Raw genomic sequence first — 52,289 nt, 5'->3', positions numbered from 1 at the left:
TCGACGTAGCCGCGGATCGTCTTGCCCCGGCGCAGCGCCAGGTCGTCGCCGTACGACGTGACGCCGATCCGGTCCATCGGGTACAGGCACAGCCACCAGAACGGGAACCACTCCGCCACCGTGGTGCTCTTGCCGACCTGCGGCGGCGTGAAGATCATCAGCCGGTCGTAGTCGCCGCGCTCCACGGCCGCCAGGGCGTCACCGATCACCCGCAGGTGCGGGCGCGTCCGGAACGTGCCGTCCAGGCCCCGGGCGAGCGTGACCGGATCACGCAGCAGATCGCTGCTCACCGCCTTCTCGGCAGCGGCAAGCTGCTGGTACACCGCGAGGTCGTCGAGGTCGCCCAGCTCGTCGAAGGCAGTCAGGGTGCTCATTCCTCGCTCGCAACGCTGCGCCCAGACCGTCGGCCCGGGTACGTCTCCTCATCCTCGTCGTCTGAGCCCTCGACCGCGCGGACCCGGCGGGCGACGGTCGCGGCCATCTCGGCCAGACGCGCGTTCCGCTGGGCGGCGGGCAGGCCGGCGAACTCCTCCAGGGCCCCGGCGAGCGGCGAACGAGCCTCATTCGTGACGACGATCGTCTCCAGGGGGTCACCGAACAGGACCCGCCGGTGACGCATCGCCACGTCCATAAGGCGGATGAAGTCGGCGGGCGACAGGTCCTCGGCGCGCAGGGTGCGGAGGCGCTGCGCCAGCTTGCCGATCGCTGCGCCCAAGATCTTCGCGTCAGTCTCGGCCCCCCGGCGGCGCTCTTCCAGCCATGTCGCCTCGTACTGCCGGTCCAGGTGCCGGTCGTGCGCCTCGGCGCGCTCCAGCCACCGGAACTCGGCCGAGATCTTCCGGATCGTCACCGGGTGGCGCTGTAGCAGTTCCGCAGCCCTCGGTAGGGTCCTGGCCCGGCCGAGATCGCGGTATGTGATGAATTGCCCGTGTTTCTTGCTGGTCTCGCCGGGCTGGTTCTCCCAGGGGGGTAGTGCGGGGTCGAGCGTGATCCGGGTGGGCGGGGTGCTCATGACGTGGGTTCGGGCCCAGTGGGGACGTGGTTGGGGCCTGATAGGTACTCACCCGCCAGGCGTTCAAGAAGGCGCCACCCCTGCCCCTGCTCGATCTCCTTGCGTCCCTCTGCTGCTGCGATGGCCTTGTTGATGGTGACGGCGGCGGGGGCGGGCAGGGTGCGGGCGCCGAGAACGGTCTCCAGTCCGACGTGGCCTGAGTGCAGGGGCTCGCCGTGGGGTGAGGTGTAGCCGGCCTGGAGGTCGGTCAGGTGCGCTTCGACGATGCCGAGGATGGCGTGGAGGGCGGTCGCGACGTTGCCGACCTTGTGGGCGGCGTGGGTGGAGGCGAGCGTATCGAGGGTGCCGTCGTAGTCGGCGCGTGCGGCGAGCCAGCTCTCGTTCTGGCCCATCTTGGCGTCGTCGAACGCCTTGCGGGCGGCCTCCAGCTCGTTCGGCAGGAAGATCAGGCTCACGGTGGCGAAGTCGAGGTTCGCTTCGCTGAGTCCTTCGGGGGACACCTCGGCGAGGAGGCCCAGGCCCTCGTCGTCCAGGCCCGAGTACGCCCGCCAGTCGACGTCCTCGATCTGGTCGTACAGCGCCTTGAGCGTGGCCGGATCGTCCTGGCCGGCGATGCTGTTGTGCGAGAGCTGCCGGGCCAGCAGCTCGTCTTTCTGCTGGGGGTCGTCGATCAACATGCAGTCGATCTCGGCCAGGCCGACCTCCACGGCCGCCGCGGTGCGGTGGTTCCCCGACAGGATCAGCTCACGGCCCTCGTCGTACTCCCCGGCGCCGTAGATCAGTGGCACGGAGGTGAGGCAGCCGTCGGCGGCGACGTTCGCGACGAGCCGGTCCCACTCCTCCTTGCGCATGTAGCGGGCGTTCATGTCGAGCGGGGTCAGGGACCGCGGGTCGCGGCGGACGAGGCGGGGCCGGATCGTCTGCTCGGGTGCGGGCGGGGTGTCGCTCATCGGGCGTCTTCCTTCTTCATGTCGGTGCCGTGCTTGCGCTTCCACAGGTCCAGGGCGTCGGCGAGCGTGTACTTCCCGAGGGGGCCGCCGTACTGGAGCTGGTAGCGGTGGACGCCGTCGCCCGGGTCCTTGCTGCTCGCCTCGGTGCGCTTCTGGAGCTTCACGCCGGGGATGCCCCGCCCGTACTTCGCCGAGTTGGGCCGGTCGGTGAACGCGGTGGTCGCCCAGCCGGTGAGCCGCTTCGACAGGGACCGCTGGAGCAGCAGCTGCGCCTCCGCCGTGCTCGCGGCCATGACGATGAGCTTCGAGAGGCGCCGGTACTTCGTCCACGACACGGGGAAGTCGGACATCAGGTAGGCGGTCGCCGGGTCGAACTTCGGCGGGAGGAAAGCGAACGCGCCGATCAGCTTCCCGTCGACCGCGACACCGCACGCGAGGAGCGGCGACCCCGGCTTGATGGACTTCGACATGAACTGTGACCGAATGCCCGCGAACTGGCCGCCCGTCAGAATGTGGAGGCTCATCCGGTCGCCCAGGTCCTCACCGACGCCGATCTTCGGCATGGGGATCGGCTCGACGGGCTGCCGGGGCCGCACGATGCGGCGTGGCCCGGACGCGGCATACACGTAGATCGGCAGGCCGCGGTTGGCCGTCTGAACGACGCCGGCCAGCCGGTGCCGCAGCTCCGGGCGTTCGATGTGCAGGCCGAGGACCCAGTGCGGCCGGTCCTGCACCTGCTGGATGATCTCTTCCTTGCCCTCCTCGGTCAGCTCACCGAACTCGGGCTCCGGCCAGTCGAACGCGGCATCGATGGACGCGAACTGCGAGACGTAGTCCCCGGCGTAGAACGGCGGGAACATCACGACGGGGGCCTGCTCGGGGACCTCGTCGCGGAGGTACGTGCGGACGTCGCCGGCGTAGAAGCTACCGAGGCGGGTCTCCAGGGTGCGGAGCTTCGTCGCGGTCTTCTCGTGCATACGTGGCCACTGGTCTTCGGTGGCGTCGAGCATCCGCCGGTAGTACGCGCCGTCCTTCCCGACGTACTGGAGGAACCGGGTGCCGAGCATCAGGGTGGCGAGCCGGTCGGCGCGATCTTCCATGTACGGGGCGAGCCAGCCCAGCGTGTCCTCGAACTCGGGGCGCAGGGTGTAGGGCAGGTCCTCCCCAGCGAGGAACCAACCCAGGGCACACGAGTACGCGGTGATGTCGTTGCCGTGGACCGGCCGCGCGTTCCCGAACCGCGAGTGCAGCACGCGCTCGATGGTGAAGTTGCCCGAGCAGCCGACGTAGATGTCGGTGTCCGGCCAGACCCCGGCGTGCTCGTAGATGATCGAGCGGAGGGGGGATGGGATCGATCCGTGGAACATGCCTGCTCCTAGCGCTGGTCGAGCGGGCCGAGATGGTAGCCGACCTGCGCATACCGGGGGTTTTCACGGCATGAGCGAGGCCCCTGCCTCGGGGGGAGGAGGCAGGGGCCTGGTCTGTGGAGCGCCGGCCACGAGTTGCACGTGGTCTTTCCCACTGGAAGAGGGCCGTGCAGCTCTTACACCTCCGGCGCGGGAGCGACTGCGCCGCTGCTCAGGACAGTCGCCGTGCACGCACCATATAGCCGGTTCGTGATCAGTTCACGCCTGGCGGATTTCTGGTTCTCGCGTTGATCACCCCGTCCAGCATGGAATAGGTGTGACCTCTGGCGACGCCCTTTCGGCTTCCGCGATGATCTCGGCCATCGACACGTCGTTCTTGAAGCGGTGCCCGATCTTCTCCTCGATGGCGGCGTACTCGGCGGCGAGGTCTGGGCGGAGCTGGGCGGCACGTACGAGAGCTGGCCGGGACGCCAGGACACAGAACGAACAGGAGAGTCTTTTCCGGACTACGGGTGCCAGTGATCGTGTGAGGTAGTCGCCTCTGGCGTATGGGGTTTTGATCAGCAATTCTGTGCCCATGTTGCTGCCGCTTGCCCATGACAAGACCGAGTTGATCGAGGTCGTCCGCATCACCGACCCGATGCGTCATCTCAGTGCGGAGGACTTGGTCGGCGACGATGTCGCGATCTGGGAGTCGACTCAAGCCAATCAGGTCCTGACGCTGATCAAGGACCTGCCGGACAGCGAGCTGCATCGCTGTTTCATCCCGGGCTGGGGCATCCGAGCTCACAGCGCCACGGACCTGCTTTTCCAGGTTGCCTTCTGCTTCAGGTGCCATGGTGCCCGCCTGTGGGGACCCAGCGTCCCCGCTGCTCAGATGGGAATCCACAGTTTCGATCCGGACAGCCCTCCTGCCTGTGAGCTGCTTGAACGGTTCCACGGCTCCCAGTCTGGATAGTTCAAAGGGCTGTTCCGGAGCAGGTGAATGGCGGTTCCAGTGCTGGGTTCGTCAGCGCTCCCCGGGGATGATCGGCATGCCGAGGTCGACTGAGGCGCGGGCGCAGTCCTGACTGTTCGATGGCCGCCCACACGTCGCTGGTCGACCAGGCGTGCACCGGGTGCCAGGTGTCGACGTGCCGCAGCGTGTTGGACGCGCCGTAGCCGGGCTTCTTGTCCTTCGGGCAGGGCAGGCCGCGCTTCTCGTAGCTCGCCAGGGCGGCACGGCGCAGGAGACAGTCCTGGCACGGGCAGGTCACTGCCCCGTCGTGTGAGAAGGCGAGGAGGCGGCGCCGGGCCGGTGATTCGTCGGCGCGCAGGCCCATCACGTTGAGGATGCGGACGCGGCCGACGTGGCCGTCATCCTCGGCTTCACGGACGACGGCGGTCATCAGGCGGCGGACCGGGCCGCGCTTGAAGTCCGATGTGCACCAGCGGTTCGAGGCGTCGGGGAACATGCCGCGCTCGGCGATCCGGTCGACGAGTTCGGCGCCGACGCGGGCAACGACCTCGAACCGCAGGCCGAACGCCGCAGCGTGCTCGGCGGCCAGCTCTCGGGTGCCATTCCATTCGGCGCGGCCGAGGTCGGCGTGCACGCACACGATGCGGTCGCGAGGGACGCCGGCGGCGTCGGCCTGGCGCAGCAGCTCGTAGAGCATCGCCATAGAGTCCTTGCCGCCGCTGATGTTCGCCAGCAGCCATCGGTACGAGGCGAGGTCGGGGCCGTCGTCGATGCCTGGGAGGTCGAGCGCGATCTGTCCGTTGCCGGTCATCCGGGTACTTTCGGGCGGGTTCACATCACGGCGGGGCGGCTGGTAGCGGGGCCTGTGTCGGCCGCATTGCCGCCGCGTGGGGGAGGGTGAACCTGGGGGCGTCGCGGGCTTAGAAGGCTGTGGGGGCCGTGACCGGAATCCGGTCACGGCCCCCACGGGGCGGCGGAGATTACCGGGCGGGAAGCTCGGCGACCGCCTGGCCCTCGTCGCCCTCGGGCTGGTCATCGGTGGCGGCCGGGGCGCCGATCGACTTCGGGCACACCTTCCAGGAGTTCAGGTATTCCCGCACGTATTCAAGGACTTCCGTTTCGCGCTCGAAGCGGACAGCGAGGATGGCCTTGCAGCCGCACCGAATGTGGAGCACGCCGACGTCCATGGAGTGCCGGGTCACCGTGGCGTCGGCCCGGATGCCACACCGGCCGCCGCCCTGCACCTTGTCGACCACGTAGGTCGCACGGCCGTCCTCGGTGTGGTCGATGCCTACGAGGACTCCGATGGCCTGCGGGGCAAGGACGAGGCTCATGCCGGTGACCTCGATCTCATAAGGGGGGACGGATTCACGGACCGCAACGCGCGCGTTGGCGATGTCGGCGGCGTGGAGCCTGCGGACCTGGGCGATCTTGTTGAACGCGTAGCCGAGCGCAGCTCGCCGGCTGGGGCCGGTGCCCCATGTCTCCTGGTGGCCGATGTCCCATACTTCCCACTGGCCGCGTACGCGGTACACGACCATCTCCAAGTCGGCGTACCCGGGGATGCCCTCCGGGAAGTCACCGGGGACGGTGAACAAGTAGGCGAACGGCAGGTGCCCGAAAGACTGGTCGGGGTCGTACGCGGTGAACTGGATCTGATCAATGCTGGCGTTCATGGTGGTGCCGCCTTCGTTGCTTTTCGGGTGGTCGCTGGCGGGGAAGCGCTGGGCGGGCTTTGCGGGCCCACCCGGCACGCACTCGGTCAGAACGGGGCCTGGGCACTGTCCTGGCAGGCCGGGCACACGGCGCCCGTGATGCACGGCTGGTGGGCGGCGGCCTCGTCGCCGCAGTGGGCGCAGCCCTCCGGGTGGTGCCAGTGGCCAGTGAGCACGGCCACCGCCTCGTTCAGGGAGCCGACGCCGATCACCCGGACGCCCGCGATGGCCGCGTCCTCGACGGCGCTGGTGGGGACCAGAACGACTGAGCTGCCGCTGTCAGCGACCGCGCTCACCGACTTGGGGAGCGCGTACGGGACGCGCACCGAGCCGTCGAGGCCGAGTTCGCCGATCAGGGCGACGCCGGCGAGGCAGTCGTCGGGGATCTGGGCGGCGGCGGCCAGGACGGACACGGCAATCGCGAGGTCCAGGCCGCTGCTGCCGACGCTGGTGATGTCGGCCGGGTTGACGTGCTTCGGGGTGGGGGTGAGCTTCACCAGGACGTTCGCCATCGGGCAGTTCAAGCCGCTGTTGATCACGCCCGCGCGTACGCGGTCCTTGGTCTCGATCGCCGACCGGAGGGGCAGGCCGTAGATGTTGAAGACGGGCAGGCCGGGCGTGCTGCTGGTCTCGACGTGGTAGGCGCTGTCCCGGGTCGCGGTCAGGGTGTGCGCGCGTCCGTACGGCTCGGTGTCCACGCCGGTGGTCGGCTGGGGCTCCGCCTGGTAGTTCTCCAACTGGCTGGCGGCGTTGAGGTCGTAGCTGCCGATGCCTGACCGCTCGCGCAGCTTGTTCACGAACTGGTCGACGGCCGCTCGGGCGCTCGTGGCGTACTCGGTACCGGCCGTGCCGAACGCGTCGAACGTGTCGATCTCGATCTCTTCGAGCGCCATCGCGCGCTTCGTGGCGTCGAGCGGGGCCGGAGCAACGTCCCACAGGATGAAGCTGGTTCCGGTGTCCTTGCCGATGATGATGAACTCGCGGGTGTCGGTCGCAGTAGTGGTCTTGGTGCTCACGCGTTCCTCCGGTGATCTGGACGGGGGTTACGGTGGGCCTCGCGCGCCTGGTCGGGTTGTGAGGCCCTTCGGTTCTGGGCTGCGCCTGCGGCCGGTGGGATTCCCTCGCTTACGCGCCCCACCGGCCGCCCTCAGCTAGCAGACCTTCGTGTAGGTGCCTGTCTGGCGCCCGCCAGGGCTGATCTCGTACGGGCTGGTGCGGCGGATGGTGACCTCCTGCGGGCTGTGCTGCTCGATCTCCTCCATGACCACGAGGAGCTGGTGGCTGATGTGCGACCTGGCCTGATAGCCGCTCAGGATCTCTTCGGTGATCGCGGGTTCCCGGCCCGGCCGATCGACCTCGGTGAGCCGGTAGTACGTGGCGGAGTCGTCGATCTCCAGGCCTGCCATCGCGGTGGTCACGTCGCTGACGAGGTCGGTGTATTTGGCCCTGCGGATCGTGGCGCGCATGAGGTCTCCCTGTGGGGTGGTTGGTGGTGGAGTGGATCTACTTCCATCCTTACCGTAATTGATTTCGCTAAACCAATTACGGTAAATAGATCACGGAAGAAGCGGCCGGATCAGGCGGCCATGGCCAGGGAGAGCGGGCCGCACCCTTCGGCGAACCGGGACAGTTCCTCGCCCGTGATCGCCTCGACCAGCGCGCAGTACAAGTTCTCAGCGACGCCGGGGGTAACGGCGTTCCCGAGCTGACGCACCTGGTGCCGCTTCGAGCCCATGATCTTGTAGCCCGTTCGGAAGGCCATCGCCCGCGCGATCTCGTGAGGCTGCAACATCCTGAACAGGACGTCGGCGATGTTGAAGTCGCCCTTGACCAGCGCGTACCGGTCCCGGGTCGACAGGGCGCCGATCGGCTCGCTGAGTTCCCGGGCCCGGCCGTTGCCGTAGTACGGGACGAGGAGGTGATCCGGGGCAGTCACCAAACCGTGGTGGTTGCCGCCGGCCGACACGGTGTGGAGCGGCTTGCTGATATGTCGAGCCTTCTCCTTGTCCCCGCCGCCCCGCATGGGGATCACGAAGGGCGGCAAGTAGGCGAGGGCAGTCTCCAGACGGGCAGTCTGGGTGCGCAGCGGGTCGCCCACGCTCATCGGCTTCTTGCCGTCGCGGCCCTCGCAGGGGACGAGGATGGGCGGTACCACGATGCCGTCGGTCTCGACTGTCGTGCGCGTCGACATCGGCCGGTCGAGGGTGACCGCCCGGTCGCGCCAGGTTCCGCCGGTCGGGACCAGGAGCGGGCCCGGTGCGGCCTGCAGGGCGTCGTCGAGCCCGCCGAACAGTGAGCCCTGGCCGTCGTCGACCGCCTGCGCTCCCCATCCCCAGTACTGGGCGAACCCGGCACGGGTGCGGGCGATCGTGGCCGGGGCCAAGCCCTCGGGGCAGTCGTCCGTCTTTTGGCGGTCACCGATCGGCGTGCCGGGCAGCGACCAGTCGATCGCGGCAGCCGCGGGGAGCACCATCGGCTCCACGATCGCGCGGCAACTCTTGTGCGGGCACCGGTAGTCGTAGCTCTGGCGGTACCGGCCCATGTCCTTGCCGGGCTTCCGGAAGACCTGGACGGCCTCCACCTTCTCGTCGCAGTCGAAGCAGAACGCCTCGGGGCGCAGGATCCATTTGTCCCACTGAGGGGTACGGCCCAGGCTCCTGTGCCAATAGGCGACGTACAGCCGGTCACGGCTCTGCGGGATGTGGTCGAGGCTGCGCGGGTCGACGTGCATCGAGTTGATCGCACAGACCTTGGTCTCGTAGCCCATCTTGTCGAACTCGGCCATCCACCGGCCCCAGTCGTCCCAGTCGCGGCAGTCGATCACGTTCTCCACGACCCCGGCCTTGACCAGGCCGCCCCTGGCGATCACGCCGCGCAGGTACATCGGGACTTCTTCCATGAGGGCGCGCGAGCGCTCCTCGGCTGCCCGCCGCTCCTTGTCGCTCTTGAACTCGGGCTCGTCGAAGTCGATCTGGCCCTGGAGCGTCTTGTCGAAGTCCCGTTTCACACCCCGGGCTGCCGACCACTTCGGGCACTCGGGCGACGCCCAGAAGATGTCGCACACCGGCCACTTGTCGACGGGGGCGCGGCGGATGTCGCCCTTCCAGACTTCGCAGCGCGGGTTGTTCCAGGCGTGCGTCGCGAGGGCGACGTCCCAGTGGTTCGCGGCCCTGGTGACCGCGACATTGGGAACCGCGTCTGCGCCCTGCGTGTCACCGCCAGCGCCGCAGAACCAACTCATGACGGTGAGTTCGCTGCCGTCGTGTTTGTAAGCGGACGCCGAGCCGGCCGCCCACGCGATGGTGGTGGAGTCGATGTAGGGCATGACGGATTCCCCCCGGTGAGGTCGTTCGGTTCTGGCCGGGCGGGCAGGGATTCCCGCCCCCGCCCGCCCGGCCGGTGATTACCGCCTTAGTGGGTGGCCACTAAGGCGGGCGCCGGGGCGTACCCGGCACCCGTCGCGGCGCCCCCTACCTGGGCGAGGCGGCCGAGTCGTGGTGCTCGTCGATCACGTACCAGTCCCACGCTTTGCCGGTGATCGCGTACCGGCCGTCCTCGTTGGGCGTGAAGCACTCGACGGTGTCCTGGCCCTCGCGGGGCGCGTAGTAGAGCAGGCCGATGTTCCGGACGACCCTGCACGGGCGGTTGCGGTGCGTGGGCGGGACGACATCGATCGTGTCGCCCGAACCGCGCCCGAGGCGGGCCTCGTCCTGGGTGGCAGTGGCGAACTGGCACACGGTCGCCAGGTCCAACCAGGGCTTCACGTGGTCACCGGTGGGGTCGATGTGAGCCGGGTAGGCGTCGCGGCTGTTGTGGGTGACGAGGACTTCGACCATGGCGCTCTCCTCGGAGTCGTTCACTCGGTGCTGGCCGAGTGAACTTGCTTAGTGGGTGGACACTATGACCAACGCCGAACTCTCCGCGAGGTACCGGGGTAACCCCAAGAGTTTCGGAGAAAAACAGCAGGTCAGACGGCCCTCTGTCCGGGAAAGGGAGGCAGCTGCTCCCGCTTCACCTGGTGCGGGATGGCCGGGTTCAGCCGCTCATCCAGCGCGTACCAGCACCACTCGAACCCACCGATGGCGTACCGGCCGACCTCGTTGGGCTGGCAGACCTCCACCGCCTCCTGGCGCTTCTCGCCGCCGAGGTACATCCAGCAGACGTTCAGCACGACCGCGTGCTCCGCGCTGTCGACCTGGCCGGTGAGGACGTGGATCGTGTCCAACGAGCCGTGGCCGAACCGGGCGGCGCCGGCCTGGGTGTCATCCGCGATCCGCTGAACGGTCTCCAGGTCGAACCAGGGCTTCACGTGCCCTTCGCGCTGGTCACCGGGGTCGATCAGGGCCGGGTACCGGTCGATGCCGTTGCAGGAGACGAGGACTTCAATCATGGCGCTCTCCGTGAGGTTGTTTCGGTCGGTGCACATGCGGCGGCCCCGGGGCGGGCGGGTATCCCCGCCCTCGCCCGCCCCGGAGCCAGGTGAAGTGTGGTCACTCAAGCGGCAGGGCCGCCGCCCTGGCCAGGTCGATGCGGTACACCGGCTGGCCGTCCTTGGCGGGCATCTCCTCGACCAGGGGCTTCCAGACGCGCTCGTTGCCGCCGTCCAAGTACGGCACCCATTCGTTCATCCCGAAGACCTCATCCCCGGCGCACCTGCCGAGCGTGGCGGTGAACGAGGTCTCCGTGCCGTCCGCCGTCCAGTACCGGCCAGTGGCGTGCAGCGAGCCGTCGGCCGCCTCGACCAGCTCGGCGTATTCGGCGTCGAAGGGGGCATCGTGGTGGTTCTCGGTCAGGATGTCCCGCACCGCCGCCGCGGTGACGAGGGCCATCACTCGGCCCACCCGCTCCTGCGCCGTGAACAGGTCTTGCAGGGCTTCGTGAGCCGCGGCGCCGATCTTCTGGCCGCCAGGGAGCGGATAGGCCGGGGCCTGGGGGGCGTGAGTGGTCATGCGATGTCCTCGTTCGCTTCGGGTGGGTTGGAGGAGAGGCCCGGGGTGGGCCGGGAACGTGATCCGGTAGAGCTGATCCGTTTTCTCGTCTGGGACGAGCTGCCATCCGGCCGCGCCCGGGGCGCCGGGGCCTTCCTCGTCAAGGGCCGCGCGCAGGATCTCGTCGGCCTCGCCGAGGGTTTCGCAGTCGAAGGGGCCGACATCGTCAGCGGTGTCGATCTCGGTGTCGCCGGCGAAGACCGAGATGATCCGGATGAACTCGCCGCAGATGTCGACCAGCGCCGACGTCGCCTCGGGGGCCAGGCGCCGCAGCGTCGCACCTGCCGCCCAGGTGGCCCTGCCCAGCGGGGTCGTCGGGTTCACGTCACAGGCCATGGTGGCCTCCTTGCTCTGTGAGATGAGTTCGGTTGACAGCCCTGGCGGGCGGGGATTCCCGCCCCCGCCCGCCAGGGCTGGAAGGTCAGAAGTCGAACAGCGTGGGGACCGGAGCCGCGGGGGCTACGGGATGGGCGCCGAGTTCAGGGACTTCCCGCTCGGTCTGCTCGGTCCACCACTTCGCGAAATGCGACCGGTGGCACCAGTCGTCCGGTGGGGTCAGCCGGTCGAGCCGGTCGAAGCAGAGCAGCACGAGCGGGCTGTCCAGGTCGTTGGCGCCCGCGATGGCCAGCAGCTCGCGGTGGATGGCGTCGATGCCGTTGCCGTTGAGCAGCCGCCGGTAGCTGAACTCGTATGCGTCCTGCGCCTTGATCTTCAGCAGCTCCCGGGTCGGCGTGATGAGCCGCGCATGCCCGGCCAGCTGATAGGAGAGGGCGAAGCGCGGGTGGCCGACCGTGGTCCGGACCGGGGTGCCCATATGTGGGGTGAACTCCTGGTATGCGCATGTTGCGAGTCGCAGATCGCTCATTCTTGGGTTCCCTTCGGGGATAGAGAGCCAGGCCGGGCCCTGTGTGGGCCCGGCCTGGGGGTTGGTTAGCCTCGACAGATACAGGTCTCCCGGGTCCCGGACTCGGTGCCGTAGAGCCTGTGGGCCTGAAGGAGGATCGAAGTGAGGGCCTGACACACGTCCGAGTTGTCGTCGTGCCTGTCCTGGGTGGTGAGCTGGGCCCTCATCCAGGGGATGAGGTAGCCCATATCCCTGCCGGAGATTTCACAGACCTGGTCGGACACGAACTCGGGGGGGACGGGATTGTAGACGTACTCCTCGTTGGTGGTGTTGTTGGTGTTGGTGTTGGTGTTGGCCTGGTTGGTCATAATGGAGACCTTTCTGGGTGGTGTTAGTGGGTGGACACTATGACTAACGCGTGACCCCTCTTGGGGTACCGGGTACAACCAGGGAAATCGGAGAAAGTTGCAGGTCAGAGCCCCGTGCGGCGAACCCGAACGGGCCGAGCCCCCAAGCACCCAACCGCACCCCAGACCGGAGCACCCACGCGCGAGGCGAACTCCTGGTGCACGTAGGTCGCGAGTCGCAGATCGCTCACCCTCGGGCCCCCGCGGGGAGTAGAGAGCCAGGCCGGGCCCTGTGTGGGCCCGGCCTGAGGGTTGGTTAGCCGTAACAGATACAGGAATCCCTGGTCTCGGACTGGGTGCCGTAGAGCCTGTTGGAGATCCTGAGGAGCCTGCCGAGGACCTGACAGAGGTCTGAGTTGTGGTCCTCCTTGGACTGACCCTGGAGGGTGGTGTGGAGCCACGGGATGAGGAGTTCTGCCTCCCCCTTAGTAAAGGGGAGGGTGTCCCCTGACTGGGCCTGAGTGGGGAGATCCTGGTTAGTGGTGGCCTGATTGGTCATAATGAGGGCCTTTCTGGGTGGGTGTTGGTTTTAGTGGGTGGACACTATGACTAACGCGTGATCCCACTTGGGGTACCGGGTACAACCAGGGAAATCGGAGAAAGTTGCAGGTCAGAGCCCTATTCGGCGAACTCGAACAGGTCGAGCTGGCGTGGCTGCCGCTTCAGCCAGTCATGGGTGCGCAACCTGCTCCCGGCGTAGCCCGGCAGGAAGACCAAGCAGGTGCGGACGTTCGTACCCGAGATCGCGAACGAGTCCTCGGGCAGGGCCTCGATATCGCCACCGACCTCCTCGACGACCTCGCGGAACTCGGCCGCCTTCCGGTCGCTCCACCACATCAGCCCGTTGCTCATGACGGCGATCAGGTGCCCGTCGTCCTTCATGAACCCGACCGCGTGAAGGATGTGGTCGAGCCCGTTGTTGAACGGCGGGTTCATCACGATCCGGTCGTAACCCTCCTCCCTGTCGAGCGGGTCGAGGCTCAGGAAGTCGGTCTGCATGACCTTCTGGCAGTCGCCCTGTGCGCGCAGGATCGCCGCCCGCCGCTCGTCGAGTTCGACGGCGTCGACCAGGCCGCCGCGACTGGCGATGTCGGCGGTCAGCGCGCCCGCACCGGCCGAGGGTTCGAGGACGGTGTCCCCGACGCGGATACCGGCCGCGTCGACGATCTGCGTGACGAGGGCGGGCGGGGTGGCGTACCAGCCCTGGTCGTACCGCGACGGGTATTCGCCGGCCGTGAGGCACTGCCGCATGAACTCCTCGATCCGGTACGGGAAGACGTGCGCGCGGATCGCCTTGCGGCCGTCCCACTTACCGGCCATGTCTTTCAGCACGGTGTTCACCTGCTCATAGACCACGCGGTCGATCTCGAACGGGATGCGCACCTGGTCGCCGCGGATGACTGTGCGCGGGTCGGTGAGGACCGTCAGGGCGTCGGTCGGGAATCGCATGGGAGCTCCTTCGGTTCGCTGTCGGGCGATTGGGGGCCCGTGCCGGTGGGCCGGTGGTGGTGAGGTCGTGAGTCCCGCTGTGGCCGCCGCGATTGGCGGGGCGGGGGGCGGGGAGGGGGCGCTGTGAACTCCCGCGAGGGGCGCGTCGGCCCTCCCCACCCGGACCTTAGTGTCTAGACACTAAGGTCCGGGCCTGGTGAAGGGAGGTCAGGCGGCGGCCTCGGTCTCCGTGGTGTCCTCGGCCGCCTCCGGGCCGACCGCGTCGGGGTTGATCTCGATCCCACCGGCCCGCACCGAGGCGATGGCCTGGGCCTTGGTCAGGTTCCCGATCACCTTGCCGGTCAGCTTGCGCAGGTGCTCCATGCGCTTGCTGTGGACCTCGACGCCTCCGGCCGCTCCGGCCAGCAGCAGGGCCAGCTCCTCCGGGTCCGCGGTGGCCAACTCGGCCAGGATCTCGCCGGCGGCCGACAGGCGCTCGATCTTCTTCGTCAGCTTCGACCGCTCGGAGATGATCCGCTCGCGCTCCTCCTCGGGCACGTCGTGCTCGCCGAGGATCGACTCCTGGACGTCACCCTTCTTGCCGGTGGCCTCATCGCTCAGGACGAAGAACGAGCCCTGGGACTCGCGCCGCTCCTCCTCGGCGCGGCACGCTTTCACGAACGCTTCCGCGTCCCGGTCGTTGGCGAATCCGCCCTGGGTGTACCGGCTCAGGAACCGCATCTGGTTCTGGGCGCTCAGCTGTGCCGCGTACCAGGCCAGGTTGACGCCGAGCAGGCCCTTGGCGAGTGCGTCCTGCGCGGAGTCGCACAGCTTGAGGAGGTCGATCCGCCACCCGACGTAGGCCGGGGCCTTGCCGCACATCTCGCCGATGTCGTCGATCGTGTACCCGGCCTTCTCCAGGTCCTTGAAGGACTTCGCCTCTTCCATGGGCGTCATGTCCGCGCGGCCGACGTTCTCGGCAACCTGCTTGGCGAGGAGTTCGGGGGAGCCGCTGACCGCGCCGTGCAGGACGAGGGCCGTCATCTCGGTGAGGTCGGCCATCTTGGCCGCGCGCCACCGGCGTTCGCCCATGATGATCGTGTACCTCCTGGTGCCAACGTCGTACCGGACGCTGATCGGCTGAAGTTGGCCCAGCTTCCGCATGGAGCCCGCCAGTTCCTCCAGCTTGGCCTGGTCGAACAGCTCGCGAGGCTGGTTCGGGTCGCGGTCGATCCGGTCGATCGGGATCGTCTTCTGGGTGGCCGCCTTCTCGGCGGTCGCGGTGGCCTTCTCGGCGACGACCTCGCGGCGCTTGCTGGCCTTGGTGGGCTCGACCACCTTCTTCACGGCCGGGGCCTTCCTGGCAGTCGCCTTGCGGGTGGACTTCTTCGCGGGGGCCGTCTCGGTGACCTTGGCGACCTCGACGGTGGCGGTGGCGGCGATGTCGGTCATGGTTCCCGGCCTCTCACTGTGCGGTGTGGGGTTTAGCGGGTGGACACTATGACCGACTTCGGAAGACCCCTGGGGTACCGGGTTGCTCGAAAGAAATCGCAGGTCAGACGGGGTTTTCTCGACTACCTTCGGGTCCTCGCCCGGCTCGTCGACCGGCGCCTGATCCTCGTCGCCCGCGGGGGCCTCCGGCTCCGTCTTCGCTACCGGCGCGATGGCGCGGACGATGCCGCCGTCCCGGCCGACCCAGTCGCCGCAGGAGGTGAGGCCGCGCTCGGCGAGCAACTCGGCAACCTGCGATTGCAGCGTTCCGGACCATTCGGGCACGATGCACGTTGGGTCCACCGGCCCCGGGACGGTCACCGCCGGGTGGTCCTTGTGCGGTCGGCCCCGGCCGTCCAGCCACGTGAGCGTCGCATCGGTCGCGCCCTTCTCGCACGTGAGCCTGATCCGCTTCGGGATCTTCGGGTCGCTGCGGCGCGTGGCCTTCTTCGCCTTCGCCATCTTCGCCTTGGCCTGGGCCTCGCGAATGACGTCGGCCGGGGCCGCCTCCGAGGCCACGCGGGCCGACTTGATGCCGGGGACCTTCCCGTCCGCGAGGAAGGCGTCCATCGCGTCCTCGGGGCATCGGGCCCGCGCCTGGGTGTAGTCGGCGCTATGTGTCGAGGTCCGCCCGTTGAAATCGGCGTCCACCAGGGTCATCACCGCCTTGGGGGCCAGCCGCAGGTTCCATGCGATGCTCAGCGTCTTCGGGTTGACCCGGGCCACCTGATACCAGGAGCCGCTGTAGAGCACGAAGTCCCCGGGTGCGAAGTCCGCGGGGCCCCAGATCTTCATGCCCTCAGCCTTGGCCTTCTCGACGATCTGCTCCCAGTGGGCGATCTCCTCGGTCAAGTCGAGGATCAACCGTGCGTGCCGGTCGACCGAGCTGTAGCCCTTCTCAACGGCCTCCGTGTGGTGCCGCTCCTGCTGCCGTAGGTCCGCGCGCAGCCGCTCCAGGCGCCGGAGGGTGCGCTGCGGGTTGTTGCGGTACGCCTCGTAGTTCTCGGACGCCCGAGTTCGGTCCGCCCAGTGCGACGCCCGGTCTCGTTCCTCGAAACTCTTCCGCATGTTCGTGTCGATCCGCGCGGCGTCGCGGCGGGCGCGGCCCTCGCTGTGGTGGCCGACGAGGATGGGCTGTCCGAACTCGAACCGCTGCGAGATCTGGTCGGCGGTTGCTCGCCGGGCGTCCGCTGAGGCGACGGCCCGGCCCGCGCGGTCACTGAACCGCTCGACCCTGCCCTCGGCGCGGTCGGCGCGGTCGGCTTCGGCCTCTGCGAAGGACCGCCGCACTTCCTCCTTGACCTCGATCGTCACCTCGTGGCCGGCCGCGCGCAGCGCCTCGGCCGCGCCGTTGATCCGCCACATCTGCGCTTCCTTGTCCTGCGAGCGCCGGATGTAGAGGCCGTCGACGTTGCGCGAGGACCAGAAGCCATGGGGTCTCACGAGCTCGAAGACCCCATCTCCTTTCGAGGAGCCGTGGAGGAGTGTGCCGTCCGCTCGCGTGTGGATGATCTCGATGTCTGTCAAGGCCGTGTCTCCGTTCGGGAATGCGGACGGCCCGGCGGTTGCCGGGCCGTTGGTGGTCGGACTGGTCAGTTGGCGCCGCCCATGTCCCAGCCCTCGCCCATCCGGTCGCGGGCCTGCTCGCGGCGGCGGGTGGCGAGGCGGGCGTCGCGATCCTGCTCGCTCTCCTGCCAGATCTCGATGTCCGCGAAGGGACCCTCGTGGCGGAAATCGCGAGCGATGGCCGCCGCCGCTTCCTGGGGGGTCAGGCTCTCCTCACCGTTGTTCAGGTAGGTCGTGTTGACCTGGCGGCCGTTGCGCACGTAAGGCTCGTCGGTCGCGTACGAGTAGCGGATCATCCAGCGCTGGGCGGTGAGGTTGGAGGTCATGGCTGGCTCCCAGGACTTAGGGGCTAGTGGGTGGACACTATGCCTAACGCGTGATCCCACTTGAGGTACCGGGGTGACGAAAAGAAATCAGGGACGTTTTCGCAGGTCGGGACCCTCCGGAGTCAACCTTGGGTGTCGAGCATGACGCGCGCCATAGTGGGCGGGCACTAAGGTGTTGGCATGGATCGCCACGAACTCCCCGCCCCCTTCGCCGCACTCGCCGAGCTGGCCGGCGAGCCGACCGTCGAGCGGGCGCAGGCCCTCGGCCGTGCACTCAAGGCCGTGCCGGACCTGTCGGCCTGGATTCGCGAGCAGAGGCAGGTCACCGTCCGGGCCCTGCTCGACATGCCGCAGCACAGCGCGAAGACCCTGTCCGGCCCCCTGGAGGTCACCCCCCAGCGAGTCCACGACATCGCCGCCGGCCACCGTGCCACCGCGAACAGGCGCGCCGCTGCCGCCAAGACGACCATCGACTGACCCCCTTGGGGAACGAGGAGCGCCCGCCTGCTGCCCGAAGAGGGCGGCAGGCGGGCGCTCGTTGTGCTGAGCTACCGCCGCCAGCGCCGGTCGTCGGCTCCGCGCTCCGATGCGGGCACGTCCAGGCCGGCCGTCGAGGCGACCGCCACCGAGTACGCCACCGAGGCGGCGTGCTCCAGGCATGCGTAGCGCATGTCCTCCTCGGCGGAGTCCACGAAGTACAGCACCGCGTCCGTCGGGCACGTCCCGCACGATGCCGCCGCCTCGTCGGGGACGGCACTCCGGTCGGCCAGGCCGACGCGGCCCTCGCCGGTCCCGTACCCGCCGCTCATCCTGCGGGCCATGTCCAGCCGGGTCGGTCCACTCATCCCGGTCTCCATTCAGATCACTCATCAGCGTAGGAGCTCCGCTCGCGCGATTCAGGACGCTTCCGCGAACAGGTCGAGCTGCTCGACGTCGTCCGGCGCGACCGTGAGCGGGGGCAGCGCCCTCGGGCGCAGCGGGGATGTCTTCGGCAGCTCCGGCTTCGGCGTAGGGCATCCGGCTTCGGCGCGCAGCTTGGCGACTAGGTCGGGGTCGATGCGGTGCTTCTCGATCTCCTCGTCGGTGGGCACCCAGCCCACAGGCCGGCTGCGGCCAAGGCGGTGCGTGATGTCCTGCACCCGGGCCCACACGTTCCAAAGCCGCTCGTCGCGGTCTTCCCAGGCGTGCAGCTCATCCATGGCCGCGTGCATCACCTCCCGTTCGGCCAGGCGTTGCCGGTACTGCTCGTCAGCGGCTGCGCTCTGGCTGGTGGCCAGCTCGCCGCAGAGGAGCGGGCGGAGCGCTTCGCGGTCCATCCGGGGGCCCTTCATGACCGGGGTCGGCCGGTAGACCCTCCAGAGGTGCAGAGCGTCGCGGCCGTCGGCGGTGACGCTGACCCTCTTGTGTCCGGGGCCGAAGGGCTCGGAGATGACGAGGAGTCCGGCGTTCACCAGCGGGGTCAGTCGGCCTTCCGTTACGGGCTGACCGGCGTAGCCGGGCCGGGGGAAGTGGCGCAGTACGCCGTCCTGGCGGTACTGGAGCTGGATGGCCGCCGCGGCGGCCATCAGGTCGGCTTGTGCGGTCGACCAGCCGAGCGCGCGTGCCCGCTGCCGTCCCCATGCCCGCTCGCGGGCTCCCTCGAGGAACTTACTCGCCACCGAGTCGGCCGGGGGCAGCTCGGGCGCGGGGGCAGGCTCGGGCACGGTGGGTTCCGGGGTGGGCTCGGGTGCGGTCGGCTGCGGTGGAGCGGGCGGCGTCTCCCGGACCCGGGAGCCGTAGTTGGCGACGCCTGTCATGGGGCGGTCGCCGCTCGGGTAGCGCACCGAGACGCGGAACGGGAAGGGGCCTTCGCCCGCCAGGCGCTCGATCTCGTCGGCGTTCGCGACGACCGTCTCGTCCGCGTGGTGCGAGAGGGTCAGGACGAACGTCCCGATGCGCTCGCCGTTGCGGTAGTCGCCGGTCACGCGGAAGTCGCCGCCTTGGGCGAGGCCGAGGCCGCGCAGGATGCGCGCGATGGCCACGGTCGGGGTCTTGGGCGGGGTGGTGGTGCTCACTGTGCCTCCCGGCAGGGTTCTTAGTGAGTGGACACTATGGCTAACGCTTAGAGTCCACTGAGGTACCGGTGTCCGGACAGGGAAAGCGCAGGTCAGCCCCTGTCCGGACACTGTCCAGACAGTGTGTCCGTCGTCAGTCGCGGCCGTCGTTCGCCGCGATCTCCAGCACCAGCGGCCAGGCGGAGAACGCGACGTCGCCGAGCGCGGTCTCGTACGTCCCCTCCTGGCCGGGCCGGGTCTGGCCGTCCTCTCGGACCAGGTCCCGGGTCTCCTTGTGGAACTGCTCGACCATCTCGGCCGCCTGGTCCGCGAGGTCGTCGAGCGCGGCCTGGCGGGCGTACTCCGGGCGCAGGTCGGTGTAGAAGTCCTTGCCTGAGGCGCCCTGGAAGCAGCGGCTCGCGATCACGTACGCGTCGACCGTCTCGTTCTCGACCATGTACCAGGCCAGCACCTTGGCCCACGCCCGCTCACTGCTGTACTCCTCGATCACGAACCAGTGCGGGAGGTAGCCGTGGTGCCGGTCCGGGCCGTTGACCACCACGGTGAACGGCCGCGCGGTGTGCCGCTCATCCCTGGGCACCTCGTACATGGGTCGGTCGGCGAACTCCTCGTCGACCGGCTGGGGCCGAGCCGGCGGGCACTTGCCGCACAGGGCCAGCCCGAGTTCCTGCGCCTTGGCCTCCGCCATGGACTCCTGCCCGCGGTACGTTCCCACCTTGTCGTTCAGTGCGGGGCACGTGGCGTCGGGGTGGTAGGCGCGGCGGAAGGCGCCGATGCGGACATGGACGATGCGGCCGGTCTCGGCGGGCTGGACGTCGATCATTCGCTTCTCCTGTGTGAGCAGGGGGGGCGGGCCTCGTCGGGCCCGCCCCTGGGGAGGGTGGTCAGGCGAGGTCGGCCAGGAGGACGGTCGCGTTGTCGGCGTGCGGGCTGCTGTGAACCACGCCGCTTCCGGCCGCCGCGGTGGTGCGGAGTGAGGTCTCGACTGCGAGGTTCACGAAGGCGGTGGCGACGCCTGCGAGCGGGTCGTCGTCCAGCTCGGCGTACAGGTCGTGTCGGGCATCGTCGTGGGGTTCGTAGGCGCCGTCCGAGGCGAGGAGGAGGCGGCACGGCCCGTCGAGCGGGACGGTCACCGACTCGATCGCCGGGTGGCCGTATTCCCGCGTCAGCTGCTCGTCATCGTCCACGCCGCCGAGGTATGAGGTGATGCGGTTGCGGTTCCCGCCGTGCGGGTACGTCGCGGTCGGCGGGTAGACCCGGCGAAGGTTGTGATCCTCGGTCAGCCGCCGGGCGACTCCGCGCACGAGGAGGTAGGCGCGGGAGTCGCCAGCCCATGCGACCTGGAGCGGCTGGCCGGGGACGACAACCGCGACGACCGCCGCAGCGGAGGGCAGGTAGCGCAGCTCGTACGGGTCCTCACGGTCGGGGTCGGCCGCGTAGCCCTCGTAGATGTGGCGCAGTCCGGCCTCAGCGTCTCCCCGGCGGGAGGCCGCGCGGGCCAGGCGGCGGGCGGCCGTGACCGTCCACTCGCGGATGGCCTGGGAGGAGCCGATGCCGTCGAGCAGGACGTACGCCCGGGCGCCGCTGGGGGCGGTGTGGATGGCCGTCGCGTCGCACTGGGTGTCGCGGGTGCCGATGTTCTGGGCGGTGGCGTAGGGGCGCATGGGTGCTCCGTTCGTGGCGGGTGGAGGGGTGCGGGTCATGCGGCGAGGGCCCGGTGGGCGGGCTCGGCGGTTCGGATGAGCTGCCAGATCTCGCCGGGCGTGATGTCGTAGGGCACTTCCAGTTCGGCGAGGATGAGGCCGCCGTCGAACACGGTCAGGTGGCCCGGCAGGTGGGCCGCGGTGCGGCTGCCGGTGTGCGGCCGGAAGGTCGTGGGGGGCGTGTCGGCGCGGCCGTGGAGGGCGACCTCGGCAGCCAGGCGCTCGTACTCTCCGTGGAGGTCGACCAGGGCCACGAGCGCGGCGGTCAATACGTCCTCTTCGCGGCTGTCCAGGTGGCCGCTCAGTTCGAAGTTCCGGGCGTGGAGCTCGTTCTCCTGCCGTACATGCTTGGGGTCGGCGGGGAGCAGGTCCGGAAGGTACGGGGTCCAGCCGGTGACCGGGGCCGTGACGTAGTCGAAGACAGTGATTGCAATGCCGGTGTCCGTGCGGGCAGCGGTCATTCGTGCTCGGGTCAGGCAGGCGGCGGCGAGGTTGGGAACGCCGCTGGTCGGGCCTGCCGCGCGGAACGCTCCTGCAGCGCGCCTCAGGTTCTGGACGATGCTGCGGAGTTCGCCGCCCTCGGGGTGCTGGTCGGCGCGGCCTCGGATGAGGTCGGCGAGGAGGCGGGCGCGGGTGGCGGCCTTCGCGTGCTGGTTCATGCCGGGGCCTCTCTTCGGAGTGGGGGTCAGGCGGCGATCGTGAGGATGTGGGCGGCGATCCGGTGCTTGCAGACGTGCACGGCCCTGAGGCCGGCCGGGCAGTTGCAGGCGGCGGGTGCGGAGCGGTAGGCGGTCGAGCCGTCCGAGGAGACTGCGAGGAACACGCGGTTCTTGCTGCTCTTGCGGAGGGGGATCAGGCCGCCCTGTTCCAGCAGCTCGACGGCCTTCTCGACCAGGTGCGGCTTGTACTGGCCGAGGTGTTCGGAGCGGGTGGCCTTGCGAACCTTCGTCCGGCACTTCGGGCCGTAGCCGTCGGCCGTGGGACGGCGCAGGATGCGCCTGCACTTGAGACACCGGGTGGGCTGGTGGCCGTGATCCTTGATGGCGCTCACGTGTGCCCCTTTCGCCTTACTTGGTGGTGTGGTGTGACATCCACATCCTTTCCTGAATCGATTTCGGATAACCCATTTTGGAAAAGTGACTAGGCAAAAGGTTGGCAAAATGGCCTGTTGGGGTGCGCCGCCCGCGCCGGACAGCAGGACGCCCCGCCCTCCACCAGGGAGAGCGGGGCGTCCAGGGGCGTCCGACCGCTACCGGGCGGCGACTGCTGTACCGATCGGCCGCTCGCAGGCGTCGTGCCGCTCGCAGTTGCAGCGCTTGCACCCCGCGCACATCTGGTCAGCTTCCAGGCCGCACGCACCGCAGCCGCCCGCAGCGTCCAGGGCGGCGGCGTCGAGCGCGCCCACCAGGTCGATCATTGCCGCCCGGTTGAAGCGCCGCCTCGGCCTGCACGTCCCGTCGCACCGGATGGTCTCGCCGAACCCGACGTACAAGTTCTCGTGGCCGTGGCACGAAAACTCGGTCCAGTCCTCGACCTCCGCGACGGTCACGGTGCAGTCGCCTGCGCCGACGGAGCCGATGCCGCCGAAGTCCGCGGCCGAGCGGGCGCCGCTGATCTCGGCGATCAGGTCAGCGTTGTCGTTCACCACCTCACCTTGGGCGCGGACCACCCCGTAGACCAGCGTCCGCAGTTCGGCCCCGTCGGTGCAGTGGTAGCCGCGATCGTCGATGCCCTCGGCCTTGATCGTGACGTCGTACATGCTGCTGCTCCTCGGTTGTCGTGTCGGATTCGGTGCTGCTCAGGAAGAGAGGGGGGTGGGCGCGATGCGCTCGACGGTCACCAGGTCCCACGCGGCGTACTCAACGCCGATCCCGGTGGTCCAGGGGGCGCGGTAGGTCACGCGACGGTCGGCCTGGGTGACGCCTTGGACGGACGCCCACCACTGCGGCTCGCCGGAGGTCGAGATACCGGTGTCCAGGACGTTCAGGCGGACGCCGTACTGGTGCAGGATGTCGCCGGGCGCGACGGTCAGCCGGTGGACCTCGACGGTGAGGCGGGTGCCGGTCGCGCTCAGTTCGGCGAGCGTGTCCGGGTCGGCCTGGGCGAGGTAGCGCAGGGCGTTGCCCAGTTCGTCGGCGGCTTCGCCGGTGTCGCTGCCCGCGCGGAGCACTCCGGCGGCGCGGCAGGCGGTCGCGCGGGCCTCACCGACGCGGGAGGTATCGACCCGCTCACAGCGGTCGGCGCGGTGGGCCACGCCGTCGCCGACATAGAGCCAGAGATCCCCGTCGGCGCTGCGCATGGTGCCCGTTACGGCCCGTGCGGAGCCGTCGGGGAGCAGGACGCGGTCACCGGTCCCGTACTTCTCGCGCGAGATGGCGCGCTCTTGGCCGGCCGTCTCGCAGCGAGCGCAGAGACCGGAGATCCTGCCGGTCTGCTCGTCGTTGAGCGCGCGGTGCACCGCCTCCTCACACAGAGTCTCGCTACCGACGGGGTCCGCCAGGTGCGGGTCGAAGTCATTGACGATGTGGACGGCGATCACGTCGGCCCGGTCCATGAGCTTCACGATCTCGGCGTTCCGCTCGCTGGGCTCGGCCAGGGTGCCGATCACGAAGGCCGCAGCGGCCAGTTGAGAGGAGGAGGCGAGCTTCTGGGCGTAGCTCTCGGTCATCCGGGGGCCTTTCTGGGTGTGAAGTGGTTCACTTCCAATCATACCCAAATAGATTTAGGGAAACCTGTTTACCCAAATTAGATCAGGAAAACTTGCACCTGAGCCCCTGACCGGGTTTGCCGAAACCGGCTTGTGGAACACTCGGGGCATGAGCCGAACCGGACCCCGCAACACGTACGCCGACTACCGGCCCAGCGAGAAGATGCTGGCCGCGATCAAGGCATGGGAGGACGTCGTCGAGCAGGAGGAGAAGCTGCGCCACGCCGCCCGCGCCGCCATCGCCGAGGAGCTGCGGACCGCCCGGGTCTCCCACGGGGCCCTCGCCAAGCACGTCCCGTGGACGGAAGCAACCGTCACCGGAATCGCCAAGGAATACCAGGTGCCCCCGCTGCGGCAGCGCGCGCCGACCACCGACAACGGTTGACCGGCAACGCAGAAGGGCCCCGACCTGGTGACCAGGTCGGGGCCCTTCTGCTGCCTCGGGGTCAGTCGACGAACGAGCCGTCGAGACGCCGCTGGTGCCCGGCCAGTTGGTGACGGCACTGCGGGCAGTGCTTCCGTGTCCCGTGCTTGATCAGCCACGAGATCCCAGCGGTGCACAGGTGCAGCATCCCGACCAGCCAGTTCTGGACGAGTCGGGCGAGACCGGGCTTGGTGCAGGTGTCACAGTCGCGACAGCCGTGGGACATGGGGCTCCTCGGTGTGATCGCCTTCGGTCTCCGGACCGTACCGATCAAGCCGGGTGGCCGGGCCACTTCCGAAGTCTGATCACCCGTCCGGGTGGCCTGCGGCCTAACCCTCAGCCCCGGCGGGCAGGGGCGCGGTCGCCGGTCTTCGACTGGATGCGCGCGATGTCCACCCTTGCCCGTGCGAGGACCGTCACGATCGCAACGCCACAGGCGCCGAGGAGGACCCACACGAACGCTGTTGTGCCTGCCACCGAAGCCTCCGCAACCCGTCATCCAGGGACGAGTCGAGCCTATCCCGCAGGGCAGACAGCGAGGGCCGCACAAAGAGCGCGCAACCCTCGGGATGCCCCCGGGGGCTACAGCGTGCGGAACAGGATCAGCAGGGTGAAGGTGAGGGCCATCAGCCCGCCGACGATCCACTGCTGCAAGGGGACGTCGAAGGCATTGAACTTTTCCGGCGCCAAGACCCGCTCGCCGTCCGGGATGTGACCACCATGGGCGAGGTGGCGGTGCTTCTGCCGCTGCTCGTCCAACGAGCTGCGGGTGAGAACCGAGGGCGACGTCGTACGGCACTGCTCGCAGCGGTACTGGAACATCGGGCCCCCTCTGTCATTTCAGACCACCTCCATGATGCTCGATCTTCCAGGCGGCCGGGCCCCTTTCGCGGTCCGGGATGAAGCGGTGGCCCCTCTTCACATCCTCTTCGGACCACTCTTCGCCACTCTCCGCTCGTGGAGAGTTCGCAGGTCGAGAGCGGTCTCCGGGGGCGGAGAGCTGCCCAGAGACCAGTTTTTTGCCGCCCTTAGGGGAGGGCAGTGGCGGGAGGCTTTCTCGGTGCACTCCGGCGCATCCAGGGACCCCCCGCGAGCGGAACTTACGGGAGGGGTCCCACCCAGCGTCGGTGAGGGTCTTACGGAGCTGCTGGTTGGTGGCCTGGGAGAGGCCCGGGAGACGGTCTCGCATGAGGGGGCGGAGGGCGCTTAGGTGGACCCCGTTGTCGGTGCCGATCGCCTCTCGAATCAGGGCGGTCAACGGGTCCTCCTGGGGGACCGCAGTGACCTCTTTTCCGGTCGTTCCGGGAGAGCCTTGCGGGGCACCGACGGGGTCGGCCGCGGAGGGCCTCCGGCGACCGCCTAGGAGGCCCAGCAGCCCCTTGCGGGGCTCGGCGGATGCCTCCTCCTTCTTGGCGTCCGTGGAGACATCGTTCGACTGCTTCGTCGCTTTCTCTGGGGCCTCGCCTTTCGTCTCCTTCTCGCCCTTCGTCTCGTCCTCGGCCTTCGTCTCCTTCTCACCCTTCTTCGCGGTCTTGCTCCTGGGAACTTGAATACGTCCACTCGCGGCGTGGGTCAGCGTGACGATCAGGGCGGCAGTGAGCAGCCACAGCGCAGCCGGGTGCTGGACCCACAGCCGGAAGACGCAGTACATGGCGAACCCGGCGCCAGCGAACCGAGCACCGATGGAGCCGCGCTTGCCGATGTTTCCGGACAACCATCCGGTGAGGATCGTCAGGAGGACGAGGAGACCCCGGATGTAGAAGCGGAGCATCTGGCCAATTTCGTGGGTGGCCTTGCCGAGGACGTGGACGACCCTGCCGAGGAACCGGAGGAGGGGCGGGCCGCTGGCCTTGCCGAGGGCGCGGAAGACCTTGACGAGGAACCGGAGGAGGGGCGGGCCGCTGGCCTTGCCGACTTCTACGACGAGCGGGCCGAGCGCGACGAGCGGGCGTACGTCGTAGTACGGCCGGAGGTTCGGCATCGCGAGGGTGCGGGGCGTGGGTTCCGCCTCCTCCTCGTCCTGGCCGTCGGCATCGGCCTCCAACTCGCCGCCGGTGGGCGGGTTCTTGAGCTGCTGAGGAATCGAGAGCGGGGCGCGGACAGGGGCGGCCCACTCCCCCGGCTCGGCCGTGTCGTGGTCTGGCTGGGGGGCGGGGACCGTATGCAGGTGGGCGGCGCTCATGTCGCGAGGCTCTGCATGATCACGGCGATCTTGTCGGCTACCACACCGAAGCTACCGCCCGCGTCGGCGGCGACATACCAGAAGAAGATGCCGAGCATGGACACGCCGCGGGTCGTGAGCTTCATGTAGAAGATCACGATGACCAGGGTCAGGCCGATAGCCGCCAGGCTGTAGCCCGGGAAGACGTCAGCGAAAAGCCCGATGCTGTCGTGCACGAAGCTCGATACGAGGTCGAAGGGCGCGCCAGCCGCCTTGTACGCAGACCCGGCGATCATCGACAGGACCAGGCAGGCGCCCCAGCCCAGTTGCTTCATCCTGCCGCCGGTGCTGGTGCCAAGCAAGAGAAGGGCCGTCAGGGCACCGGCGAGACCTACGGAGCCGAGAGCGGGAAGGAATTGCATGCTGAGTGATCCGTTCCGGGTGGGGTGGTCAGGCGGTGCTGTACAGCAAGCTGCCGACGATCATGGAGACGAGGGGGACACGGGCCAGGAGCGCGAAGGGCGGGAACCATCCCCGAAACTTGTGGTCGACCATCCAGATGGCGAGGGCGACGCCATACCAGAAGCAGACGCCGAGGGCGGTCCACGAGTCGTAGGTCGCGACCAGGTAGGCGGTCTCGTTGGTGAAGAACTGGACGATCCCCGCCCAGAGGCCGATGGCGAGCGCGCTGCCGTTGTAAAGGCCGTGGCGGGTGGACGGGCGCATCCCGCCCCACCACTCGGCGAGGGACTGCTTCGGCGACTTGCCGCTGCCGAAGGCGGGGCGGCTGTACGTCTTCTTGCTCGCGTCGCGGGACTTCCAGAGGCGCCGGATCCGGGCCGGGACTCCCCCGCCCTCCTCCTCGTCCTCGTCATCCTCGTCGTCTTCAGGGACAGGGAGCTGCGTCTCGCAGTCCTCGCACCAGTACGCGACGAGCTCGCCTGTGGGGCGGGAGTGGACCGCGTGCGGCATGGGGTGGTCGCACGGCTCGCCGTCGGCCTTGGGCTTGGCCTCGTCCTCGACCGGCTCGGTCGTGATGACCGGCTTCGGCTCCCACCAGGCGCGCGGGCGGTCGCCGATGCGGAGTCCGCGAGGCTTGGGCGCGGCCGGTGGGTCCGGCATGGTCTCGTCTGTGCCGGTCTTGGCGTCGCTGGCCTTCGCCTCGGCGACGCCGTCCTTGAACGCGCGGATCAGGGTGCGCGGGCGGAGGTCCATCGGGTCAGTTCCTTCCGTACGGCTTGAGGAGCCGGGCGGCGTGCCAGCCGATGAGCGGGCCGAAGCCACACAGCTGCCGACTGAGGACCTTGAGCACGGGGACCAGCCGGTCGGCGGGGACGATTCGGATGCCGTCGAGCAACAGCTCGCCGCCGTCGATGGGCGGGCCGTCCATGGCGACGATCGGGATGACGGGGCGGCCGAGGACAGCGGCCACGGTCCGGGCCTCGTGCCGAAGGCCGCGCAGTCGGTCCGTCACGTCCATGTCACCGTGCAGGAGTCGGCCGCCGACGACACGGACCCGAAAGCGGCTGCTCCACCGTTTGGTGTCGATCACGAAGATGACGCCGAAGAAGGTGATCACCAGGTGGTCGACGTTCGCCCGGCCGGTCGGCAACCGGCGGTCGTGCAGTACCCACCACAGGCGTAGCCACAGCGGGGAGAGTCTGGCCGCGGTGCGCCGCTCCCCCACGGCGCCGGACTCCCACTGGGCGGCCTCTCGGCTTCGTGAGGTGCGGAGGTGGCGGGCTCGGGCTGCGGCGGAGTCTCCCGCTCTCGGCCGTCGCAGGACGTACCAGGCTGCGGCGACCAGGACGACGAGAACGAAGGTCACGATGGTTTCCCCTTGGAGTCGATGCGGCGCACGGTGCGCGGCAGGGCCTTCGTCTGAGCACCGGGGTCCTTCATGGACAGCGACTCCAGAACCTCGGTCAGAGCGTTCTCGCCCCGCTCGGACAGCGACTCCAGAACCTCGACCAGGTCCTCCTCGTCCCCTGCGGACAGCGACGCCAGAACTTCGTCCAGGGCCCTCTCGCCGCTCTCGGCTACCGAAGCGAGGGTGAACCTTTCGTCGTTCATGACGCCTTCCGACGATTTGGGTCGATCCGGAGGGCGGTGCGTCGTACGGTGTCGGGCAGTTTCGAGCGGTCCGGGTGGCCGGCCATCTTCACCGCGGTGACCAAGTCGGCGTCGCTGATCTTCGGGTTGTCCGCGATCTCCTTGCGGCAGATCGCGGCGATCGACTGCCGGGTGATCTGCGTGACGGGCGGGACCGGGGCCTTCTGCTCCTCTCTGCCTTGACTGACCGCTGGGGCAACCGGGGGCGCGGGGGCGGTGGTCTGGGGCCCAGCCGGAGAAGCCGGGGGAACTACCGGAGGGGCAACGGATGGATCCAGCGGGGAAGCTGGGGCAGGGGCAGGGGCTCGGGCTGGGGCAGGCTCCGGAGCGTGCTCGGCTGCGGTTTCGGGGAGACTGCGCGTCGTCTCAGCACGGGTCAGGATCGCGTCAGCAGCCTGAAACTCGGCTCCTCCGACGGCCCGTTGGTAGGCGGCCCGGTTGTTGAGTCGGCGGACCCGGCCGGCGAGCAGCGCGCGGCCAGCGAGCTTCTGCTCCTGGTCGTCCACCCAGTGCGCGACGTCCGCGTCGAGCGGGACTGCGTACTCGCGGAGCAGCAGCCACCACGAGCCCTTCGCGAGCAGGTCGATGCCTGCGCCGAAGCCGCCTGCCCACTGCTGGTGCAGGGTGTGGCCGTAGGCGGCGATGGCACCCATGCTGATCACCACGGCAACCCACCCGGCGACTTTGGCGGGGCGGGCCCGGCCGGGCGCGGTCCTGTTCAGCCACTCGATACCGAGGCAGTACAGCCACGCGAGGGCGAACACGCTGCCCATGCTGTACGCGACGACGGACGGGACCAACGGGTCGAGGAGGCCGCCGAGGCTGGCGGTGCCTGCCACCACGGCGATGCCCGTGAAGCCGATTGCCACGCCGGTGACGCCGCGCAAGATCAGGTCGTCCCATTCGCGCGGCGGGACCGGCTCCCAACCGGCGTACGGCACCTGGCGCGTAGAGGGGATGCCGTCGATGACGGTTGTCTGCGTCCGGTGCCGGGTGACCTTCTGGTACTTCACCCCGGGCACGCGGGGTTGCTGCTCGGTGGCCTCGTCCATCGGTCTTGCCTCTCGTGGGGCGATACAGGGGTGGCCGGACCCGCCTCTCCCAAGGCGGGTCCGGCCCGGTCGGCGTAAGCAGGTAGCGAGGACCGATTGGTCAGCTCTGCCCGCTGCGCCCCTTCTCCTTGGGGACCTGCTTCTGACGGTCCGCCTTCGCGCGTGCGAGAAGCTGAGCTGCGGTTGCGTTCGCGTCCTCGTCGACGGGGGTCGGGTCCGCCATCAGTGGGCCTCCACCGTCTCGACGTCGGTCGATGTCGCCGTGCGCTGACCGGGGATGCCTGTGATGCGGGGGATCACCGGGTCGTTGTCGTCGTCCGGCCAGTCGTGGCCGGAGGCGACGACCAGGCGGTGGAGGCGCAGCGCATACTCGCCGCGCGTGATCTCGTCGGGCAGCTCGGGCGCGACAGCCAGAGCTGCCGTTGCCATCGCCTGAGCCGCGCCGCCCAGCTTGCGATCGGTGAGGCGGTATGCCTCCGCGCCGAAGCTGATGAGCAGCGAGTCCTGCTCCAGGACCTCGGCCGGGTTGATCTTGGTGAAGTGGTCCGCGACGGCGCGCAGCAGTCGCGCGGTCGACTCGTCGACCACAGGGGTCGTCTGATCAGTAATCTGTGTCATGCGTCAGCTCCTGTATGGCAGGTCTGGCGCGGCCCCCGGTCGGCGTTTTCGAGGCCCCGACCGGGGGCCGACTTGTAGGCGCAACTGGTGTTGCTTGCCTGACTGTATGGGACTCCCATACAGTCAGGCAAGCGGCCACGGCAGATTGGAACCGGATGGCCGACGAACAGTCAGGCGGCGGAGAGGTGGCACGGCGCGTGTTCGAAGCCTTGGAAGCCCTCAAGGGCATCGACGACGAAGCGGATCGAGCCCGGGAGATCAGTGTGTTCCTTCGGGCATATGGGCCGGAGATCAAGGAACTCAGCGACCTACGACGGGACTTCGTCCTCGGCCAGCGGAAGCAGGAGGTGTCCGTTCGGAAGATCGCGGCGCAGATCGGCGTGTCTCCGTCGACGGTCCAGGACATCGAGCGCGGCTACTCGGGGTCCGGCAAGACCCGGCCGCGGAAGGCGAAGGACGGCGACGAGGGCACCGCCTCCGAGGCTGACGCCTGACTCTCGTGGTCGCGCGGCCTCGCGGCCCACGCCAGACGCCCCCATTCCGCACGCTGGGAGGGGGCCCATTGTCGTGCCCGGACACCGAGCTCGGCGTGCTGTGACCGCCAGGACGTCGGACGATGGAGGCATGGCGTCCGCCCCGATAGTTGTGCACCTCCCGTCGCCGATGGGAGGTCGTCGCGTCACCGCGTACGGGCACGTCCTCGGCACAGCCCACAGTGATCGCGACCTGGTCGAGTTTCTGCGGCGGGCCGGGCTGCCCGGTGCGGAGATGCTGATAGATGACCCGACGTGGGTTGAGTGGCGGGGCGGTCGGGCTCACGAGTGGGATGCCATGTGACCGGGTTATCCACAGGCCCTGACGGGATCGTTCGGCTCGTCGTAGCGTGCTGTCCGGTCGATCATCGGGGGTGTGGGATGCGGGACGTGCGGCTGGAGTGGCTGGCTGCGGAGGTCATGTGCGAGTTGCCGTCCGAGGAGGCACGGAGGGCGGTGCAGAAGCTGCTCTTCGACGTCGCCGGGCGTCCGGCGTGGTGGCCGGATCCCAGCGGCGAGGAGACCGCCGACGCGTTCGGTGCCTCGTGCTGGGTCTCATACGTGGCGTATGCCGAGGGCCTGGAAGTGCGCGATGTTGGGTGGGCAGGATGAACTACGGGAAGGACCTCGCGCTTTCTACGGGCAGTACACCGGCCGCCGTATCCGGACAGTGTCCGGGCTGGTCAGCCTCCGTGTCCGGACACGACGACGGCGGAGAGCGCGATGCATCCCGTGTGCCACGCCTGGTCAATGGTGTTCTCCAGCGTTGTCAGTAGTCGGTGGGGCGGCCGGTGCCGCCCAGGTCGGCCAGCGGGCCGACGGTGAACTGCCGGATGGGCATGGTCACTTCTCACTCTCATCTTCGTGGTCCAGCCCGGCCTGGCGGCCGGACTGCTGGTTCGAGGGGTGTCGGAAGATCACGACGGCCCGGGTCACCGCACGCGGCCCGTACCTGGCGGTCGCCCCTTCGTGGCCGTGCTCCTGGAGGAAGTTCAGGACCTCCCCCGGCTCCACGTCGGCGGGCGGCTGGGCGGCCGGCCGCCGCTCCGAGGACCCGCACAGCAGGCACCCGTTGCTGACGGTCGGATCGACCGGCCCGCCGGGGTGCCGCACGCACCGGTTCGCCCGCCGCTCACCTCGGGCACCAGCCACGGCCGCGCCCGCGCGGCCGAGCTCGGCGGAGATCTCCGCGAGCGTCGCGTCGTCGACCTCGTGCCGGGCGGCGAACTCGCCCAGGGCGCGCAGAGACGCGCCGAGTGCGGGCAGGAAGTCGGGGTTCATCCGTTGCTCACAGCTTTCAGTCGGGTCGTGCTGGCTTCCTGCGTGGCCTTGGTGGGGGCGCTGGGGGCTCCGGGCACGGAGAGGAGGAACGCCCCCTGCACGGGTGCCTGCGGGGCTGCTGAGGCGCGGCTGCCAGACGGCTTCGGGTGCTGGTAGCACCAGGCAGCCATTCGCTCGTGGACGCGGTGATCGAGAAGCACGCCGTACATTCCGACCCCGGCGAGGGCCTGGCGGACGCGGTGCTCCTCGGCGGCCTCCGCCCTGGTCCAGGCGGCTTCAGCGTCGTCGTCGGCGGCACTGGCGGCCTCCTTCGCCTTGGTCTCCGCCTCCCATCGGGCGGCGGCTTCCGCAGCGGCTCGCTCGGCGGCCCGGTGCTCCTCTGCCCGCTTCTCGCAGACCTGGCACCGATCGCCGCCGATGATCCAGCCGTCTTCACAGCTCGGGTCCGGGCAGTCCTGCGCGAGGATCGCGGCCGTGAGCCACCCGTTTCGGTTCTTGATCCGCTTGCAGCCGTCAGGGCTCTCTGGGCCGTGCCGGGCCGCTTCACACCCGGACGTCGTGCAGCGGTCACAGCCGCGGTAGTCGGCGGCCGAGCGCTCGTCGGCGTTCTCTCCGTACCAGCGCCGGTTGATCCGGACGATCACCTGCTCCGGCGTCCGTGCGGGGGTGCCAGGGGCGCCGGACAGCAGGTCCTCGATGGCGCGGTGCAGCCCCGGGAAGAGCGCCTTACCGGGACGGGCCACCTCGGGAGGGATCGCCGCCCGGACCGCATTGAAGCCGGGCGACTGCTGGCGGCGCTTCGTCTTGGTCGGTGCCGACGCGGCGGAGCCGCCTCCGGCCTGGTCGCTTTCACCGGCCGCGCTGTCGGTCGCGCCCGCAGATGCGAAACCACCCGCACTTTGGCCTTCGGCGTCAGCCAACCCCGTCTTCTTCTCTTCTCCCGTCTTCTTAGGTGACCGTTTTCTATAAGACGTACCAGCGTGTGGCACGTCGGGCCCACCTGCGGTTTCACCCGTTTCCGCAGGTGAGGACGACGTGCCACACGCTGGTACGTCGGGCTGACCTGCGGCGTTCCCTGTTTCCGCAGGTGGGTCCGACGTACCACCGTGCGGTACGTCGGCTCCTCCTGCGGAAACGTCCCGAACCGTCAGGACTGTGCCGTGACGCCCGGTACCCAGCGAGGCGTGCTCGGAGACGAGGTAACCGTGGTCCTTCAACTCGGCGTACGCGGCCCGGAACACTCGCCGGCCAGGGCTCGCCTTGCCGTGCCGCTTCACCGACTCGCGCCACATGTCATCGGCGGTGGTCTCCCAGCCGTCGGGGCGGCTGAGGAGTTCCACGAGGATGCCGCGAGCCATGTGGCTCAAGCGGCTATCCCGCGCGGTCGCGTTAGGCACCTGGAGGAAATCCCGGGTGAGCCTAGAACGCCGAATCCTCACGTCGTCTCTTCTCGGTCGTGCTCGGGTGGTGGGGCGGCCGGGCAGCGCGAACCGCGCCACACCGATGCATTTCGTAGCTACGAAACTAGATCATTCGTAGCCACAAAAGCAACGCGATCGGCGTGTCCTTCGTGGCCACGAAAGAGGTCTGGGACGTGCTTGCTTTCGTGGCCACAACGCCTTAGCCTCGACGCCATGGCGACCGCAGACGACCCGTACGACACCCCGCGCCGATTCCGGGCACCCGATGACGAGTGGGCGGGCTTCGGGGCTGCGACCACGACCCAGCACCCCGGCGGCCGTAGCCCGCGCGGCCAGGTCCTCCGCGAGTTCATGAGCTGGTACATGCGGCGCCCCGGCGCCAAGCTCCCCACGCGCCCGCCAGCTGGTCCGTGGTCCGCGCCGATCGCCGACTGACGCACGCACCGCAGCAGGCCGCCCCGCAACGGGGCGGCCTCTTCTGCGTGCCGTGACGTCCCTGGTCATGAGCGCCCCCGGGTCCGCCGGCGGTGCGCGGAGAGGTCGGAGACGCCGACCGGAAGCGTCCCCGGCCGTGTGGGAGCAGGAGCAGACTGCCGGGTCCCGCATGTCGCAATGTGCGGGACGTGGAGTCGCTCCCAGCCCATGAGGGGCATCTCATCCGTGGGGCGGCGAGAGCGGCGCGTGCCCGTGCCGTCCCGGTACACCGCGGTGTTCCCACGGCCCGGGTCGGGGGTGGGGTCGACTGCAAGCCGCTTCCCGCCCTCGGTGATCGTCCAGAGCACTTCGAGGCGGCAGCCGTCACAGATCGAGATGCTGCGCACCTGCGTCCTTCCGTGGGCGGTTGTGCTTGTGCCGCTCCACCTGGGTGATGGAGCGGCGAGATGTCGTGTCGGCGGCCCTGTGGCCGGTCAGTTGCGGTTGGTGCCCCGTGGGCCACTGCGGGGGCGTATCACCGCCCTGTCCTCACGAAGGAGGCGTTGACGGGGCCGACTGGTCGACCAGCTCGCGGGCCACACGGCTACCGCGGCGGCTGCGAAGCTTTACCCCGGCCTCCAGCAGCAGGGCCCGGGTCAGCCCGTACGACAGGTCGTGCTCGGTGGCCAGGGCGCGGATCGCCGCGCCACCGTCGTACGCCCTCCTCAGATCTGCCCGGAGCAGTGCTCGCTCATCGCCCTTGCGGTGGGGACGCCGGACCAGGTTGTGCCGTGGGCCACGGGGCTTGCTGTCAGCGCTCATTCGTTTGTCTCTTTCTGTCGAGCGGCCTGGGCGTCGAGCCCGGCCGCGTAGGTCACGAGGGACCGAAGGGACTCAGCACGCTCATTGCGTGTGGCTCCGGCTGCCGCCACCACGAGCGCCGTGACCAAGTCCGTGTCCCGGTTGGCGTACGCGGTGACGACCCGGGCCGCGAACAGCAGCCCAGGGGGGCATTCCGTGTCGCCGAGCTGGTCGAGGACCCACACCTCACCCCCGGCCGTGTCCGGCGCCCGGTAGAGGACGAGGAGGGCTCGCACGGCGGTGTCGGCGACAACCCGGCAGGAGGAAAGGAGGTCGAGCGCATCGCCGCCGTCGGCAATCAGATCGGCCGTCACCGCGACCATGCCCTCGTCCCCCGCGAAGGCGGCGTCCAGCGCCTGCCGCGTCCAGTGCGTCAGCAGCCCAGGGCTCAGCACGCCCGCCCCCTGATCACAGGCGCTCCTGTGTGCTGTACGTCTCGACGACCTGCATCACCTGGGCGAGGACGCGCTCCGCACAGACCTTGTGCGCCGGCCTGCCCTGGCCATCCCGGAGATGTGTCGGGACACCGCAGTGCCGACACAGCCGGGGGTCTGTCGAGTAGTGCGCGGAGTCCGACCAGTCGAGCAGCCCGCCCGTGGGCAGGGCGTCGGACGCGGGCTTACGCCGCAGGGAAGGCACTGGCCTGCTCCCTCTCCTTGCGGCGCTGACGCTCAGCCGCACGCCGCGCGTCACCGATCAGGGCGGCCCGCTCGTCCTCGTCGAGGCCACCCCACACCCCGTAGTCCTCCCGGTGCGCCAAGGCATGCGCCAGGCAATCCGACCGAACCGGACACGGAATACAGAACGCCTTGGCGGTGGCAGCCGCCGGGCCCTTCCCCGACGGGAAGAACCTCGCGAGTTCCTGCCCGGCGCACGCGGCATCGTCGCTCCAGTGCCAGGGGCGAGTCAGAGTGTCGGGGGCGTAGCGGCTCGGTCGCGGCATGATCAGCTCCTGTCTTCGTCATCGCGTCCGGACACGCCCGGACAGGTCTCGCCGGACACGTGCGGACACGTGTCTGTGCTGGTCGCAGCCCCCGCCTTGCCAGCGCGCCCGGACACGACCGCGCGGGTGTCCGAGCTGCGTCCGGACACATCCGGACACCCGCCCCGGCAGTTCCCGTCGTTCGCCCCTTCACGCCAGCGGGTCACCGTCCGGGCCGCGATCCCCAGCCGCTCTCCGATCACCACCGCCGACATACCGGCCGACGTCATCTCGTCGGCCGTGTACCGCAGTTCCTCGTCGGTCAACTCGGGGCAACCGCCCCGGCCCGACATGGCACGCTCAACCGCAATCAGGTCGATACCGCGGTGCCACGTCGAGCCGGGGAAGATCACGCCGCCGCCCCTTCACGGCCCCCTGCTGCGGGGCCCACCGTCGGCGAGACCGCCCGGTAGAGGTGGATCACCGCACCTTGGGCACCGAGGACATCCGGGACCTGGCCGTGGTCGGTGACATACCGCTTCTCCAGTCGGCGGTAGCCGACGAGCAGCGCGTCGTCCTTGTAGCCGCCGGCCGTCGTGATCGCGTCCTCGGTGGAGCGTGCCAACTTCGACAGGTCAGGCATCACGTCCGGCCGGATCGGCGCTGATGGTTTCAGCACGCCCGCGTTCCGGCCCGTCCCGAAGTGCGACTTCGGGCGGGTGAAAGAGAACACCATCGATGCTTCCAGCGGCCCCGTGAGAGGAGCCCAGCCGCGGTGACGGACGATCTCCTGCCGGAATGCCCACACCACCGCCTCACGCCACGGCTTGACGTGGATCGAGGACTCCAGCATCCGACCGTGCCCGATGTGCTTCTTGCTGCCCTGCGGCGCCGGAAGCCCGTACACCGACACCGACAGCAGCGGCTCAGAATCGGACAACCACTCGGCCGGACCGGCCTGTTCGAGGGGTGAGGCAGTCACTGACCCCCACCGCCCATCCAGCCGTCCGGCGGCGTGGCGGCGCCTTTGAAGTCGACGAGGACCAGATGGTCGATGTCCTGGGCGTGGCAGTTCGCGTCTGCCGTCAGCCACTGGCCCGGCAGTACATCGGGCGTAAGTCCGGTGTCGCTGAGGATCTGGTGCAGAGGGACCGTCACCGGCTCGTCGGGCCGCCACGCGGCGACCTCTACCCGTGCGAGGCGGGTCTGCTGGTCTACATCGATCACGCGGACCGCTGCGGTCCCCCGGACGTCGTCTCGCGCCGAGAGGTACGTGTGACCGAGCGGGGTGATGGCGGGGAGCGCGTGCACGATCTGGGCGAGGCCCCTCAGCTTCAGCTGCGGCCACCAGGCGTTGAGGTCTTCTACGCTCCGTCCCGCCGCCAGCTCCCTCAGCAGGCCCTCCGCCTCGGGGAGCATCGGCAGCTCACGTGCGAGCCGGGTGACCCGCACCTGCGCCGCCCGCCAGGCCGCCGTGCGCCGGGTCGTCTCCGCCGAGCACGGGCACCCATCCACGGTTGCCTGGTGCTTGTCGGGCGTGAACCCGACACAGCGCGAGGTGCTGTTCCGGCCCCGCTCGCACAGCGCCGCAGTGCAGCATCCGCAGCGGGCACATTCCGTCTGCACCGGCCGGTACTCCGGGCCGAACGGCTCATCCATGAGCCAACTCCTTGATCACGGTCGTGGTGGTCGTCTTGCAGGACCGGCAGATACGGGAGCCGACATCAAGCTGATGCGGCATCCAGTGGCCCTCTGCCGGACACCAGGCCCAGAACGGCCCGGTACGAAAGGCGGCCGAAGCCACCTGGCGGCGCGAGAGACCACGCGCCGCCAGGACCGGTGGCCTGGCCGTGCTTGGCACGGCCAGGCCACCGGAGAGCCAGGACTGAGTCACCGGCGGGAGGACTTCTTGCGGGTCGTGCGGGTCGTGCGCTTCGGCTGCGACCGCTTCCGGGGCAGAGGCCGGACCCGGGCGTCCTGCGGGTCCTGCGACTCCTCGGCCCGCGCGTGCGCCTCGTCCGCCTCGGCCTGAAGGCGCACCTTCTCGACCGGGGCGTGCACAACCTGCACCTGCCCGGCATCACCGGCGTCGTCGGCCTTGAGCAACGCCACCAGCTCGGCGCTCATAGGGACGACCTTGTTCAGCCGCCGGAGCCCACTCTTGCGCCACATCGCCAGAAAGTCGGTGTGCCAGAACGAGTCATTCGCCCCGGAGTCATTCGCCCGCCGGTACGCCTGGCTGTACTCGTCGCGGATCGCCTCGGCGTCCTCCCGCGTCAGGATCACGACCTGCGAGCGGGCGCCCGACTCCATCCAGCAGAACGCGTACGCGAGGATCGCCTCCCCGCGCCTGGCCTTCGGCACCGACAGGTTCGGCCGGTGGGTGAAATCAAGCGGCGCCGGAGCTGTCGGCTCGTAGTTCCACTCATCGCCCTCGTGGATCATCCCGACGTGGACCGAACCGACCCGGCCGGAGCGATACATCAGCTCGACGTAGCCCTGCGCCATCGGCACGAACTGGGCGGTCTTGCCCTCACGCCGGATGACCGCATGCCGACCGTCCGGGATCAGGCCGAACCGGGCACACGTCAGGAGCGCCTGGAGCAGCGACGCCGGGGTACAGCGGACCAGGCCCGGCAGGGCGGCCCGCACAGCGGAGAAGAACGCGCCGGAGTCGATGTGCGACGGCAGGGCCTTCGTGAACTCGTTGCCGTACCGCTCCAGCCAGTTCAGCGCGACGTCGGCGATGTCGCCGCCCTCGCTCTGCGCCGACGTGTGCAGCTCGTCGGGCATCGACTGCTGCGGGGCTGCGGCGGCCCGGGTCACGGTCGCTTCGACGGTCGGCGCCTCGATGCCGGTGGGGCTGGTTGCCGCGCGGACACGGTCCTTGAGAGTGGACAGAGCCATGATCAGATTCCCTTCGCGGGGACGACGAGCCGACGGGCGCGGTACTCCGCGTACTTCTCGGGCTGCTCGGTCTTGAGCCGGTCGAGGTCGAGGGCAGGGACCTTGTGCATGTACTTCGCGAACAGCTCGGGCTCGGCCTCGGCGAACTGCTTCGACGCGAAGTTGCCGTTGGCCTTCCACGTCCACGCCGGCTTGCCGCCCGCCTTGACGATCTCGTTCTCGCCGGTGAGGAGCCGCATCTCGTTCTCAACCAGGCGCAGGTCCTCGGCGAGCGCCTTCTCCCGCTCCTTGAGCTCCGCACGCCTGGCGCGCAGCGCCTTGGCCTTGTCGACGTCGATCTCGGCGATGGTCTCCGCCTTAACGGACCAGAGCTTCGCCAGCAGGTCGGTGGTCGCCTCCAGGCCGTCAGCCGAGGGCTCGAACCCCTCGACGATGTGCCGGGTGAACCACTTCCCGCAGTAGTCGACGAGGTACTCGACCATCTCCTCGTCGCGCTCCAAGCGGACCCAGCGGAGCTTGTTGCCGCCGACCAGCGCGGCCACGAAGCCGTGGTCCCAGCCGCCGACGGCCATACCCCAGTGGCACTGAATCGCGGGGGCATCGGGAACCGCCCCGTCCTCCCACTGGTCCGCCTGGTACTCACTGCGGTTCTTGCACTCCAGCACCCCGGACGCCGGGCCCGGCCGCTCGAAGGTGAACCTGTCGACGTTCACCCGCATCCACGGCCGGTCGACGTGGACGAGCGTCCCCGGCGCCTCTGCGGTCGGAACCCCCGACCGCTTCGTGAACATGTGGGCGATGAAGTCCTCGATCTCCGTACCGATCTCGGTGTACTCGGTGCCCTTGAAGGTCGAGCGGCCGTGCTTCTCCTCGAAGACGTGGCGCGGGCCGGTGTACTTCCCGGCCAGTCCGAGGATTCCGGCGACGTCGGAGCCTCCGATACCGCCTCGGCGAACCTCCAGCCACTCCTCGCGGGGCGCGTCGGCGGGCAGCAGCAGACGCGCGGTGGGGGCGTCGGCCAAGACGCCGCCGGTCTCATCAGTCAGGTCGAACAGCGTGGTCACGGTGGTCACTTGGGGCCCTTCCGGAATGAGTTGAGGCGGCGGACGCCGGCAAGAGCTTCGATCTCAGCGGCGAGCCGGACCGGGTCACCGGCGCGCCATGCCTTGGTGGCGATGTCGTCGCCCTGACCGAGGGCGGTCAGCGTCCTGGCCATGCAGGCCCGAAACCGCTCGGGCTCGGCGCTGGACGCAATCCGCATCCACGCCAGATCACCGATCGGCCGCTCGTTGCTCAGGAGGTACATCAGCGGCTACCGCCGTTCTCACGGCTGGTATCGAACGGAGCGGATTGACGGGGGAGCTTCGCCAGGACGCGTCGCGTCCGGCGGCTGGAGGGGTGGCGCAGCGGGGCGCACAGGGCGCAAGTGCGCGGGTTGTGGGGCGGTTTCGACGTGACGTAGTCAGCCGGGTCGTTGGGCTCCTCCGGGGGTGCCGTAGCCACGCGGTGCGTGACGACGGCCACCGGGAGCAGGACGCTCGCCGCGATCATGGCGGCGAGGATGATGCCGCTCATGCCGACCCACCTCCGGTGGGGCGGTAGGCGCGCTGAGCCGTCGCGCGACGAGTGGCCTCGTCGTGGGGCTCGCTAAGCTGGGATTTCACGGTGACCCTTTCGCAGTTGGGTGATCCGAGGGGCTGTCAGGACCGGGCATGGTCGTGGCGGCCCCGTTGTCGTTCTGTGGTCAGCCGGTGCGCTGACGGCTCCGGGACGGGCTGATCGACATCAGCGTCCGGGCGCCCTCGGCGGCGGGCGTCGGCTCCGGTCGGACTCGGTGCATTGCCTTGATGGCCAGCACCTCCTCCGCGTCGAACGCGACGGCGGCGCCGATCTTCTGGTGCGGCAGGTCTCGGAGGTTGTCCTCCAGGAACCGCGGTTTGCAGCGCAGGAGTTCAGCAGCCTCTTCGAGCGTGTAGTTCTGGAGGCTCACGCTCACGCGGCCTCTCTCCGGTCGACCAGGTCGTCCAGAGTCGTCCCGTACGCGGCGGCGATCGCCCCCAGCGTCGGCAGGCTCGGCATCGTGCGTCCCGCGATGAGCCGGGAAATCGTCGACTCCACCACTCCGGTCCGCCGGGCGATGGCGTAGTGCGTCATGTCGCTCGCCGCCGCTGCCTTCGCAGCGAGGACATCCGCACGGAAGCGGTATGCCGTGGTCGTGGTCATTCAGACCCCCAATCCAGACGTGCATGCGTGCATCAATTGCTTGCATGCATGACACTAGCCACCGGCTTGCACGCATGCAAGTGATGACGCTGAAATTCCGGGTGTGTCGAATTCGTGAACGCACGCCCGCGCACCCCCGCCGCCGCCTGCGAAAATGTCACAATCCCCTCTGGCGCCTCGCTGACCTGCGGGCATGCACGCATGCAAGCCTGCGTCGTCTTGCACACGCGCGCGCTAGCCTCCAGGCATGACGCCCAGAGAACCGACCGCCACCGTCACCGCGCAGTTCGCCGCGTTCCTCACCAGGGCTGCGGTGAACGCCGGCTTCGACACCACTCGGGGCACAGGGGGACGCAGGGCTCTCGCGGAAGCGAGCGGAATGAGCCCTTCCGCCATCAGCCGGACACTCGACGGCAAAACGCTCCCTCGCCCGTCTCAGCTCGAAGGGCTCGCACGGGCGGTTCGCGTTGACGTACGCGAGTTGATGATCGAATCAGGTGTTATTTCGCCCGAAGCATGGACGGACCGGCCTGAAATCGCTGTACGCTCAGAAACCCTGAGCCCAGAGGACGCGGCAGATGTATGGGGCATCCATGACCCCATGGTGCGCGCATACCTCATCAGTAACATCCGGCAGGCGCAGAACCTCCAGGCTGAGGCGGACCAGACCACCGCTCAGGATCGGGAGGTCAGCGCAAGGGGGTAGCACATGAAGTCGTCGTACGGTCTGACGAGGGCAGCGACGATCACGGCAGGCGCAGGCGCTACAGCGCTCGGCGCCCAGCATGACGACGCCATCACCACCACCACTGGTATGGCCCTGGTCCTCTGCGGCATTCTCTGGGCCGCCCTGTCCATCGTGCGGGGATGGATGGTCGAGTTCGGGCAGGGGCAACGTCAGGCCCTCGCACAACAGCAGTGGGTCGCCCATTTCCACACGGGCAACCTGGTGGCCCGCCTCGACGAGACCATCGACTGTCTGGCCGCGGAAAGAATGGTGTCCGAATCCCTACGCCGCGAACTGCACGAGATGACCGAGGAATACAACCTCCTCGTGCAGGAAACCCTCCAGTCGCGCAACGACCTGTTCACCCGGCACACCTCAGGCGGAATGACCCTGCCCAGTGCCGCACACCCGATGCGGCTGACCCTGCTCCCCAACCAGAGCCAGCCGCACGTAGCCGACCAGGCCAAACCCTAAATCCGGACCGGCTGACAACGATGCCCGGTCAGTCCTGCGGCAGCCCCGTCTCGACAGACTGCGCGTACGGCGAATGCCCACAGATCCGCAGCGCATCAGCACGAGCCTCCGCGTACGCCGCCCTCACAGCCACCTCGTCCGTGCCCCAAGCGCGGGCCTCCGTGCAAGCGGCCTCGCCAGGCCGCCACTCCGCGTGCGGCACTGCACGCTCCGTGGTGTAGGTCTCCTCCCACTCCCACACCCACCGCCCGTAGGCCTCGTGCGCATCGCCCAACACGACTTCGGTCCCGTCGGCCTGATAGACCGTAGGGCCCATCGTGACCACCCACACCCGGTCGGGGAGGTGGGCCAGGACCGCGTTCATCCCACCCGTCACCGTCCGCTGCCACCAGCCCTGGCTCCACGTCTCCAGCCGCGCCGGGCGCCCCGTGTCGAGCGGCCACTGCTCGACCACCTCCTGGGCGTGCTCCCGCCGACGGAAGCCCTTGAGATCCCCGTCGAGGTGAGCGACATACAGCAGCGGCCCGACCTCCACCGTCTCCATCACCGCAGGCTCGGGCGCACGCCCGCCCGTGAGTGATCTTTCGATCGTCTCCATCGCATCGTCGTCCGCCTCGGGAAGCAAGTGCCCGTACCTGTCCGACGTCGTCGTGATGGACTCGTGGCCAAGGCGCCGCTGGACGTACGTCAGGCCGCGCCCAGCGGACAGCAGCGCCGCCGCGTGGCTGTGCCGGAGGTCGTGCAGCGTCGGGAACTTCTCCGCGCTCAGCGTCCCTGCCTTGTGCGCCCGCCCTACGGCCGCCGTCCACCGGTCGTAGAACGTCGAGTACGGCAGGCGCTCGGCCTTGCCGTTGTGGATGATCAGGTCACCCGGCTTGAGGTCCTCCAGGCCGAGGTCGATCAGGTCGGCCCACGTCGTCTCGGTGACCCGGATCGTCCGGCGCGACCGCCTCGACTTCGGCTTGCCCAGGTAGTACCCCTCTCCGGGCTTACGCTTCCAGGCCCTCGTTACACGCAGCTTCCTCTTGCCGTCCTGGGTCAGGGCGTGCCGCTTGGCCAGCGCCGTGAGTTCACCCCAGCGGCACCCGGTCGCGTACTTCACCCGTACGAGCTTCTGGTCCTGCGGCCGGTCGAGCTGGTCGACGATCGCTTCAACCTCCTCGGGGAGGAGGAAGGTCATGTCCTCATCACCCTCGTCGTCCACCCCGTCGTCGTCGGTACGCGGCAGACGGGTCAGCTCACACGGATTCCTCGCCCGCAGAGGAGGCTCCTCCATGACAGCCTCACGGAGGATGCTGCTCAGCAGGCCGTGGAGGTTCTTGAGGGTCTTCGGGCTCATCTCCTTGTGCCTGGAGCCGCGCCAGACCTTCGTCTTGGCCATCTGGTTGACCCAGGCGCTCACGGTCGCCTTGGAGAAGTGCTCCGTGCTGCGGATGTCGCAATGCCCGAAGGTCGGCAGGAGGTACGTATCCAGCTCCTTCGTGATCGCGACCTTGTACTGCTCCTCGACTCCGGTCCGGTTCTTCACCGACTCGCGCGCGTACGCCTCGAAGACGTACCGGGCCTCGACGCCGGCCGTCGGGGCAACATAGCCCGCGCCCTTCACCCAACCGGACGGCCACTGCTGCGCGTTGTCGTCGACGGCCTCTTTGAAGACCTCGGCCGACGGCTCGTCGTCGAAGCGCTCCGTCTGGAACGGAGCGCTTCGGGCCCCGCCCAGACGCCACTTCACCTGGTAGCTCGTGACCTCGCCGGCCTTGTTCTTGCGCTCTGCGATGTACGCCATATCGGGATGCTAGGCGCATCGTGCGCCCACGGTGCGCCCAAAGGCACAGAGAGTGACCGCGAAAACTTGCCGTTTTCGCTGGTCACATGCACTGCTTGATGAGGTGCCCGGAACCGGACTTGAACCGGTACGCCCCCGAGGGGCAGCGAGGTTTAAGCTCGCCGTGTCTGCATTCCACCATCCGGGCAGGGCGCGCGGCACCGCATTCGCGAGTCAGAGACTATCCGGACCCGCCCGCCGAGCATCGGACGAGAAGCCCGATGTTGTCTTATTTTATTGATGCCTGAAGGTGCGTCAGCAAGTGGATGGGCCATCGGCACATGCCGCACGTGGTGGACGCCTCGTACTGGGGGGTACGGGATTGACGGAAAGTCGCCGCCCGGCCGGTCCGCCCGGTCCCTCCGGCGGACCGTCTCAGGGCCGGTGTCATCCCCGAGGAGGAGGCGAGCGGCCCTCGGTCAGTCTCAAGGCGGCCCCGGGAACGGGCATGAGGACGGACGTTCCGGCCCAGGACCGGCGACAGGATGAAGAGGTCCCCACAGCCTGTCCCGAGGAGCCTCACGTGACCACGACCACCACCGCTCGCCGCTCCACCGCGGTGGCCGCTCGCGCCACCGAACTGTCGAAGGTGTACGGCCACGGCGAGACCCAGGTGGTCGCCCTGGACAGCGTCTCCGTGGACTTCCGGCAGGGCGAGTTCACCGCGATCATGGGCCCGTCCGGTTCCGGCAAGTCGACGCTGATGCACTGCGTGGCAGGCCTGGACACGTTCAGCTCCGGTTCCGTACGGATCGGTGAGACCGAACTGAGCACCCTCAAGGACAAGCAGCTCACCCAGCTGCGCCGGGACAAGATCGGCTTCATCTTCCAGGCGTTCAACCTGCTGCCCACGCTGACCGCGGCCGAGAACATCACGCTGCCGATGGACATCGCGGGCCGCAAGCCCGACAAGGCGTGGCTGGCGAACGTCATCGAGATGGTGGGGCTCAAGGACCGGCTCAGCCACCGGCCCACCCAGCTCTCCGGCGGCCAGCAGCAGCGCGTGGCGGTGGCCCGCGCGCTGGCCTCGCAGCCCGAGATCATCTTCGGCGACGAGCCGACCGGGAACCTGGACTCCCGCTCGGGGGCGGAGGTGCTGGGCTTCCTGCGCAACTCCGTACGGGAACTGGGCCAGACCGTCGTCATGGTGACCCACGACCCGGTGGCCGCCGCCTACGCGGACCGGGTGATCTTCCTCGCGGACGGCCGGATCGTCGACGAGATGCTGTCGCCCACCGCCGACGGCGTGCTCGACCGGATGAAGGAGTTCGACGCCCGGGGCCGGACCAGCTGACACCGGACCGCACCCGCCGACCCCGCTCGGCCCTGCCCCACCCCGCCGGCTCCTCACCTCAGGACTGACACACCATGTTCCGTACCGCCTTGCGCAACGTGCTCGCGCACAAGGCCAGGCTGCTGATGACCGTACTCGCCGTGATGCTCGGCGTGGCCTTCGTCTCCGGCACCCTGGTCTTCACCGACACCCTCGGCCACGCCTTCCGCAACCAGTCGGCGAAGAGCTACGACAAGACCGCCGTCGCCGTCACCTCCTACCGCCAGGACCACGGCAGCAAGCAGAACCCCGGCGTCAGCGCGGCGGCCCTGGAGAAGATAGGGCGGCTGGACGGGGTCACCTCGGCCACCGGCCGGGTCTCCGGATTCGCCGGGGTCGCCGACCGGAACGGCAAGCTGATCGGCAACGGCTGGTCCAACTCCGGCGGGAACTTCGCACCCGGACCGCAGGGCAAGGACGCCCAGTACACCTTCACCGACGGCTCGGGCCCGGTGAAGAACGGTCAGATCGCCCTCGACCAGGACACCGCGGACAAGGGCAAGTACCACGTCGGCGACACCGTGCGGGTGGCGACCAACGGGCCGGTGCAGAAGTACACCCTCTCCGGTGTCTTCACCACCGAGGACGGCGCGGTCAGCGCGGGCGGCAGCCTGGTCCTCTTCGACACGGCCGTGGCGCAGAAGCTCTATCTGGAGCCCGGCTACTTCCAGGACGTCAACATCTCCGCCGCGTCCGGTACGTCCGCCACGCAGCTCCTCTCCCAGGTGAGGCCGCTGCTGCCGGAGAACGCCACCGCGCAGACCGGCAAGCAGCTCGCCGACGACCAGGCCAAGCAGATCGAGAAGGGCATGTCGGGGCTCAACCAGATGCTCCTCGCCTTCGCCGGAGTCGCCCTCTTCGTCGGGATCTTCCTGATCTCCAACACCTTCACCATGCTGGTCGCCCAGCGCACCAAGGAGCTGGCGCTGCTGCGCGCGGTCGGCGCCTCCCGCAAGCAGGTCACCCGGTCGGTGCTCGCCGAGGCCCTGGTGGTCGGTCTGGTGGCGTCCGCGGTCGGCTTCGGGCTGGGCATCGGGCTGGCCGTCGGACTGCGCTCCGCGATGGGCGCGTTCGGTGCGAAGGTGCCGGGCGGTCCGCTGATCGTGGCGCCCACCACCGCGCTGGCCGCGCTGCTGGTCGGCGTACTGATCACGATGCTCGCCGCCTGGCTGCCCGCCCGCCGGGCCGCGAGGATCCCGCCGGTGGCCGCGATGGGCAGTGCGCACCTGCCCGCGTCGACCAAGTCCCTGGTGGTGCGGAACGTCATCGGCGGCGTCATCACCCTGCTCGGCGCGGCCGTGATCGTGGCGGGCGCGGCGGCCGGTTCCGACGGCCGGATGATGATCGCGGCCGGTGCCTTCCTGGCCCTGATCGGCGTGATCGTGCTGATCCCGCTGCTGTCCCGGCCGGTCATCGCCCTCGTACGGCCGCTGCTGAACCGGCTGTTCGGGGTGTCCGGGAAGCTGGCGGGCCAGAACGCGGTCCGTAACCCGCGCCGCACCGGCGCCACCGCGTCCGCCCTCGCGATCGGGCTCACCCTGGTCACCGGGCTCTCGGTGCTCGGCGCCACGATGAGCCAGGCCGTGGACCGGGTGACCACGGACAACATCAAGGCCGACTACATGGTCCAGATGGCGAACGGCATGCCGCTGGCCCCCTCCACGGTCACCGCGCTGGACCACGCGAAGGGCGTCACCGCGGTCTCGCCGCACATCGGCACCCAGCTGATCCTGGGCGGCGAAGGCCTCTCGGTCTCCGGTGTCGCTCCCGGCGCCGTCCAGCAGGTGCTGAACGTCAGGACGGTCTCCGGCTCGCTGGCCACGCTCGGCAAGGGCGAGGTCGCGATCGCGCAGAAGACGGCCGACAGGCACCACTGGAAGCCCGGCAGCAAGCTGCCGGTGACGTACCTGGACGAGAAGAAGGGCGAACTGACCGTCGGCGCGGTCTTCGAGGACAACCAGTTCGTCTCCGACGTGCTGGCCTCCACCACGGTGGTGACCCCGCACGAGAAGAAGCCCGAGATCCGCGAGATCTTCGTCAAGACGGACGGCGGCAGCAGCAAGGCGGCCGAGCAGTCCCTGGTGAACGCGATGGGCGACAACCCCGCCATCTCGGTCATGGACCAGAAGGACATCCGCAACGCGTTCGGCGGCATGATCAACACGGCGCTGAACATCATGTACGGGCTGCTCGCGATGGCCCTGATCATCGCGGTGCTCGGGGTCGTCAACACCCTGGCGATGTCGGTCTTCGAGCGCCAGCAGGAGATCGGGATGCTCCGGGCGATCGGCCTGGACCGGGCCAAGGTGAAGCGGATGATCCGGCTGGAGGCCGTGGTGATCTCGGTCTTCGGCGCGGTCGTCGGGATCGTGCTGGGTTCGTTCCTGGCCTGGGCGATCGGCCAGACCATCAGGTCGAGCATCCCGCACTACGTCCTGGTCATGCCGTGGGGCCGGATCGGCATCTTCCTGCTGCTCGCGGCGTTCGTCGGGGTGCTGGCCTCGCTCTGGCCGGCCCGCAGCGCCGCCCGGCTGAACATGCTGACGGCGATCAAGACCGAGTAGCCCTCCGTCAGGGGGTACACGGACGGGGAGGCCCCGGGACAGTTTCGATGTCCCGGGGCCTCCCCGCCGTACGCCCGCCCGCGGCCGTCCCCGGGGGTCGGGTCCCCCGCGGATCAGCGACGGGCCGACAGCGGTACGTCAGTGCGTCCGGCGCCAGTCACGCGCCCGGCGCGGCAGCCCGGAGGCCCCGCTCTCCGGGGTCTTCACGGCCAGCACCTGGTTGACGCCGATCCGGTTGTGCTCGAAGGCGAGCGCCGAGGCCGCCATGTACAGCCGCCAGACCCTGGCCCGGCCCGGACTCGTCAGCCGGACCGCCTCCTGCCAGTTCGCCTCCAGCCTGGCCACCCACTCGCGCAGGGTCAGCGCGTAGTGCTCGCGGAGGGTCTCGACGTCACGGGCCTCGAAGCCCGCCTCCTCCAGGATCGACACGGTGCGGCCGAGCGGCGCGAGCTCCCCGTCCGGGAAGACGTACGCGTCGATGAACTCGTCGATCTCGTAGGCCGATTCGTCCGCCTCGGGGCGGCGGGCGATCTGGTGGTTGAGCAGCCGTCCGCCCGGCTTCAGCAGGGCGAAGACGTCGTCCGCGTACTCCCGGTAGCGCACCGAGCCGACGTGCTCGGCCATCCCGATGGACGAAATCGCGTCGTAGGGGCCGTCCCTGACGTCCCGGTAGTCCTGGACGCGGATCTCGATCCGGTCGGTCAGGCCCTCCTCGGCGATGCGCTTGCGCGCGTACGCCGCCTGCTCGCGGGAGAGGGTGACACCGGTGACCTGTACGCCGTACTCGCGGGCCGCGTGGATGGCCATCGAGCCCCAGCCGCAGCCGACGTCGAGCAGCCGCATGCCTTCCTTGAGCGCCAGTTTGCGGCAGACCAGGTCGAGCTTGTCGCGCTGGGCGGTCTCCAGGGTGGAGTCCTCGTCCCAGTAGGCGCAGGAGTAGACCATCGAGGGCCCGAGCACCAGCTCGTAGAAGTCGTTGCCCACGTCGTAGTGGTGGCTGATGGCCTGCTTGTCGCGGCGCTTGGTGTGGATCGTGCCGCGGCGGTTGCGGATCTCCTCGGGCGGCGGGGGCGGCGGGGGAAGCAGCCCGCCGATGTCCAGCAGCCCCCGGGCGGCGGCCCGCAGTTTCGGGTCGAGCAGCGGGTGGCGGGCCTTCTTGGTGTCCGCCTCGTCGTCGCCGCGCTCCCAGATCAGTCCGGCCAGCAGCCCGAGCGCGGCGTACAGATCACCGTCCACGTCGATCTCACCGGCCACCCAGGCACGGGCGAGTCCCAGCTCTCCCGGCTTCCACAACAGCCGCCTGAGGGCCCGGCGGTGACGGATCACCAGGACGGGTGTCCCCGGGGGCCCGGACTCGCTGCCGTCCCAGGCCCGGATACGGACCGGGAGCGGGGCTCCCAGCAGCTCCTCGGCAAGAGTGGTCAGCCGCAGCGCGGCGTCGGCCATGGCGCACACCTCCGTACAGATGGAAAAGGCTCAGCAGTTGGTAAACAACGCACACGTGCCGTCACAGTCCCAATACCACGTAACGGGACCGTAAAATCCATGGTCGATACATGTATATCTGTCCGGGAATGCCGAAGGGGCCGCTCGCACCACGGATGGCGAACGGCCCCTTCGGGCATGAACTGACGTGCTGGTGCTGCCCGGTCAGGCCTTGGCCTTCTCGGTCTCGGCCGGAACCGCGGCCGGACGGGGGGCCGGCTTGGCCGCCTCGTAGAACTCCTCGCGGGGAGTCTCCATGGCGCCGAGCGAGACCACCTCGCGCTTGAGGAACATCGCGAGCGTCCAGTCGGCGACGACGCGGATCTTGCGGTTCCAGGTCGGCACCGCGAGGCCGTGGTAGCCACGGTGCATGTACCAGGCGAGACGGCCCTTGACCTTGATCTTCATCTTGCCGACGACGATCATCGCGACACCCTTGTGCAGGCCGAGGCCCGCCACCGCACCCTTGTTGGCGTGCTCGTAGGTGCCCTGCGGGAAGCCGCGCATCCCGGAGATGACGTTGTCACCGAGGACCTTGGCCTGACGCAGCGCGTGCTGGGCGTTCGGCGGGCACCAGGCGTTCGGGTTGCCGGCCTTGCGGCCGACCATGTCCGGCACCTGGGCGTTGTCGCCCGCGGCCCAGATGTAGTCCGTGCCCTGCACCTGGAGCTTCTCGGAGGTGTCCACGTGGCCACGGGGACCGAGCGGCAGGCCGTAGCGGGCCAGTACCGGGTTCGGCTTGACGCCCGCGGTCCACACGAGGGTGTTGGCGTCGACCTCGAGGCCGTTGTTCAGGACCACATGGCCGTCGACGCAGGAGTCCATGCCGGTCTTGAGGTAGACCTCGACACCGCGGGACTCCAGGTGCTCCTTGCCGTACGCGCCGAGCTTCGGCCCGACCTCGGGAAGGATCTTGTCGGCCACGTCGACCAGCACGAAGCGCATGTCCTCGCGCTTGACGTTGGTGTAGTACTTGGCGGCGTCCCTGGCCATGTCCTCGACCTCGCCGATGGTCTCCGCACCCGCGAAGCCACCGCCGACGAAGACGAACGTGAGCGCCTTGCGGCGGACGTCCTCGTCGGTCGTCGAGTCAGCCTTGTCGAGCTGCTCCAGGACGTGGTTGCGCAGGCCGATGGCCTCCTCGACACCCTTCATACCGATGCCCTGCTCGGCGAGGCCGGGGATCGGGAAGGTACGGGAGACCGCGCCGAGCGCGATGATCAGGTAGTCGAAGGGCAGCTCGTAGGCCTCGCCGACGAGCGGCGCGACCGTGGCGACCTTGCGGTCCTGGTCGATCGTGGTGACTCGGCCGGTGAGAACCTCAGCCTTGGGCAGCACGCGTCGCAGCGGGACGACGACATGCCGAGGCGAGATGCTGCCGGCAGCAGCTTCGGGGAGGAAGGGCTGGTACGTCATGTACGAGCGCGGGTCCACGACCGTGACGGTCGCTTCGCCGTAGCGCATCTTCTTGAGAATGCGTCGAGCTGCGTACAGGCCTACGTACCCGCCTCCAACTACGAGGATCCTGGGACGCTCCGTGGTGCTCATGGCAACGAGTATCCACCTCCAGGAGGGGGGTACCTCGTGCGCCCCTTCACAAGGTCCTCGGGCGCCTCTGCTACACTGCGCGGCCCACGTGACGGAGATCATCCTCCCGCGAGGGAACCACTGCCCCGGAATGAACGTTGTTCACCCCTGCTGAGCTGGTAATCACTGGGCTGAGCCGAGTGGACCACTGCCGGATTTCACCCGCCCGCAACACCCACGACACTGCCCGTAATGCGCAGAACCGGGACCTGTGGGCCCCCGATAAGGACCAACGGCCCCGGATCTTCGGCCGACAGGCGCCAATTCCTTGTGAAGAACTTCACGAACTTTCCCGCGGAGGACCGACCGGACTGCCTCCAGGGGTCGTTCAGGTGAGCGACCAGGCGATCCCGTCGAGGATGTCGTGCTCGCTGACGACCACTTCCGAGGCCCCCGTGCGCTGCATGACGGCGTGCAGGATCATCGCCCCCGCCACGATCACGTCGACCCGCCCGGGATGCATCACGGGGATCGCCGCGCGCTCCTCGTGGGTCGCCGAGAGCAGCGAACCGGCGACCTCGGCGACCTGCCCGGCGGTGATCCGCGAGTGGTGGATCGCCGAGGAGCCGTACGTGTCGAGGCCCAGCGCGATGGCGGCGATCGTGGTCACCGATCCGGCGAGGCCGACGAGCGTACGGTCGCCCGTCAGCGGGACGGTCTCCGCGGCCAGGTCGAGCGCGTCGGCGATGTCGGCGCGGACCGCGGTGATCTCCCCGAGGGTCGGCGGGTCGTGCCGGACGTGACGTTCGGTCAGCCGTACGCAGCCGATGTCCACCGACCGGGCGGCACTGACGTGTTCACCACCGACGACGAACTCGGTCGAGCCGCCCCCGATGTCCACCACCAGGTATTCCCCGCCCTGCCCTGTCAGCTCCTTGGTGGCCCCGGTGAAGGAGAACTCGGCCTCCTGGTCACCGGTGATCACCTCGGGCTCGACACCGAGGATGTCCAGCACCCCGCTCACGAAGGCGTCGCGGTTCTCGGCGTCCCGGGAGGCGGAGGTGGCGACGAAGCGGAGATGCTTCGCCCCGTGGGCCTTGATGGCCTCGGCGTACTCCTTGCAGGCGGCGAAGGTCCGCTCCAGCGCCTCGGGCGCGAGGCGCCCGGTCCGGTCGACGTCCTGACCGAGCCGGACGATGGTCATCCGCCGGTCGAGATCGACGAGTTCACCGGTGGCGGGGTCGGCGTCGGCGATGAGCAGACGGATCGAGTTGGTACCGCAGTCGATGGCGGCAACGCGAGTCATGAGTACTCCTGCATCTGGCCCCTCCGGCAATTGAGGAGCGGGGGTCCGGATTCAAGCCCCTCCGGCGATTGAGGAGCGGGGGCCCGGGGCGGAGCCCCCGAACGAAACGCTCAGCCCTCGCCCGGCCCGCCGCACGGCGACACGCACGGCCCCTTGCGCCACCACTCCGGCAGCATCTCGATCGCCTCGTCCCCGAGCGGGTTCACGCCCGGCCCGGCGGCCAGCGAGTGCCCGACGAGCACGTGCAGACACTTCACCCGGTCCGGCATGCCGCCCGCGCTGGGGAAGCCCTCCAGGACCTCGATCGCGTCACGCCGTGCAATGTAGTCCTCGTGCGCCGCCCGGTACGCGGCGGCCAGTTCGGGGTCCGTACCGAGCCGCTCGGTCATCTCCTTCATGACCCCGTTCGCCTCCAGCGTGCCGATCGCGGAAGCCGCACGCGGGCACGTCAGGTAGTACGTCGTCGGGAACGGAGTGCCGTCCTCCAGACGCGGGGCGGTCTCGACGACGTCCGGGTTGCCGCACGGGCAGCGGTGTGCGATGGCGCGCAGCCCGCGGGGCGGGCGGCCGAGCTGCTCCTTGAACGCGGCGATGTCCGCGTCG

At 69.1% G+C, this 52,289-nt stretch carries 66 protein-coding genes and 1 tRNA gene (2 of these 67 only partly in view); 11 read left to right on the top strand and 56 right to left on the bottom strand.

What is annotated here, in order from left to right; translation table 11 throughout:
- The 4 genes in view from NBY69_RS18305 to NBY69_RS18290 are tightly spaced (each overlapping or abutting the next) and all read right to left on the bottom strand, a layout consistent with a single transcriptional unit that may run on beyond the window.
- Positions 1 to 374: the beginning of a hypothetical protein gene (locus NBY69_RS18305; protein WP_250302076.1), read on the bottom strand. 1,210 nt of this gene lie to the left of the window's left edge; only the first 374 of its 1,584 coding nucleotides appear in the window; the start codon lies at positions 372 to 374; its stop codon lies beyond the left edge, outside the window.
- Positions 371 to 1,012, bottom strand: coding sequence for a hypothetical protein (locus NBY69_RS18300; RefSeq protein WP_250302075.1), 642 nt, complete (start codon positions 1,010 to 1,012; stop codon positions 371 to 373). The genes NBY69_RS18305 and NBY69_RS18300 overlap by 4 nt, the downstream gene beginning before the upstream one ends.
- On the bottom strand, positions 1,009 to 1,962 hold the full coding sequence (locus tag NBY69_RS18295; protein ID WP_250302074.1) for a ParB N-terminal domain-containing protein: 954 nt from the start codon (positions 1,960 to 1,962) through the stop codon (positions 1,009 to 1,011). The genes NBY69_RS18300 and NBY69_RS18295 overlap by 4 nt, the downstream gene beginning before the upstream one ends.
- The gene (locus tag NBY69_RS18290) at positions 1,959 to 3,329 is read right to left on the bottom strand and encodes a hypothetical protein (RefSeq protein ID WP_250302073.1); all 1,371 of its coding nucleotides are present in this window, start codon (positions 3,327 to 3,329) and stop codon (positions 1,959 to 1,961) included. Before NBY69_RS18290 ends, NBY69_RS18295 begins: the two co-directional genes overlap by 4 nt.
- A 577-nt stretch (positions 3,330 to 3,906) precedes the next feature.
- Between NBY69_RS18290 and NBY69_RS18285 the strand changes: the two genes are divergently transcribed.
- The gene (locus tag NBY69_RS18285; RefSeq protein WP_250302072.1) at positions 3,907 to 4,287 is read left to right on the top strand and encodes a hypothetical protein; all 381 of its coding nucleotides are present in this window, start codon (positions 3,907 to 3,909) and stop codon (positions 4,285 to 4,287) included.
- Position 4,288: 1 nt separating this feature from the next.
- Here NBY69_RS18285 and NBY69_RS18280 read toward each other — a convergent pair whose 3' ends face one another.
- The 13 genes from NBY69_RS18280 to NBY69_RS18220 all read right to left on the bottom strand — a co-directional run bounded on the left by NBY69_RS18280 (position 4,289) and on the right by NBY69_RS18220 (position 17,052).
- Positions 4,289 to 5,098: a phosphoadenosine phosphosulfate reductase family protein gene (locus NBY69_RS18280; protein ID WP_250302071.1), complete on the bottom strand. Its 810-nt coding sequence runs from the start codon at positions 5,096 to 5,098 to the stop codon at positions 4,289 to 4,291.
- Between the two features lie 169 nt (positions 5,099 to 5,267).
- On the bottom strand, positions 5,268 to 5,963 hold the full coding sequence (locus NBY69_RS18275; protein WP_250302070.1) for a hypothetical protein: 696 nt from the start codon (positions 5,961 to 5,963) through the stop codon (positions 5,268 to 5,270).
- A gap of 86 nt (positions 5,964 to 6,049) precedes the next feature.
- On the bottom strand, positions 6,050 to 7,018 hold the full coding sequence (locus NBY69_RS18270) for a magnesium chelatase domain-containing protein (RefSeq protein WP_250302069.1): 969 nt from the start codon (positions 7,016 to 7,018) through the stop codon (positions 6,050 to 6,052).
- A gap of 135 nt (positions 7,019 to 7,153) precedes the next feature.
- Positions 7,154 to 7,468 (bottom strand): hypothetical protein, encoded by a 315-nt coding sequence (locus NBY69_RS18265; protein ID WP_250302068.1) that lies wholly within the window; start codon positions 7,466 to 7,468, stop codon positions 7,154 to 7,156.
- A gap of 110 nt (positions 7,469 to 7,578) precedes the next feature.
- A complete protein-coding gene (locus NBY69_RS18260; protein WP_250302067.1) occupies positions 7,579 to 9,327 on the bottom strand; it encodes a DNA cytosine methyltransferase in 1,749 nt (582 codons plus the stop codon).
- A gap of 145 nt (positions 9,328 to 9,472) precedes the next feature.
- Positions 9,473 to 9,862 carry a hypothetical protein gene (locus NBY69_RS18255; protein WP_250302066.1) on the bottom strand — a complete coding sequence of 130 codons (390 nt, stop codon included), beginning with the start codon at positions 9,860 to 9,862 and terminating at the stop codon, positions 9,473 to 9,475.
- Positions 9,863 to 9,969: 107 nt separating this feature from the next.
- The gene (locus tag NBY69_RS18250; protein WP_250302065.1) at positions 9,970 to 10,392 is read right to left on the bottom strand and encodes a hypothetical protein; all 423 of its coding nucleotides are present in this window, start codon (positions 10,390 to 10,392) and stop codon (positions 9,970 to 9,972) included.
- Between the two features lie 100 nt (positions 10,393 to 10,492).
- Entirely contained in the window at positions 10,493 to 11,326 is an 834-nt protein-coding gene (locus NBY69_RS18245; RefSeq protein WP_250302064.1) for a hypothetical protein, read from the bottom strand.
- A gap of 85 nt (positions 11,327 to 11,411) precedes the next feature.
- Positions 11,412 to 11,855, bottom strand: a complete 444-nt coding sequence (locus NBY69_RS18240; RefSeq protein WP_250302063.1) for a hypothetical protein — start codon at positions 11,853 to 11,855, stop codon at positions 11,412 to 11,414.
- Between the two features lie 65 nt (positions 11,856 to 11,920).
- On the bottom strand, positions 11,921 to 12,202 hold the full coding sequence (locus NBY69_RS18235; protein WP_250302062.1) for a hypothetical protein: 282 nt from the start codon (positions 12,200 to 12,202) through the stop codon (positions 11,921 to 11,923).
- 657 nt (positions 12,203 to 12,859) lie between these two features.
- Positions 12,860 to 13,690 (bottom strand): rRNA adenine N-6-methyltransferase family protein, encoded by an 831-nt coding sequence (locus NBY69_RS18230; RefSeq protein ID WP_250302061.1) that lies wholly within the window; start codon positions 13,688 to 13,690, stop codon positions 12,860 to 12,862.
- Between the two features lie 207 nt (positions 13,691 to 13,897).
- Entirely contained in the window at positions 13,898 to 16,687 is a 2,790-nt protein-coding gene (locus tag NBY69_RS18225) for a ParB/RepB/Spo0J family partition protein (RefSeq protein ID WP_250302060.1), read from the bottom strand.
- A gap of 65 nt (positions 16,688 to 16,752) precedes the next feature.
- Positions 16,753 to 17,052 carry a hypothetical protein gene (locus NBY69_RS18220; protein WP_250302059.1) on the bottom strand — a complete coding sequence of 100 codons (300 nt, stop codon included), beginning with the start codon at positions 17,050 to 17,052 and terminating at the stop codon, positions 16,753 to 16,755.
- 180 nt (positions 17,053 to 17,232) lie between these two features.
- Here NBY69_RS18220 and NBY69_RS18215 point away from each other — a divergent pair, with 180 nt between their 5' ends.
- On the top strand, positions 17,233 to 17,529 hold the full coding sequence (locus NBY69_RS18215; RefSeq protein ID WP_250302058.1) for a sigma-70 family RNA polymerase sigma factor: 297 nt from the start codon (positions 17,233 to 17,235) through the stop codon (positions 17,527 to 17,529).
- A gap of 71 nt (positions 17,530 to 17,600) precedes the next feature.
- Here the strand turns inward: NBY69_RS18215 and NBY69_RS18210 are convergent, their stop codons facing one another.
- The 8 genes from NBY69_RS18210 to NBY69_RS18175 form a co-directional block, all read right to left on the bottom strand.
- Entirely contained in the window at positions 17,601 to 17,897 is a 297-nt protein-coding gene (locus NBY69_RS18210) for a hypothetical protein (protein WP_250302057.1), read from the bottom strand.
- A gap of 51 nt (positions 17,898 to 17,948) precedes the next feature.
- Entirely contained in the window at positions 17,949 to 19,106 is a 1,158-nt protein-coding gene (locus tag NBY69_RS18205) for a hypothetical protein (RefSeq protein WP_250302056.1), read from the bottom strand.
- A gap of 133 nt (positions 19,107 to 19,239) precedes the next feature.
- Entirely contained in the window at positions 19,240 to 19,929 is a 690-nt protein-coding gene (locus NBY69_RS18200) for a hypothetical protein (RefSeq protein WP_250302055.1), read from the bottom strand.
- A 61-nt stretch (positions 19,930 to 19,990) separates the two neighbouring features.
- Positions 19,991 to 20,770 (bottom strand): mucin-2, encoded by a 780-nt coding sequence (locus NBY69_RS18195; RefSeq protein WP_250302054.1) that lies wholly within the window; start codon positions 20,768 to 20,770, stop codon positions 19,991 to 19,993.
- A gap of 35 nt (positions 20,771 to 20,805) precedes the next feature.
- On the bottom strand, positions 20,806 to 21,468 hold the full coding sequence (locus NBY69_RS18190) for a hypothetical protein (RefSeq protein ID WP_250302053.1): 663 nt from the start codon (positions 21,466 to 21,468) through the stop codon (positions 20,806 to 20,808).
- 26 nt (positions 21,469 to 21,494) lie between these two features.
- Complete coding sequence (locus NBY69_RS18185; RefSeq protein ID WP_250302052.1) at positions 21,495 to 21,860, bottom strand: hypothetical protein; 366 nt, start codon at positions 21,858 to 21,860, stop codon at positions 21,495 to 21,497.
- A gap of 198 nt (positions 21,861 to 22,058) precedes the next feature.
- Positions 22,059 to 22,568: a hypothetical protein gene (locus tag NBY69_RS18180; RefSeq protein WP_250302051.1), complete on the bottom strand. Its 510-nt coding sequence runs from the start codon at positions 22,566 to 22,568 to the stop codon at positions 22,059 to 22,061.
- A gap of 39 nt (positions 22,569 to 22,607) precedes the next feature.
- Positions 22,608 to 23,477, bottom strand: coding sequence for a hypothetical protein (locus tag NBY69_RS18175; protein WP_250302050.1), 870 nt, complete (start codon positions 23,475 to 23,477; stop codon positions 22,608 to 22,610).
- 148 nt (positions 23,478 to 23,625) lie between these two features.
- On the opposite strand from NBY69_RS18175, the gene NBY69_RS18170 reads away from it, so the two are divergent.
- A complete protein-coding gene (locus tag NBY69_RS18170; RefSeq protein WP_250302049.1) occupies positions 23,626 to 23,901 on the top strand; it encodes a hypothetical protein in 276 nt (91 codons plus the stop codon).
- A gap of 61 nt (positions 23,902 to 23,962) precedes the next feature.
- On the opposite strand, the gene NBY69_RS18165 is transcribed toward NBY69_RS18170, so the two are convergent.
- The 11 genes from NBY69_RS18165 to NBY69_RS18120 all read right to left on the bottom strand — a co-directional run bounded on the left by NBY69_RS18165 (position 23,963) and on the right by NBY69_RS18120 (position 29,883).
- Positions 23,963 to 24,166 carry a hypothetical protein gene (locus tag NBY69_RS18165; RefSeq protein WP_250302048.1) on the bottom strand — a complete coding sequence of 68 codons (204 nt, stop codon included), beginning with the start codon at positions 24,164 to 24,166 and terminating at the stop codon, positions 23,963 to 23,965.
- Between the two features lie 110 nt (positions 24,167 to 24,276).
- On the bottom strand, positions 24,277 to 24,417 hold the full coding sequence (locus NBY69_RS18160) for a hypothetical protein (protein WP_250302047.1): 141 nt from the start codon (positions 24,415 to 24,417) through the stop codon (positions 24,277 to 24,279).
- Between the two features lie 105 nt (positions 24,418 to 24,522).
- Positions 24,523 to 24,762 carry a hypothetical protein gene (locus NBY69_RS18155; RefSeq protein ID WP_250302046.1) on the bottom strand — a complete coding sequence of 80 codons (240 nt, stop codon included), beginning with the start codon at positions 24,760 to 24,762 and terminating at the stop codon, positions 24,523 to 24,525.
- Between the two features lie 13 nt (positions 24,763 to 24,775).
- Positions 24,776 to 26,122 carry a hypothetical protein gene (locus NBY69_RS18150; RefSeq protein WP_250302045.1) on the bottom strand — a complete coding sequence of 449 codons (1,347 nt, stop codon included), beginning with the start codon at positions 26,120 to 26,122 and terminating at the stop codon, positions 24,776 to 24,778.
- Entirely contained in the window at positions 26,119 to 26,523 is a 405-nt protein-coding gene (locus NBY69_RS18145) for a hypothetical protein (RefSeq protein WP_250302044.1), read from the bottom strand. The genes NBY69_RS18150 and NBY69_RS18145 overlap by 4 nt, the downstream gene beginning before the upstream one ends.
- 28 nt (positions 26,524 to 26,551) lie before the next feature.
- Entirely contained in the window at positions 26,552 to 27,316 is a 765-nt protein-coding gene (locus tag NBY69_RS18140; protein WP_250302043.1) for a hypothetical protein, read from the bottom strand.
- Positions 27,317 to 27,320: 4 nt separating this feature from the next.
- Entirely contained in the window at positions 27,321 to 27,929 is a 609-nt protein-coding gene (locus NBY69_RS18135) for a nuclease-related domain-containing protein (RefSeq protein ID WP_250302042.1), read from the bottom strand.
- Positions 27,926 to 28,174, bottom strand: coding sequence for a hypothetical protein (locus tag NBY69_RS18130; protein WP_250302041.1), 249 nt, complete (start codon positions 28,172 to 28,174; stop codon positions 27,926 to 27,928). Before NBY69_RS18130 ends, NBY69_RS18135 begins: the two co-directional genes overlap by 4 nt.
- The gene (locus tag NBY69_RS18125; RefSeq protein WP_250302129.1) at positions 28,171 to 29,265 is read right to left on the bottom strand and encodes a hypothetical protein; all 1,095 of its coding nucleotides are present in this window, start codon (positions 29,263 to 29,265) and stop codon (positions 28,171 to 28,173) included. Before NBY69_RS18125 ends, NBY69_RS18130 begins: the two co-directional genes overlap by 4 nt.
- Positions 29,266 to 29,365: 100 nt before the next feature.
- Entirely contained in the window at positions 29,366 to 29,488 is a 123-nt protein-coding gene (locus NBY69_RS37385; RefSeq protein WP_266642750.1) for a hypothetical protein, read from the bottom strand.
- Positions 29,488 to 29,883 (bottom strand): hypothetical protein, encoded by a 396-nt coding sequence (locus NBY69_RS18120; RefSeq protein WP_250302040.1) that lies wholly within the window; start codon positions 29,881 to 29,883, stop codon positions 29,488 to 29,490. The genes NBY69_RS37385 and NBY69_RS18120 overlap by 1 nt, the downstream gene beginning before the upstream one ends.
- A gap of 155 nt (positions 29,884 to 30,038) precedes the next feature.
- Here NBY69_RS18120 and NBY69_RS18115 point away from each other — a divergent pair, with 155 nt between their 5' ends.
- The 3 genes from NBY69_RS18115 to NBY69_RS18105 all read left to right on the top strand — a co-directional run bounded on the left by NBY69_RS18115 (position 30,039) and on the right by NBY69_RS18105 (position 31,028).
- A complete protein-coding gene (locus NBY69_RS18115) occupies positions 30,039 to 30,377 on the top strand; it encodes a helix-turn-helix domain-containing protein (protein WP_250302039.1) in 339 nt (112 codons plus the stop codon).
- A 130-nt stretch (positions 30,378 to 30,507) separates the two neighbouring features.
- A complete protein-coding gene (locus tag NBY69_RS18110) occupies positions 30,508 to 30,720 on the top strand; it encodes a hypothetical protein (RefSeq protein ID WP_250302038.1) in 213 nt (70 codons plus the stop codon).
- A 77-nt stretch (positions 30,721 to 30,797) separates the two neighbouring features.
- Positions 30,798 to 31,028 (top strand): hypothetical protein, encoded by a 231-nt coding sequence (locus NBY69_RS18105; RefSeq protein WP_250302037.1) that lies wholly within the window; start codon positions 30,798 to 30,800, stop codon positions 31,026 to 31,028.
- A gap of 231 nt (positions 31,029 to 31,259) precedes the next feature.
- Here NBY69_RS18105 and NBY69_RS18100 read toward each other — a convergent pair whose 3' ends face one another.
- Together NBY69_RS18100 and NBY69_RS18095 are read right to left on the bottom strand one after the other, a co-directional pair.
- Positions 31,260 to 31,697 carry a hypothetical protein gene (locus NBY69_RS18100; RefSeq protein WP_250302036.1) on the bottom strand — a complete coding sequence of 146 codons (438 nt, stop codon included), beginning with the start codon at positions 31,695 to 31,697 and terminating at the stop codon, positions 31,260 to 31,262.
- On the bottom strand, positions 31,694 to 33,064 hold the full coding sequence (locus NBY69_RS18095) for a hypothetical protein (protein WP_250302035.1): 1,371 nt from the start codon (positions 33,062 to 33,064) through the stop codon (positions 31,694 to 31,696). Before NBY69_RS18095 ends, NBY69_RS18100 begins: the two co-directional genes overlap by 4 nt.
- A 267-nt stretch (positions 33,065 to 33,331) precedes the next feature.
- On the opposite strand from NBY69_RS18095, the gene NBY69_RS18090 reads away from it, so the two are divergent.
- Positions 33,332 to 33,553 (top strand): hypothetical protein, encoded by a 222-nt coding sequence (locus tag NBY69_RS18090; RefSeq protein WP_250302034.1) that lies wholly within the window; start codon positions 33,332 to 33,334, stop codon positions 33,551 to 33,553.
- Between the two features lie 528 nt (positions 33,554 to 34,081).
- Here NBY69_RS18090 and NBY69_RS18085 read toward each other — a convergent pair.
- The 12 genes from NBY69_RS18085 to NBY69_RS18030 all read right to left on the bottom strand — a co-directional run bounded on the left by NBY69_RS18085 (position 34,082) and on the right by NBY69_RS18030 (position 40,445).
- On the bottom strand, positions 34,082 to 34,354 hold the full coding sequence (locus tag NBY69_RS18085; RefSeq protein ID WP_250302033.1) for a helix-turn-helix domain-containing protein: 273 nt from the start codon (positions 34,352 to 34,354) through the stop codon (positions 34,082 to 34,084).
- Positions 34,351 to 34,788 carry a hypothetical protein gene (locus NBY69_RS18080; protein WP_250302032.1) on the bottom strand — a complete coding sequence of 146 codons (438 nt, stop codon included), beginning with the start codon at positions 34,786 to 34,788 and terminating at the stop codon, positions 34,351 to 34,353. The genes NBY69_RS18085 and NBY69_RS18080 overlap by 4 nt, the downstream gene beginning before the upstream one ends.
- A gap of 13 nt (positions 34,789 to 34,801) precedes the next feature.
- On the bottom strand, positions 34,802 to 35,032 hold the full coding sequence (locus tag NBY69_RS18075; protein ID WP_250302031.1) for a hypothetical protein: 231 nt from the start codon (positions 35,030 to 35,032) through the stop codon (positions 34,802 to 34,804).
- Positions 35,013 to 35,336, bottom strand: a complete 324-nt coding sequence (locus NBY69_RS18070; RefSeq protein WP_250302030.1) for a WhiB family transcriptional regulator — start codon at positions 35,334 to 35,336, stop codon at positions 35,013 to 35,015. The genes NBY69_RS18075 and NBY69_RS18070 overlap by 20 nt, the downstream gene beginning before the upstream one ends.
- Before the next feature lie 388 nt (positions 35,337 to 35,724).
- Positions 35,725 to 36,297, bottom strand: coding sequence for a RusA family crossover junction endodeoxyribonuclease (locus NBY69_RS18065; protein WP_250302029.1), 573 nt, complete (start codon positions 36,295 to 36,297; stop codon positions 35,725 to 35,727).
- The gene (locus NBY69_RS18060; RefSeq protein WP_250302028.1) at positions 36,294 to 36,974 is read right to left on the bottom strand and encodes a hypothetical protein; all 681 of its coding nucleotides are present in this window, start codon (positions 36,972 to 36,974) and stop codon (positions 36,294 to 36,296) included. Before NBY69_RS18060 ends, NBY69_RS18065 begins: the two co-directional genes overlap by 4 nt.
- Before the next feature lie 231 nt (positions 36,975 to 37,205).
- A complete protein-coding gene (locus tag NBY69_RS18055; protein WP_250302027.1) occupies positions 37,206 to 38,222 on the bottom strand; it encodes a recombinase RecT in 1,017 nt (338 codons plus the stop codon).
- A 2-nt stretch (positions 38,223 to 38,224) separates the two neighbouring features.
- Positions 38,225 to 39,295, bottom strand: coding sequence for a YqaJ viral recombinase family protein (locus NBY69_RS18050; protein ID WP_250302026.1), 1,071 nt, complete (start codon positions 39,293 to 39,295; stop codon positions 38,225 to 38,227).
- Positions 39,292 to 39,528, bottom strand: a complete 237-nt coding sequence (locus tag NBY69_RS18045; protein WP_250302025.1) for a hypothetical protein — start codon at positions 39,526 to 39,528, stop codon at positions 39,292 to 39,294. The genes NBY69_RS18050 and NBY69_RS18045 overlap by 4 nt, the downstream gene beginning before the upstream one ends.
- Entirely contained in the window at positions 39,528 to 39,797 is a 270-nt protein-coding gene (locus tag NBY69_RS18040) for a hypothetical protein (protein WP_250302024.1), read from the bottom strand. Before NBY69_RS18040 ends, NBY69_RS18045 begins: the two co-directional genes overlap by 1 nt.
- A gap of 169 nt (positions 39,798 to 39,966) precedes the next feature.
- Positions 39,967 to 40,218, bottom strand: a complete 252-nt coding sequence (locus tag NBY69_RS18035; protein ID WP_250302023.1) for a helix-turn-helix domain-containing protein — start codon at positions 40,216 to 40,218, stop codon at positions 39,967 to 39,969.
- Entirely contained in the window at positions 40,215 to 40,445 is a 231-nt protein-coding gene (locus NBY69_RS18030; RefSeq protein ID WP_250302022.1) for a helix-turn-helix transcriptional regulator, read from the bottom strand. The genes NBY69_RS18035 and NBY69_RS18030 overlap by 4 nt, the downstream gene beginning before the upstream one ends.
- A 247-nt stretch (positions 40,446 to 40,692) precedes the next feature.
- Here NBY69_RS18030 and NBY69_RS18025 point away from each other — a divergent pair, with 247 nt between their 5' ends.
- Together NBY69_RS18025 and NBY69_RS18020 are read left to right on the top strand one after the other, a co-directional pair.
- The gene (locus tag NBY69_RS18025) at positions 40,693 to 41,151 is read left to right on the top strand and encodes a helix-turn-helix transcriptional regulator (RefSeq protein WP_250302021.1); all 459 of its coding nucleotides are present in this window, start codon (positions 40,693 to 40,695) and stop codon (positions 41,149 to 41,151) included.
- A gap of 3 nt (positions 41,152 to 41,154) precedes the next feature.
- Positions 41,155 to 41,646 (top strand): hypothetical protein, encoded by a 492-nt coding sequence (locus tag NBY69_RS18020; RefSeq protein ID WP_250302020.1) that lies wholly within the window; start codon positions 41,155 to 41,157, stop codon positions 41,644 to 41,646.
- Between the two features lie 28 nt (positions 41,647 to 41,674).
- Here the strand turns inward: NBY69_RS18020 and NBY69_RS18015 are convergent, their stop codons facing one another.
- Both NBY69_RS18015 and NBY69_RS18010 read right to left on the bottom strand, forming a co-directional pair.
- Positions 41,675 to 43,432 (bottom strand): site-specific integrase, encoded by a 1,758-nt coding sequence (locus tag NBY69_RS18015; RefSeq protein ID WP_250302019.1) that lies wholly within the window; start codon positions 43,430 to 43,432, stop codon positions 41,675 to 41,677.
- 104 nt (positions 43,433 to 43,536) lie between these two features.
- Positions 43,537 to 43,619 (bottom strand) — tRNA-Leu (locus NBY69_RS18010).
- A gap of 375 nt (positions 43,620 to 43,994) precedes the next feature.
- Here NBY69_RS18010 and NBY69_RS18005 point away from each other — a divergent pair.
- Positions 43,995 to 44,765: an ABC transporter ATP-binding protein gene (locus NBY69_RS18005; RefSeq protein WP_250302018.1), complete on the top strand. Its 771-nt coding sequence runs from the start codon at positions 43,995 to 43,997 to the stop codon at positions 44,763 to 44,765.
- A gap of 74 nt (positions 44,766 to 44,839) precedes the next feature.
- The gene (locus NBY69_RS18000) at positions 44,840 to 47,368 is read left to right on the top strand and encodes an ABC transporter permease (protein ID WP_250302017.1); all 2,529 of its coding nucleotides are present in this window, start codon (positions 44,840 to 44,842) and stop codon (positions 47,366 to 47,368) included.
- A 138-nt stretch (positions 47,369 to 47,506) separates the two neighbouring features.
- Here NBY69_RS18000 and NBY69_RS17995 read toward each other — a convergent pair whose 3' ends face one another.
- The 4 genes from NBY69_RS17995 to NBY69_RS17980 all read right to left on the bottom strand — a co-directional run.
- Positions 47,507 to 48,814, bottom strand: a complete 1,308-nt coding sequence (locus NBY69_RS17995) for a cyclopropane-fatty-acyl-phospholipid synthase family protein (protein ID WP_250302016.1) — start codon at positions 48,812 to 48,814, stop codon at positions 47,507 to 47,509.
- Between the two features lie 204 nt (positions 48,815 to 49,018).
- Positions 49,019 to 50,401 carry an NAD(P)/FAD-dependent oxidoreductase gene (locus NBY69_RS17990; RefSeq protein ID WP_250302015.1) on the bottom strand — a complete coding sequence of 461 codons (1,383 nt, stop codon included), beginning with the start codon at positions 50,399 to 50,401 and terminating at the stop codon, positions 49,019 to 49,021.
- A gap of 367 nt (positions 50,402 to 50,768) precedes the next feature.
- Complete coding sequence (locus NBY69_RS17985) at positions 50,769 to 51,686, bottom strand: Ppx/GppA phosphatase family protein (RefSeq protein WP_250302014.1); 918 nt, start codon at positions 51,684 to 51,686, stop codon at positions 50,769 to 50,771.
- 110 nt (positions 51,687 to 51,796) lie between these two features.
- On the bottom strand, positions 51,797 to 52,289 hold the 3' portion of the coding sequence (locus tag NBY69_RS17980) for a DUF501 domain-containing protein (protein WP_250302013.1). 41 nt of this gene lie beyond the right edge of the window; the window shows 493 of its 534 coding nt (coding positions 42-534); its start codon lies beyond the right edge, outside the window — the gene reads right to left on this strand; its stop codon occupies positions 51,797 to 51,799.

This window comes from Streptomyces sp. A 4/2 (genome assembly GCF_940670765.1).
In the GTDB taxonomy this organism is placed as follows: Bacteria; Actinomycetota; Actinomycetes; order Streptomycetales; family Streptomycetaceae; genus Streptomyces.
Note: the sequence above shows the minus strand (reverse complement) of the source record. Positions and strands in the feature narration are given on the sequence as shown.

Bases quoted from the DNA above. Each gene is read 5' to 3' on its own strand.
- NBY69_RS18260 (WP_250302067.1), bottom strand. From the start codon at position 9,327: ATGCCCTACATCGACTCCACCACCATCGCGTGGGCGGCCGGCTCGGCG.
- NBY69_RS18025 (WP_250302021.1), top strand. From the start codon at position 40,693: ATGACGCCCAGAGAACCGACCGCCACCGTCACCGCGCAGTTCGCCGCG.
- NBY69_RS18200 (WP_250302055.1), bottom strand. From the start codon at position 19,929: ATGATCGACGTCCAGCCCGCCGAGACCGGCCGCATCGTCCATGTCCGC.
- NBY69_RS18070 (WP_250302030.1), bottom strand. From the start codon at position 35,336: ATGCCGCGACCGAGCCGCTACGCCCCCGACACTCTGACTCGCCCCTGG.
- NBY69_RS18055 (WP_250302027.1), bottom strand. From the start codon at position 38,222: ATGGCTCTGTCCACTCTCAAGGACCGTGTCCGCGCGGCAACCAGCCCC.
- NBY69_RS18230 (WP_250302061.1), bottom strand. From the start codon at position 13,690: ATGCGATTCCCGACCGACGCCCTGACGGTCCTCACCGACCCGCGCACA.
- NBY69_RS18120 (WP_250302040.1), bottom strand. From the start codon at position 29,883: ATGACACAGATTACTGATCAGACGACCCCTGTGGTCGACGAGTCGACC.
- NBY69_RS18175 (WP_250302050.1), bottom strand. From the start codon at position 23,477: ATGACCGAGAGCTACGCCCAGAAGCTCGCCTCCTCCTCTCAACTGGCC.
- NBY69_RS18155 (WP_250302046.1), bottom strand. From the start codon at position 24,762: ATGTTCCAGTACCGCTGCGAGCAGTGCCGTACGACGTCGCCCTCGGTT.
- NBY69_RS18045 (WP_250302025.1), bottom strand. From the start codon at position 39,528: ATGTACCTCCTGAGCAACGAGCGGCCGATCGGTGATCTGGCGTGGATG.
- NBY69_RS18220 (WP_250302059.1), bottom strand. From the start codon at position 17,052: ATGACCTCCAACCTCACCGCCCAGCGCTGGATGATCCGCTACTCGTAC.
- NBY69_RS18215 (WP_250302058.1), top strand. From the start codon at position 17,233: ATGGATCGCCACGAACTCCCCGCCCCCTTCGCCGCACTCGCCGAGCTG.
- NBY69_RS17990 (WP_250302015.1), bottom strand. From the start codon at position 50,401: ATGAGCACCACGGAGCGTCCCAGGATCCTCGTAGTTGGAGGCGGGTAC.
- NBY69_RS18060 (WP_250302028.1), bottom strand. From the start codon at position 36,974: ATGGATGAGCCGTTCGGCCCGGAGTACCGGCCGGTGCAGACGGAATGT.
- NBY69_RS18145 (WP_250302044.1), bottom strand. From the start codon at position 26,523: ATGCAATTCCTTCCCGCTCTCGGCTCCGTAGGTCTCGCCGGTGCCCTG.
- NBY69_RS18210 (WP_250302057.1), bottom strand. From the start codon at position 17,897: ATGAGTGGACCGACCCGGCTGGACATGGCCCGCAGGATGAGCGGCGGG.
- NBY69_RS18150 (WP_250302045.1), bottom strand. From the start codon at position 26,122: ATGAGCGCCGCCCACCTGCATACGGTCCCCGCCCCCCAGCCAGACCAC.
- NBY69_RS18275 (WP_250302070.1), bottom strand. From the start codon at position 5,963: ATGAACGCCAGCATTGATCAGATCCAGTTCACCGCGTACGACCCCGAC.
- NBY69_RS18265 (WP_250302068.1), bottom strand. From the start codon at position 7,468: ATGCGCGCCACGATCCGCAGGGCCAAATACACCGACCTCGTCAGCGAC.
- NBY69_RS18020 (WP_250302020.1), top strand. From the start codon at position 41,155: ATGAAGTCGTCGTACGGTCTGACGAGGGCAGCGACGATCACGGCAGGC.
- NBY69_RS18040 (WP_250302024.1), bottom strand. From the start codon at position 39,797: ATGAGCGGCATCATCCTCGCCGCCATGATCGCGGCGAGCGTCCTGCTC.
- NBY69_RS18285 (WP_250302072.1), top strand. From the start codon at position 3,907: ATGTTGCTGCCGCTTGCCCATGACAAGACCGAGTTGATCGAGGTCGTC.
- NBY69_RS18190 (WP_250302053.1), bottom strand. From the start codon at position 21,468: ATGAACCAGCACGCGAAGGCCGCCACCCGCGCCCGCCTCCTCGCCGAC.
- NBY69_RS18245 (WP_250302064.1), bottom strand. From the start codon at position 11,326: ATGGCCTGTGACGTGAACCCGACGACCCCGCTGGGCAGGGCCACCTGG.
- NBY69_RS18250 (WP_250302065.1), bottom strand. From the start codon at position 10,392: ATGATTGAAGTCCTCGTCTCCTGCAACGGCATCGACCGGTACCCGGCC.
- NBY69_RS18030 (WP_250302022.1), bottom strand. From the start codon at position 40,445: ATGACCACGACCACGGCATACCGCTTCCGTGCGGATGTCCTCGCTGCG.
- NBY69_RS18100 (WP_250302036.1), bottom strand. From the start codon at position 31,697: ATGAACCCCGACTTCCTGCCCGCACTCGGCGCGTCTCTGCGCGCCCTG.
- NBY69_RS18015 (WP_250302019.1), bottom strand. From the start codon at position 43,432: ATGGCGTACATCGCAGAGCGCAAGAACAAGGCCGGCGAGGTCACGAGC.
- NBY69_RS18090 (WP_250302034.1), top strand. From the start codon at position 33,332: ATGGCGACCGCAGACGACCCGTACGACACCCCGCGCCGATTCCGGGCA.
- NBY69_RS18170 (WP_250302049.1), top strand. From the start codon at position 23,626: ATGAGCCGAACCGGACCCCGCAACACGTACGCCGACTACCGGCCCAGC.
- NBY69_RS18000 (WP_250302017.1), top strand. From the start codon at position 44,840: ATGTTCCGTACCGCCTTGCGCAACGTGCTCGCGCACAAGGCCAGGCTG.
- NBY69_RS18235 (WP_250302062.1), bottom strand. From the start codon at position 12,202: ATGACCAACCAGGCCAACACCAACACCAACACCAACAACACCACCAAC.
- NBY69_RS18290 (WP_250302073.1), bottom strand. From the start codon at position 3,329: ATGTTCCACGGATCGATCCCATCCCCCCTCCGCTCGATCATCTACGAG.
- NBY69_RS18195 (WP_250302054.1), bottom strand. From the start codon at position 20,770: ATGCGCCCCTACGCCACCGCCCAGAACATCGGCACCCGCGACACCCAG.
- NBY69_RS18105 (WP_250302037.1), top strand. From the start codon at position 30,798: ATGCGGGACGTGCGGCTGGAGTGGCTGGCTGCGGAGGTCATGTGCGAG.
- NBY69_RS18300 (WP_250302075.1), bottom strand. From the start codon at position 1,012: ATGAGCACCCCGCCCACCCGGATCACGCTCGACCCCGCACTACCCCCC.
- NBY69_RS18115 (WP_250302039.1), top strand. From the start codon at position 30,039: ATGGCCGACGAACAGTCAGGCGGCGGAGAGGTGGCACGGCGCGTGTTC.
- NBY69_RS17995 (WP_250302016.1), bottom strand. From the start codon at position 48,814: ATGGCCGACGCCGCGCTGCGGCTGACCACTCTTGCCGAGGAGCTGCTG.
- NBY69_RS18180 (WP_250302051.1), bottom strand. From the start codon at position 22,568: ATGTACGACGTCACGATCAAGGCCGAGGGCATCGACGATCGCGGCTAC.
- NBY69_RS18130 (WP_250302041.1), bottom strand. From the start codon at position 28,174: ATGAACGACGAAAGGTTCACCCTCGCTTCGGTAGCCGAGAGCGGCGAG.
- NBY69_RS17985 (WP_250302014.1), bottom strand. From the start codon at position 51,686: ATGACTCGCGTTGCCGCCATCGACTGCGGTACCAACTCGATCCGTCTG.
- NBY69_RS37385 (WP_266642750.1), bottom strand. From the start codon at position 29,488: ATGGCGGACCCGACCCCCGTCGACGAGGACGCGAACGCAACCGCAGCT.
- NBY69_RS18140 (WP_250302043.1), bottom strand. From the start codon at position 27,316: ATGGACCTCCGCCCGCGCACCCTGATCCGCGCGTTCAAGGACGGCGTC.
- NBY69_RS18110 (WP_250302038.1), top strand. From the start codon at position 30,508: ATGGCGTCCGCCCCGATAGTTGTGCACCTCCCGTCGCCGATGGGAGGT.
- NBY69_RS18240 (WP_250302063.1), bottom strand. From the start codon at position 11,855: ATGAGCGATCTGCGACTCGCAACATGCGCATACCAGGAGTTCACCCCA.
- NBY69_RS18125 (WP_250302129.1), bottom strand. From the start codon at position 29,265: ATGGACGAGGCCACCGAGCAGCAACCCCGCGTGCCCGGGGTGAAGTAC.
- NBY69_RS18165 (WP_250302048.1), bottom strand. From the start codon at position 24,166: ATGTCCCACGGCTGTCGCGACTGTGACACCTGCACCAAGCCCGGTCTC.
- NBY69_RS18085 (WP_250302033.1), bottom strand. From the start codon at position 34,354: ATGAGCGCTGACAGCAAGCCCCGTGGCCCACGGCACAACCTGGTCCGG.
- NBY69_RS18280 (WP_250302071.1), bottom strand. From the start codon at position 5,098: ATGACCGGCAACGGACAGATCGCGCTCGACCTCCCAGGCATCGACGAC.
- NBY69_RS18295 (WP_250302074.1), bottom strand. From the start codon at position 1,962: ATGAGCGACACCCCGCCCGCACCCGAGCAGACGATCCGGCCCCGCCTC.